The organism is Natrinema hispanicum, from assembly GCF_900111485.1.
GTDB lineage: Archaea > Halobacteriota > Halobacteria > Halobacteriales > Natrialbaceae > Natrinema > Natrinema hispanicum_A.
This window is the reverse complement of the sequence record NZ_FOIC01000002.1, coordinates 108,540-163,182: the sequence shown is the minus strand read 5'-3', so window position 1 is coordinate 163,182 and position 54,643 is coordinate 108,540. Positions and strand designations below refer to the sequence as shown.

At 62.9% G+C, this 54,643-nt stretch carries 60 protein-coding genes, 3 tRNA genes and 1 pseudogene (1 of these 64 running past the window's edge); 37 read left to right on the top strand and 27 right to left on the bottom strand.

The window, feature by feature from the left end; all coding sequences use genetic code 11:
- Positions 1-182: 182 nt before the first annotated feature.
- The 3 genes from thrS to glmS all read left to right on the top strand — a co-directional run bounded on the left by thrS (position 183) and on the right by glmS (position 3,634).
- Positions 183-2,129: a threonine--tRNA ligase gene (gene thrS / locus BSG09_RS02645; protein ID WP_092929802.1), complete on the top strand. Its 1,947-nt coding sequence runs from the start codon at positions 183-185 to the stop codon at positions 2,127-2,129.
- 158 nt (positions 2,130-2,287) lie between these two features.
- A complete protein-coding gene (locus BSG09_RS02640; RefSeq protein WP_092929800.1) occupies positions 2,288-2,998 on the top strand; it encodes a phosphoribosyltransferase family protein in 711 nt (236 codons plus the stop codon).
- Between the two features lie 189 nt (positions 2,999-3,187).
- On the top strand, positions 3,188-3,634 hold the full coding sequence (gene glmS / locus BSG09_RS02635) for a methylaspartate mutase subunit S (protein WP_092929798.1): 447 nt from the start codon (positions 3,188-3,190) through the stop codon (positions 3,632-3,634).
- Between the two features lie 169 nt (positions 3,635-3,803).
- Here the strand turns inward: glmS and BSG09_RS02630 are convergent, their stop codons facing one another.
- The 4 genes from BSG09_RS02630 to BSG09_RS02615 all read right to left on the bottom strand — a co-directional run bounded on the left by BSG09_RS02630 (position 3,804) and on the right by BSG09_RS02615 (position 7,055).
- On the bottom strand, positions 3,804-4,238 hold the full coding sequence (locus tag BSG09_RS02630; protein ID WP_092929796.1) for a universal stress protein: 435 nt from the start codon (positions 4,236-4,238) through the stop codon (positions 3,804-3,806).
- Positions 4,239-4,390: 152 nt separating this feature from the next.
- Entirely contained in the window at positions 4,391-4,981 is a 591-nt protein-coding gene (locus tag BSG09_RS02625) for a 50S ribosomal protein L15e (RefSeq protein ID WP_092929794.1), read from the bottom strand.
- A gap of 174 nt (positions 4,982-5,155) precedes the next feature.
- Complete coding sequence (locus BSG09_RS02620; protein WP_092929792.1) at positions 5,156-5,686, bottom strand: hypothetical protein; 531 nt, start codon at positions 5,684-5,686, stop codon at positions 5,156-5,158.
- Between the two features lie 460 nt (positions 5,687-6,146).
- On the bottom strand, positions 6,147-7,055 hold the full coding sequence (locus BSG09_RS02615; RefSeq protein WP_092929790.1) for a serine/threonine-protein kinase RIO2: 909 nt from the start codon (positions 7,053-7,055) through the stop codon (positions 6,147-6,149).
- A 196-nt stretch (positions 7,056-7,251) separates the two neighbouring features.
- Between BSG09_RS02615 and BSG09_RS02610 the strand changes: the two genes are divergently transcribed.
- From BSG09_RS02610 to BSG09_RS02590, 5 genes are all read left to right on the top strand, one after another.
- Positions 7,252-8,088, top strand: coding sequence for a lipoate--protein ligase family protein (locus BSG09_RS02610; protein ID WP_092929788.1), 837 nt, complete (start codon positions 7,252-7,254; stop codon positions 8,086-8,088).
- Positions 8,089-8,156: 68 nt separating this feature from the next.
- On the top strand, positions 8,157-9,029 hold the full coding sequence (locus BSG09_RS02605) for a deoxyribonuclease IV (protein WP_092930139.1): 873 nt from the start codon (positions 8,157-8,159) through the stop codon (positions 9,027-9,029).
- Between the two features lie 48 nt (positions 9,030-9,077).
- Positions 9,078-9,875, top strand: a complete 798-nt coding sequence (locus BSG09_RS02600) for a class I SAM-dependent methyltransferase (protein ID WP_092929786.1) — start codon at positions 9,078-9,080, stop codon at positions 9,873-9,875.
- A gap of 51 nt (positions 9,876-9,926) precedes the next feature.
- The gene (locus BSG09_RS02595) at positions 9,927-10,901 is read left to right on the top strand and encodes an ABC transporter ATP-binding protein (RefSeq protein WP_092929784.1); all 975 of its coding nucleotides are present in this window, start codon (positions 9,927-9,929) and stop codon (positions 10,899-10,901) included.
- Positions 10,894-11,682, top strand: a complete 789-nt coding sequence (locus tag BSG09_RS02590) for an ABC transporter permease subunit (RefSeq protein WP_092929782.1) — start codon at positions 10,894-10,896, stop codon at positions 11,680-11,682. Before BSG09_RS02595 ends, BSG09_RS02590 begins: the two co-directional genes overlap by 8 nt.
- Positions 11,683-11,709: 27 nt before the next feature.
- Here the strand turns inward: BSG09_RS02590 and BSG09_RS02585 are convergent, their stop codons facing one another.
- Entirely contained in the window at positions 11,710-12,372 is a 663-nt protein-coding gene (locus BSG09_RS02585; RefSeq protein WP_092929780.1) for a helix-turn-helix domain-containing protein, read from the bottom strand.
- 139 nt (positions 12,373-12,511) lie between these two features.
- On the opposite strand from BSG09_RS02585, the gene BSG09_RS02580 reads away from it, so the two are divergent.
- Positions 12,512-12,880 carry a DUF7344 domain-containing protein gene (locus BSG09_RS02580; protein ID WP_092929778.1) on the top strand — a complete coding sequence of 123 codons (369 nt, stop codon included), beginning with the start codon at positions 12,512-12,514 and terminating at the stop codon, positions 12,878-12,880.
- 92 nt (positions 12,881-12,972) lie between these two features.
- Here BSG09_RS02580 and BSG09_RS02575 read toward each other — a convergent pair whose 3' ends face one another.
- The gene (locus tag BSG09_RS02575; protein ID WP_092930136.1) at positions 12,973-13,656 is read right to left on the bottom strand and encodes a DUF7095 family protein; all 684 of its coding nucleotides are present in this window, start codon (positions 13,654-13,656) and stop codon (positions 12,973-12,975) included.
- A gap of 196 nt (positions 13,657-13,852) precedes the next feature.
- On the opposite strand from BSG09_RS02575, the gene BSG09_RS02570 reads away from it, so the two are divergent.
- Both BSG09_RS02570 and ncsA read left to right on the top strand, forming a co-directional pair.
- A complete protein-coding gene (locus BSG09_RS02570) occupies positions 13,853-14,572 on the top strand; it encodes an alpha/beta fold hydrolase (protein ID WP_092929776.1) in 720 nt (239 codons plus the stop codon).
- Between the two features lie 320 nt (positions 14,573-14,892).
- Entirely contained in the window at positions 14,893-15,852 is a 960-nt protein-coding gene (gene ncsA, locus BSG09_RS02565) for a tRNA 2-thiolation protein NcsA (RefSeq protein ID WP_092929774.1), read from the top strand.
- A 242-nt stretch (positions 15,853-16,094) separates the two neighbouring features.
- Here the strand turns inward: ncsA and ftsZ are convergent, their stop codons facing one another.
- The 3 genes from ftsZ to BSG09_RS02550 all read right to left on the bottom strand — a co-directional run bounded on the left by ftsZ (position 16,095) and on the right by BSG09_RS02550 (position 18,280).
- The gene (gene ftsZ, locus BSG09_RS02560) at positions 16,095-17,282 is read right to left on the bottom strand and encodes a cell division protein FtsZ (protein ID WP_092929772.1); all 1,188 of its coding nucleotides are present in this window, start codon (positions 17,280-17,282) and stop codon (positions 16,095-16,097) included.
- 2 nt (positions 17,283-17,284) lie between these two features.
- Positions 17,285-17,464, bottom strand: a complete 180-nt coding sequence (locus BSG09_RS02555) for a ribbon-helix-helix domain-containing protein (protein WP_008011422.1) — start codon at positions 17,462-17,464, stop codon at positions 17,285-17,287.
- Positions 17,465-17,659: 195 nt separating this feature from the next.
- Positions 17,660-18,280 (bottom strand): double zinc ribbon domain-containing protein, encoded by a 621-nt coding sequence (locus tag BSG09_RS02550; RefSeq protein WP_092929770.1) that lies wholly within the window; start codon positions 18,278-18,280, stop codon positions 17,660-17,662.
- A 132-nt stretch (positions 18,281-18,412) separates the two neighbouring features.
- Here BSG09_RS02550 and BSG09_RS02545 point away from each other — a divergent pair.
- The 7 genes from BSG09_RS02545 to BSG09_RS02515 all read left to right on the top strand — a co-directional run bounded on the left by BSG09_RS02545 (position 18,413) and on the right by BSG09_RS02515 (position 26,344).
- Positions 18,413-18,486, top strand: a tRNA-Tyr gene (locus BSG09_RS02545).
- A gap of 512 nt (positions 18,487-18,998) precedes the next feature.
- Positions 18,999-19,211 carry a heavy-metal-associated domain-containing protein gene (locus BSG09_RS02540; protein ID WP_092929768.1) on the top strand — a complete coding sequence of 71 codons (213 nt, stop codon included), beginning with the start codon at positions 18,999-19,001 and terminating at the stop codon, positions 19,209-19,211.
- Positions 19,212-19,712: 501 nt separating this feature from the next.
- On the top strand, positions 19,713-20,471 hold the full coding sequence (locus BSG09_RS02535) for an ABC transporter ATP-binding protein (protein ID WP_092929766.1): 759 nt from the start codon (positions 19,713-19,715) through the stop codon (positions 20,469-20,471).
- Positions 20,461-21,717 carry an FtsX-like permease family protein gene (locus BSG09_RS02530; protein ID WP_092929764.1) on the top strand — a complete coding sequence of 419 codons (1,257 nt, stop codon included), beginning with the start codon at positions 20,461-20,463 and terminating at the stop codon, positions 21,715-21,717. The genes BSG09_RS02535 and BSG09_RS02530 overlap by 11 nt, the downstream gene beginning before the upstream one ends.
- Positions 21,714-22,946, top strand: a complete 1,233-nt coding sequence (locus BSG09_RS02525; protein ID WP_092929762.1) for an ABC transporter permease — start codon at positions 21,714-21,716, stop codon at positions 22,944-22,946. Before BSG09_RS02530 ends, BSG09_RS02525 begins: the two co-directional genes overlap by 4 nt.
- A gap of 127 nt (positions 22,947-23,073) precedes the next feature.
- Positions 23,074-23,442 carry a hypothetical protein gene (locus BSG09_RS02520; RefSeq protein WP_092929760.1) on the top strand — a complete coding sequence of 123 codons (369 nt, stop codon included), beginning with the start codon at positions 23,074-23,076 and terminating at the stop codon, positions 23,440-23,442.
- A gap of 61 nt (positions 23,443-23,503) precedes the next feature.
- Positions 23,504-26,344 carry a DEAD/DEAH box helicase gene (locus tag BSG09_RS02515; RefSeq protein ID WP_092929758.1) on the top strand — a complete coding sequence of 947 codons (2,841 nt, stop codon included), beginning with the start codon at positions 23,504-23,506 and terminating at the stop codon, positions 26,342-26,344.
- 46 nt (positions 26,345-26,390) lie between these two features.
- Here BSG09_RS02515 and BSG09_RS02510 read toward each other — a convergent pair whose 3' ends face one another.
- Positions 26,391-27,578 (bottom strand): polysaccharide deacetylase family protein, encoded by a 1,188-nt coding sequence (locus BSG09_RS02510; RefSeq protein ID WP_092929756.1) that lies wholly within the window; start codon positions 27,576-27,578, stop codon positions 26,391-26,393.
- Between the two features lie 374 nt (positions 27,579-27,952).
- On the opposite strand from BSG09_RS02510, the gene BSG09_RS02505 reads away from it, so the two are divergent.
- Together BSG09_RS02505 and BSG09_RS02500 are read left to right on the top strand one after the other, a co-directional pair.
- Positions 27,953-28,666, top strand: a complete 714-nt coding sequence (locus BSG09_RS02505) for a protein sorting system archaetidylserine decarboxylase (RefSeq protein ID WP_092929754.1) — start codon at positions 27,953-27,955, stop codon at positions 28,664-28,666.
- A 177-nt stretch (positions 28,667-28,843) separates the two neighbouring features.
- On the top strand, positions 28,844-29,119 hold the full coding sequence (locus tag BSG09_RS02500; RefSeq protein WP_092929752.1) for a hypothetical protein: 276 nt from the start codon (positions 28,844-28,846) through the stop codon (positions 29,117-29,119).
- Between the two features lie 139 nt (positions 29,120-29,258).
- Here BSG09_RS02500 and BSG09_RS02495 read toward each other — a convergent pair whose 3' ends face one another.
- Complete coding sequence (locus BSG09_RS02495; protein WP_092929750.1) at positions 29,259-30,158, bottom strand: DMT family transporter; 900 nt, start codon at positions 30,156-30,158, stop codon at positions 29,259-29,261.
- Between the two features lie 158 nt (positions 30,159-30,316).
- Positions 30,317-30,682, bottom strand: coding sequence for a DUF7344 domain-containing protein (locus tag BSG09_RS02490; protein WP_092929748.1), 366 nt, complete (start codon positions 30,680-30,682; stop codon positions 30,317-30,319).
- A gap of 357 nt (positions 30,683-31,039) precedes the next feature.
- Between BSG09_RS02490 and BSG09_RS02485 the strand changes: the two genes are divergently transcribed.
- From BSG09_RS02485 to BSG09_RS02475, 3 genes are all read left to right on the top strand, one after another.
- The gene (locus tag BSG09_RS02485; RefSeq protein WP_092929746.1) at positions 31,040-31,684 is read left to right on the top strand and encodes a ribonuclease H family protein; all 645 of its coding nucleotides are present in this window, start codon (positions 31,040-31,042) and stop codon (positions 31,682-31,684) included.
- 84 nt (positions 31,685-31,768) lie between these two features.
- Positions 31,769-32,227 (top strand): DUF2240 family protein, encoded by a 459-nt coding sequence (locus BSG09_RS02480; RefSeq protein WP_092930133.1) that lies wholly within the window; start codon positions 31,769-31,771, stop codon positions 32,225-32,227.
- 23 nt (positions 32,228-32,250) lie between these two features.
- On the top strand, positions 32,251-32,628 hold the full coding sequence (locus BSG09_RS02475) for a hypothetical protein (RefSeq protein ID WP_092929744.1): 378 nt from the start codon (positions 32,251-32,253) through the stop codon (positions 32,626-32,628).
- A 111-nt stretch (positions 32,629-32,739) separates the two neighbouring features.
- Here the strand turns inward: BSG09_RS02475 and BSG09_RS02470 are convergent, their stop codons facing one another.
- From BSG09_RS02470 to BSG09_RS02445, 6 genes and pseudogenes are all read right to left on the bottom strand, one after another.
- Complete coding sequence (locus BSG09_RS02470; protein WP_175542126.1) at positions 32,740-33,240, bottom strand: hypothetical protein; 501 nt, start codon at positions 33,238-33,240, stop codon at positions 32,740-32,742.
- Between the two features lie 75 nt (positions 33,241-33,315).
- Entirely contained in the window at positions 33,316-34,677 is a 1,362-nt protein-coding gene (locus tag BSG09_RS02465) for an NAD(P)/FAD-dependent oxidoreductase (RefSeq protein WP_092929740.1), read from the bottom strand.
- A 161-nt stretch (positions 34,678-34,838) separates the two neighbouring features.
- On the bottom strand, positions 34,839-35,498 hold the full coding sequence (locus BSG09_RS02460; RefSeq protein WP_092929738.1) for an HAD family hydrolase: 660 nt from the start codon (positions 35,496-35,498) through the stop codon (positions 34,839-34,841).
- 141 nt (positions 35,499-35,639) lie between these two features.
- Complete coding sequence (locus BSG09_RS02455; protein ID WP_092929736.1) at positions 35,640-36,968, bottom strand: cation:proton antiporter; 1,329 nt, start codon at positions 36,966-36,968, stop codon at positions 35,640-35,642.
- A 34-nt stretch (positions 36,969-37,002) separates the two neighbouring features.
- Entirely contained in the window at positions 37,003-37,497 is a 495-nt protein-coding gene (locus BSG09_RS02450) for a cation:proton antiporter regulatory subunit (RefSeq protein WP_092929734.1), read from the bottom strand.
- An 85-nt stretch (positions 37,498-37,582) separates the two neighbouring features.
- Positions 37,583-37,900: pseudogene (locus tag BSG09_RS02445) on the bottom strand (methylglyoxal synthase).
- A gap of 55 nt (positions 37,901-37,955) precedes the next feature.
- Between BSG09_RS02445 and BSG09_RS02440 the strand changes: the two are divergent.
- From BSG09_RS02440 to pyrF, 3 genes are all read left to right on the top strand, one after another.
- The gene (locus BSG09_RS02440) at positions 37,956-39,047 is read left to right on the top strand and encodes an AI-2E family transporter (protein ID WP_092929732.1); all 1,092 of its coding nucleotides are present in this window, start codon (positions 37,956-37,958) and stop codon (positions 39,045-39,047) included.
- A gap of 109 nt (positions 39,048-39,156) precedes the next feature.
- Positions 39,157-39,576, top strand: a complete 420-nt coding sequence (locus BSG09_RS02435) for a VOC family protein (protein WP_092929730.1) — start codon at positions 39,157-39,159, stop codon at positions 39,574-39,576.
- A 94-nt stretch (positions 39,577-39,670) separates the two neighbouring features.
- Positions 39,671-40,471, top strand: coding sequence for an orotidine-5'-phosphate decarboxylase (gene pyrF / locus BSG09_RS02430; RefSeq protein ID WP_092929728.1), 801 nt, complete (start codon positions 39,671-39,673; stop codon positions 40,469-40,471).
- A 443-nt stretch (positions 40,472-40,914) separates the two neighbouring features.
- On the opposite strand, the gene BSG09_RS02425 is transcribed toward pyrF, so the two are convergent.
- The 3 genes from BSG09_RS02425 to BSG09_RS20090 all read right to left on the bottom strand — a co-directional run bounded on the left by BSG09_RS02425 (position 40,915) and on the right by BSG09_RS20090 (position 41,690).
- A complete protein-coding gene (locus tag BSG09_RS02425; protein ID WP_092929726.1) occupies positions 40,915-41,160 on the bottom strand; it encodes a type II toxin-antitoxin system HicA family toxin in 246 nt (81 codons plus the stop codon).
- Between the two features lie 59 nt (positions 41,161-41,219).
- Positions 41,220-41,441, bottom strand: a complete 222-nt coding sequence (locus tag BSG09_RS02420; protein WP_092929724.1) for a type II toxin-antitoxin system HicB family antitoxin — start codon at positions 41,439-41,441, stop codon at positions 41,220-41,222.
- Positions 41,442-41,513: 72 nt separating this feature from the next.
- A complete protein-coding gene (locus tag BSG09_RS20090) occupies positions 41,514-41,690 on the bottom strand; it encodes a zinc finger HIT domain-containing protein (RefSeq protein ID WP_139246180.1) in 177 nt (58 codons plus the stop codon).
- A gap of 142 nt (positions 41,691-41,832) precedes the next feature.
- Between BSG09_RS20090 and BSG09_RS02415 the strand changes: the two genes are divergently transcribed.
- The 5 genes from BSG09_RS02415 (at position 41,833) to BSG09_RS02395 (ending at position 47,414) form a co-directional block, all read left to right on the top strand.
- Positions 41,833-43,488, top strand: coding sequence for a GTPBP1 family GTP-binding protein (locus tag BSG09_RS02415; RefSeq protein WP_092929722.1), 1,656 nt, complete (start codon positions 41,833-41,835; stop codon positions 43,486-43,488).
- 232 nt (positions 43,489-43,720) lie between these two features.
- Positions 43,721-44,416, top strand: coding sequence for a TMEM165/GDT1 family protein (locus BSG09_RS02410; RefSeq protein WP_092929720.1), 696 nt, complete (start codon positions 43,721-43,723; stop codon positions 44,414-44,416).
- 65 nt (positions 44,417-44,481) lie between these two features.
- Positions 44,482-45,258, top strand: coding sequence for a pyrroline-5-carboxylate reductase (proC, locus tag BSG09_RS02405; RefSeq protein ID WP_092929718.1), 777 nt, complete (start codon positions 44,482-44,484; stop codon positions 45,256-45,258).
- Positions 45,251-46,084 (top strand): glutamate 5-kinase, encoded by an 834-nt coding sequence (gene proB / locus BSG09_RS02400; RefSeq protein ID WP_092929716.1) that lies wholly within the window; start codon positions 45,251-45,253, stop codon positions 46,082-46,084. The genes proC and proB overlap by 8 nt, the downstream gene beginning before the upstream one ends.
- The gene (locus tag BSG09_RS02395; protein ID WP_092929714.1) at positions 46,077-47,414 is read left to right on the top strand and encodes a glutamate-5-semialdehyde dehydrogenase; all 1,338 of its coding nucleotides are present in this window, start codon (positions 46,077-46,079) and stop codon (positions 47,412-47,414) included. The genes proB and BSG09_RS02395 overlap by 8 nt, the downstream gene beginning before the upstream one ends.
- Before the next feature lie 110 nt (positions 47,415-47,524).
- Here the strand turns inward: BSG09_RS02395 and mch are convergent, their stop codons facing one another.
- The 4 genes from mch to BSG09_RS02375 all read right to left on the bottom strand — a co-directional run bounded on the left by mch (position 47,525) and on the right by BSG09_RS02375 (position 49,679).
- Positions 47,525-48,457, bottom strand: a complete 933-nt coding sequence (gene mch / locus BSG09_RS02390) for a methenyltetrahydromethanopterin cyclohydrolase (RefSeq protein WP_092929712.1) — start codon at positions 48,455-48,457, stop codon at positions 47,525-47,527.
- 86 nt (positions 48,458-48,543) lie between these two features.
- Positions 48,544-48,753, bottom strand: coding sequence for a heavy-metal-associated domain-containing protein (locus tag BSG09_RS02385; protein WP_092929710.1), 210 nt, complete (start codon positions 48,751-48,753; stop codon positions 48,544-48,546).
- A 96-nt stretch (positions 48,754-48,849) separates the two neighbouring features.
- On the bottom strand, positions 48,850-49,164 hold the full coding sequence (locus BSG09_RS02380) for an MTH1187 family thiamine-binding protein (protein WP_092929708.1): 315 nt from the start codon (positions 49,162-49,164) through the stop codon (positions 48,850-48,852).
- A 161-nt stretch (positions 49,165-49,325) separates the two neighbouring features.
- Positions 49,326-49,679, bottom strand: coding sequence for a HalOD1 output domain-containing protein (locus tag BSG09_RS02375; protein WP_092929706.1), 354 nt, complete (start codon positions 49,677-49,679; stop codon positions 49,326-49,328).
- Positions 49,680-49,928: 249 nt separating this feature from the next.
- Here BSG09_RS02375 and BSG09_RS02370 point away from each other — a divergent pair, with 249 nt between their 5' ends.
- Positions 49,929-50,339 (top strand): DUF4112 domain-containing protein, encoded by a 411-nt coding sequence (locus tag BSG09_RS02370; RefSeq protein WP_092929704.1) that lies wholly within the window; start codon positions 49,929-49,931, stop codon positions 50,337-50,339.
- Between the two features lie 167 nt (positions 50,340-50,506).
- On the opposite strand, the gene BSG09_RS02365 is transcribed toward BSG09_RS02370, so the two are convergent.
- Positions 50,507-50,577: transfer RNA gene (locus tag BSG09_RS02365), tRNA-Gly, on the bottom strand.
- A gap of 425 nt (positions 50,578-51,002) precedes the next feature.
- A tRNA-Gly gene (locus BSG09_RS02360) sits at positions 51,003-51,073 on the bottom strand.
- A 302-nt stretch (positions 51,074-51,375) separates the two neighbouring features.
- On the opposite strand from BSG09_RS02360, the gene BSG09_RS02355 reads away from it, so the two are divergent.
- The 5 genes in view from BSG09_RS02355 to BSG09_RS02335 are tightly spaced (at most 4 nt apart) and all read left to right on the top strand, a layout consistent with a single transcriptional unit that may run on beyond the window.
- Positions 51,376-52,251 (top strand): putative RNA uridine N3 methyltransferase, encoded by an 876-nt coding sequence (locus BSG09_RS02355; RefSeq protein WP_092929702.1) that lies wholly within the window; start codon positions 51,376-51,378, stop codon positions 52,249-52,251.
- Between the two features lie 4 nt (positions 52,252-52,255).
- Positions 52,256-53,275, top strand: a complete 1,020-nt coding sequence (locus BSG09_RS02350) for a 50S ribosomal protein L3 (RefSeq protein WP_008011491.1) — start codon at positions 52,256-52,258, stop codon at positions 53,273-53,275.
- 3 nt (positions 53,276-53,278) lie between these two features.
- On the top strand, positions 53,279-54,031 hold the full coding sequence (gene rpl4p, locus BSG09_RS02345; protein ID WP_092929700.1) for a 50S ribosomal protein L4: 753 nt from the start codon (positions 53,279-53,281) through the stop codon (positions 54,029-54,031).
- On the top strand, positions 54,028-54,282 hold the full coding sequence (locus BSG09_RS02340; RefSeq protein ID WP_092929698.1) for a 50S ribosomal protein L23: 255 nt from the start codon (positions 54,028-54,030) through the stop codon (positions 54,280-54,282). The genes rpl4p and BSG09_RS02340 overlap by 4 nt, the downstream gene beginning before the upstream one ends.
- 2 nt (positions 54,283-54,284) lie before the next feature.
- Positions 54,285-54,643, top strand: partial view of a 50S ribosomal protein L2 gene (locus BSG09_RS02335; RefSeq protein WP_092929696.1) — the 5' end (the start) only. 364 nt of this gene lie beyond the right edge of the window; the window shows 359 of its 723 coding nt (coding positions 1-359); the start codon lies at positions 54,285-54,287; its stop codon lies beyond the right edge, outside the window.

Here is a 54,643-nt window from a genome sequence, read left to right as displayed (position 1 = left end):
GCCCCATCACAATGCTTTTATCCCGCTCGAGACTACGCGTAGCCACGATGGTAGGTGTCCGCTTTACAGGGGCGTTTGCCCGCTTTTAATTCCCACCTACCGTGTATTGTGTCGGCTCCGGTCGACCAGTGTGCGGGAGACGGCGCGGACACGCCACCGGGATTTTCACCACATCCACAGCCATGTCAGAATCAGATTCACAGCAGCAGATAGCGGTCGTACTGCCCGACGGATCGGAACTCGAGGTCGACGCCGATGCGACGGTCGAGGATTGTGCCTACGAGATCGGCCCCGGCCTCGGTAGCGACACGGTCGCCGGCAAACTTGACGGCGACCTCGTTGCCAAAGAGCAGCCGGCCTACGACGGCGCGGAACTCGAGATCATCACGGACCAGTCCGACGAATATCTGCGCGTGATGCGCCACTCCGCGGCCCACTGTCTCGCGCAGGCCGTCGAACGGCTGTACGACGAGGACGAAGTCAAACTCGCGATCGGCCCGCCGACGGACGAGGGCTTTTACTACGACTTCGACAACCTCGATGTCGACGAGGACGACCTCGCCAACCTCGAGGCTGAGATGGAAGAAATCATCGAGGCGGACTACGAGATAGAGCGCGAGGAGGTTTCGATCGAAGACGCCGAGGAGCGACTGGCCGACGAACCCTACAAGCTCGAACTCCTCGAGGAACTCGCCGAGGAAGACGAGACGGTCACGTTCTACAGACAGGGCGAGTGGGAGGACCTCTGTGCTGGCCCGCACGTCGATTCGACGGGTGAGATCGGCGCGATCGAACTGCTCGAGATCGCCGGCGCGTACTGGCGCGGCGACGAGGACAACACGATGCAGACCCGGATTTACGGGACGGCCTTCGAGGACGAAAGCGATCTCGAGGACTTCTTAGAGCGCAAGCAGGAAGCCGAGAAACGCGACCACCGTCGGATCGGCAACGAAATGGATCTGTTCTCGATTCAGGACGTCACCGGCCCCGGGCTGCCGCTGTATCACCCCGCCGGGAAGACGGTTCTGAAAGAACTCGAGGACTTCGTCGAGACGCTGAACAAGGAGGCAGGCTACGACTACGTCGAGACGCCCCACGTCTTCAAGACGGACCTCTGGCACCGGTCGGGCCACTACGAGAACTACCAGGATGACATGTTCATCTTCGACGTCGGCGACGACGAGTTCGGCCTAAAGCCGATGAACTGCCCCGGCCACGCCGCCATCTTCCAAGATCACTCCTGGAGCTACCGCGATCTGCCGATTCGGTACGCCGAGAACGGCAAAGTCTATCGTAAGGAGCAGCGCGGTGAACTCTCGGGACTCTCGCGGGTCTGGGCCTTTACGATCGACGACGGCCACCTGTTCATCCGCCCCGACCAGATCAAACACGAAGTCGAAGAGATCATGGACATGATCACGGACGTCCTCGAGACGTTCGACCTCGACTACGAGATGGCGCTGGCAACCCGCCCCGAGAAGTCGGTTGGCTCCGACGAGATCTGGGAGCGCGCCGAGGAGCAACTCGAGAGCGTGCTCGAGGCCCACGGTCACGAGTACGAGATCGAGGAGGGCGACGGAGCGTTCTACGGGCCGAAGATCGACTTTGCGTTCGAGGACGCCATCGGTCGCTCGTGGGACGGCCCCACGGTGCAACTGGACTTCAACATGCCCGAGCGGTTCGATCTGAACTACGTCGGCGAGGACAACGAGGAACACCGCCCGGTCATGATCCACCGCGCACTCTATGGCAGCTACGAGCGGTTCTTCATGATGCTCATCGAGCACTACGAGGGCCGGTTCCCGCTGTGGCTTGCACCCGAGCAGGTCCGCGTGCTGCCGATCTCCGACGCAAACCTCGGCTACGCCTATCAGGTCGCAAATGAGTTCGATGACTTCCGCGTCGAGGTCGACGACCGCGACTCCACGCTCGAGCGCAAGATCCGCGCGGCCCACGACGACCGCGTGCCCTACCAGATCATCGTCGGCGACAACGAGGAAGAAGACGGGAACATCTCGGTGCGTGACCGCTTCGAGGATCAGGAGTACGACGTCGAAATCGACGAGTTCCGCGCACACCTCGAGGCCGAACGCGACGAGCAGCGGACGGAGCCTGACTTCCTGCAATAGCGACCGGACGACACGTTTTTCGCGGTTGACGGCGCTCGAGTCGAGTGTTTCGACGACTAGATAACGACGGTCTCGGCTTGAAGGGACTACATAGATGTGCAGATTCAGCGATTAAATCGGACCGAAATACCCATAGTTGCGGAATCGTGCATATCTGTATGAACAGAGCCGAGAAGGCAGCCCTCCAGCTGCGGGCCGTCGACGTGTTGCGGATGTTGAAGGAAACGCGGACCTATGACGAGCTCGCCGAGACAACGGGGCTTCCAGCGGGCGATCTCAACCGGTACGTAAACGGGCACGTCCTGCCCGGAACTGATCGCGCGCGCGAGGTCGTCGAGGATCTCGGCCGGGAGGCGTTGGCCGAGGAACTCGATGCACGCATTCGCGTCGACGACGATGGGTACGTCGACAACTCCGCGACCGTCTTCGACCAGCCGTTTCTCGATCTGGCTGCGCCGGTCGTGGCCAATGGCTTCAACTTCGAGCGTCCCGACGTCGTGCTCACCGCCGCGACCGACGGGATCACGCTTGCGGCCGCGCTCGCGAGCTATTACGGCGTCCGCTGTGCCTACGCGAAAAAACGCAAGGAGACCGCCGTCGAGGAGTTCATCGAAGCCCGCCAGCGCCTGCAGTCGGGGATCGAACTCACCTACTATCTGCCCGCTTCCGCGATCGATCCCGGCGAGTCGGTGCTCGTCGTCGACGACCTCATCCGATCGGGCGAGACCCAGGAACTCCTGCTCGACATTGCTCACACCGCCGAGGCCGACGTTGCCGGCGTCTTCGCACTCATCGCAGCCGGCGAAGATGGGATTCGGCGTGCCCGCAACCACACCGACGCACCGGTCGGCGCGCTCACAACCGTCTGATTTCCGGTCGGCTGGTTCTCTCGGATAGTCTCTCCCACTCGAGGGGGAATCATAATCACCAGCATCTCCCGCCGAGCGCCTCGTCTACGGCTGCTTGCGTGTAACTCTCGTGTGGGGACCATGTGAACCAGTGCCACATTATTAATCATTAGGTTTATGGTGGTGCCCGCAGTTTGTGGTGGTACGCACATGACGAAGACAGTCATCCTCGGCGTGATCGGTTCGGACGCTCACGTTGTCGGGATTACCATCCTGGAACAGGCACTGGAGGCAGCCGGATTCGACGTCGTCAACCTCGGGGTGCAGACCTCCCAAGAAGACTTCGTCGAAGCCGCGTCCGCCAACGACGCCGAGGCTGTCCTCGTCTCGTCACTCTACGGCCACGCGAAACAGGACTGCGAGGGCTTCCACCAGCGGATCGCCGATGCTGACATCGACGTGACGACCTACATCGGCGGTAACCTCGCCGTCGGGCAGGACGACTTCGAGGAGACCCGCAAGTTCTTCCGCGAACTGGGCTTCGACCGGGTCTTCAACTCCGAGACCGACCCCGAAGACGCTATCGAGGCCCTGCGGGCCGATCTGGACATGCGCTCGAGCGAGTCCGAACAGGAAAGTCAGACTGTCTCGGCCTGATCGCCGCGACGTCGCTGCTTCTTGCCGTTCTTTTCGACCAGCAGTAGCGGTCGCTGACCGTGATCGATACCGAATACTAACTATCATACTGGCTATAAGCAGTCAGTGCCAGTGGGACCGCGACCGCCCTCCGGTCCGACCGGGAAATCGGGACAGCAGCCGGTCTCAGTCACCGAACGATCGTCACCGGCACCGGCGACCGGCGAGCCACCGTCTCGGCGACGCTGCCGAGGAGAATCCGGCTTGCCCCGGTCCGGCCGTGGCTCCCGACGACGACGTGGTCGACATCGTTGTCGTCGGCATAGTCGACGATCGATCGCGAGACGCTGCCGACGACGTGGTCCGTCTCGAGTTCGACGTCGTGCTCGGCGGCCTGCTCGCGAGCCGCTTCTAAGATCTCCTCGGCGCGTTCCTCGTGGTGGCGCTGTATCTCGTCGTAATTTGCCATCGCCGTTCCTTCGACGCCGCTCACTGCGTAGAAGTCACCCGGGTCGAGCACGTAGAGGGCGGTGATCGTCGCGTCTGAATACTCCTCGCAAGCGAACTCGAGTGCGTCGGTCGACTGCGCCGAGTCGTCAACTGCCACGAGAACGTGCCGTGCCATACGCGACGGTATGTCGGCCCATGGAATAAGTCCATCTCTCGCCTCGAGCCGGCGGGAACTACCCGTCGAGACGGCGGTCGGCAACGATTGTCTCGAGCAGTCGCTCTCGCCTCGAGTCGCGAAAAATCGGCGTGAAATCGGCTGGTCGCGTGTTACTTCGCGCGGCCCTGGCCGCCGGTGTTGGACGGGCGGACCTTCTCGGCACCTTTACCGCGGTTGTTGAGCCCACGGTTTGCCGTGCCGGCGTTGGTGAGCCCGCGGAACGCGCGGTTGGTGTGGTCGTCGCTGCAGATCCAGTTGAGATCGTCGTCGTTCTCGATCGCGGGATGGTTCGGATCGACGAGGATCACTTCGAACCACTTCTGCGAGCCGTCTTCACCGACCCAGTAGCTGTTGAGCACGCGCAGGTTGGGGTACTTTCGGGAGACGCGCTCTTCGCCGATGCGCTGGATGTTCTTGCGCCGCCCGATGCGGTTGACACCCTGGCGCTTCGAGCGCCGACCGGCCGTGAACCGTTCCTTCCGGGCGGTCCCTTTGCGGACCGACACACGGGTCATGACGATGCCCTGTTTGGCCTTGTAGCCGAGTTCGCGCGCCTTGTCGAGTCGCGTTGGGCGGTCGATCCGCTCGATCGCGCCCTGCTTGCGCCACTCCTGTTTGCGCTGCCACTGCAGCTCCCCGAGTTTACCGTCGTCGGGGTCTTTCCATGCGTCCTTGATGTGGGAATAGAAGCTTTTTGCCATCGTATTCACCCGCGGGCGTTTCCTGGTTCAATCCCGACCGGGGCACATGCCCCGCGGATCACATCCCGACCTGCGGCCCAGTACCGTGCAGGTGCCCGCTGATGCCCGCGAACCAGCGAGTCTACCGGATCTATCCAACTCTCGAGTATAAGCGCTTCGAACTCCGCGAGCGCGCTACCGCACCGGAACGTGCTCGCGGACGCCGCTCGGCGCGATGCCGTTGATCGTCGCGAAGACGGCCCCAAGCACCAGCCCGTATACGAGGTGGCCGAATCCAAACAGGAGTGCACCGAATAGCTCCGCTGTGAGCCCCGGAACCGGGAGAAACGGCATTGGCAACGTGGCCACGCCGACACGTTCCATCGCGAACGGGAACAGGACGCCCCCGGCAAAGAGGCCGATGACGGCACCGAAGACGAGCCCTGCGATGATGTAGTCGCTGAAATCGGTCACCAGTTGCTGGACTGCCGGCCTCGAGACGAGGGTGGCGAACACCAGCCCGAACGCGATGCTGATCATCAGGTGGATCGCCCAGCCAGCACCGACTGCGAGCTCAGGGTCAACTGCGAGGCCGCCGAGCAGTTCGATCTGGTCTCCGCCGAAGTGAAGCACCAGACCCATGGCGATCCCGGCGACTAGCCCGCCCGTAACGCCACCGCCCCACACGCCGACGCCGTCGAGTTCGTGTGTTGTGCTAGCACTCATATGTGATGCTACGGATGCGAGACTGATTAATTCAAGCATCCACCGGAGTCAGTGAGTGTGACGTACGTCAGTAGTTCCACTATGGTGACCGATCGTCGCTCGAGTTGACCGAATGCCGGACGAATGTCGGTTCTTGTCCGCCGAAGTGTACTCGGACGACACCCCCTCAAGAGTCTAATTTTATATAGCGATATACAATATAGCCGATACGCTATCGGATTCTTCTGCGTGGCGTTTACGAGACGTCTCGAGCCCGCTACCGCGGAATTCGCTCAGAAAAGCCTCTGTCGGGACTGATGCTCTCGACTCGAGCTCGGTCAACTGGGCCGTCGCTGTTGATGGCGAAACCAGTGGCTGCCACCCTGCTGGACAGCGATACCGTGAGTCACCACCTCGAGTGTGAGACTAGTGTCTACATCGGTCCTACCGCACCCAAACGACAGTGACGAACAGCTGGTCGTTACACGAACTCGGTAACCGTTTCGAACGAATCGGCGGTGATCGCGTCGGCCACCTCGTCGGTGGGGAGGTCGTCGGGTACGTGCTGGGGGTACTTGCGGCGGAAGTAGCCCACGACGTTCGTCAGGTCACGCCGGAGGAATTCGTCGGCGTTTTCGTGATCCGTCGGGACCGCCTGCGGCCAGTCGAAGACCGTCACGCCCGCCTCGTTGACGAAGACGTTGTACTCGCTCATGTCCGCATGGACGTACCCATGTGCGTACGCGCGATCGATTTCGGAGACGAGCAGATCGAGAACCCCGAGCACCTGCTCGTCCTCGAGTCGGGTTCGTGAGAGTTCGACGCCGTCCATCTTTTCCATGACGATGGCATGGCGATTCTGTCCGATCGGCTGTGGAACCGCGACGTCAGGATAGAGTTCCTCGAGAATGTCGTACTCGCGTTCGGCGGCCTTTCGAGCGGTGTACATCCAGGAGACGTGCTTGTTGTCCGAGGTGTAATCGCGTTCCTTGTGGACCTCCCGGAAGTTCGTATAGCCCTCGCGGTGATATTTCAGGGCCAGCGGCTTGTACGAGCGGACTTCGTAGACGTCGCTTTCCTTGCCGACGCCCAGTGGCGAGCCAAACTCCGTGATCGTGTCCTGTTCGACGAGCGCCCGCAGCGCCAAGGCATCGTAGCCCTCGAACTGCAGCGTATACCCCTCGTACTGAATCGTCTTCTTCTCGATCAATCCACGTTTGAGACAGCGCTCGAGACGGTAATCGACCTCTTCTTCGGTCAAGTTGGTGAACTTCGGGAGCTTTTCCCGCTGGACCCACTCCGAAAAGCGCATCCCCTGTTCTACTCCGGAGAGGAGATAGAAGTCTTCGTCCTCGAGTTCCGGAAGTAACCCGGCGACGTTTCGCACCATAGCGACCGATAGCCGGTCAGTACGTAAAAACGGCGTGACGCGGTCTCCGTGCGGCGAGCAAACCCACTCGCGTACGACAGGGCACTGCCGGGTCAAGGTGGACTCGCGCCGTTCTACCCTATATGTATCACATATTGCTATACGAAAACTTCTGGCGGGCGGAATCGCTTTCCACATCGTCCCCATCTAGTCGGCTATGACGACGCTTGCCGATCGAGAGTGGCGGCTGATCCGGGACGAGCCCCGTACAGGCGCGACGCAGATGGCTCTCGAGGAGATCGCCGCGCGAACGGCACTCGAAGACGACCTGCGGACTGTCCGCGTCTATTCGTGGGAGCCAAGCACGCTTTCGCTGGGGTATCGACAGGACGCCGACACCGTCGACTGGGACTTTTGTGAACGCGAGGGTATCGACGTCACGCGTCGTCAGACCGGCGGCGGTGGGATCTACCACGACCGCTATGCCGACATCTCGTATACGATCGTTGCCCCCGCCGACGAGGTGCCGGGCGATCTGATGGACTGTTACGAACTGTTCTGTGAGCCGGTTCTCGAGGCGTTCGACCGGATGGGCGTCGACGCGGCCTTCGCATCGGTCGAACAGGCATCGATCTATCAGCCATCGTGTTATTTGCGCGATATCAATCCGGCACACGACATCGTGGCGTCGGCGGCTGCAGGCGCAGACGCCCAGAAGATCAGCGGGAACGCCCAGTACCGCCAGCGCGACGTCGTCATCCAGCACGGGTCGATCAGTTACGACCTCGAGCCCCGGGCCCACGTTGGCGTCTTCGATACCGATCTCGCGGAATCGACCTTTATCGATCGCGTGACGAGCATTCGTGACGAGACGGGAATCGACCGCGACGCAGCGGTCGATGCGGTCGCGGGAGCGCTGGGTGACTGGGCTGATGCCACCGACTCGACGTGGCGCGATGACGAGCTCGCAGCCGCTCGCGAACTGGCCGCCCGGAAGTTCGGCAGCGACGCGTGGGTTCGCAATCGCGAAGTGCTCGATCCCGGCGAGGGATGACATAGACCCGCCGTTCGACCCGCTCCGAAGTACCTATCACGGCCCGGTACTGACGGGAATCCATGACGATGAAGGTCGGCGCACACGTTTCGATCTCTGGTTCGCGTGTCTCCTCTGACGAGGAGACGCCGCCGTACGACGACGTCCGCAACGCCGTTTGCCGGCAAGTCAACTTCGGTGGGAACTGCGGCCAGATCTTTACGACGTCGCCGCAGGTCTGGGCCCAGCCCGAGATTTCTGACGAGGCCGCCGACGGCTTTCGTGAGGAAAGCGACGCGAAACTCGAGGGACCGTGGGTGATCCACTCCTCGTATCTGGTCAACCTCTGTACGCCAAAAGAAGATCTCCGCCGGAAGTCGATGGAGAGTATGCAGGCCGAACTCGACGCCGCCGACAAACTCGGCGTGCCGTACGTCAACGTCCACCTCGGCGCACACACGGGCGCGGGTGTCGAAGGTGGACTGGACAACGCTGCCGACGTCATCGACGATCTCGAGGTGCCCGAAGACGTGCAGATCCTGATCGAATCCGACGCGGGCAGCGGTACCAAACTCGGCGGCGAGTTCGACCATCTCGCGGGAATCATCGACCGCACCGAGACCGATATCGGCATCTGTATCGACACGGCCCACACGCTCGTCGCGGGCAACGACCTCACCACGCCCGAGGCCGTCGACGAGACCGTCGGCCGGTTTGACGACGTGGTCGGCCTGGAGTACCTCGAGTACATCCACCTCAACGACTCGAAACACGACGTGGGCACTCACAAGGACGAACATGCTCTCATCGGCGAGGGCTATATCGGCGAGGACGGTATGAAGGCGATCGTGAACCATCCTGAGTTGCGCGATCTGCCCTTCGCGCTCGAAACCCCAACCGAAGACGGCCGGGGCTTCGCGTGGAACATCCAGAAAGTCAAAGACCTGCGCGACGACGAGTAGGAAGACCGGATCGACTCGCTTTTACTCGAGACGGCGCTACCGTGGGCCGTGCGCGAGTTCTCCGAAGACTACCTCAGCCGGACCCGTGAAGGGATGTGGGACGATTCTCGCGATGCACTCGAGCCACTGAATCTCGACTCTCGCGACCGGATTCTGGACGTGGGCTGTGGAACTGGCGAGTTGAGCCGCATCCTCGCAGCGGAGTCGCCCGGCGAGGTGATCGGCTGTGACGCTGATCCCGAACTGCTCGCAGCCGCCGCCGAGTACCTCCCCGTCGCCGCCGGCGACGCCTACCAGTTACCGTTTCCCGACGGCGCATTCGATCTCGTCGTCTGTCAGGCCTTGCTGATCAACCTGCCCGAACCTGCAGCCGCGCTGACCGAGTTCGCCCGCGTCTCGACGGACCTCGTCGCGGCCGTCGAACCCGACAACGCTGCAGTCGAGGTCGACTCGAGCGTCGACGTCGAAGACGCCCTCGAGCGCTGCGCCCGGCGGGCCTATCTCGAGGGCGCACCTACGGACGTGGCACTCGGGGCCGACGCCAGTGAGGCGTTCGAGGACGCCGGTCTCGAGGTGCTCGCAACTCGGCGGTACGACCACGTGCGGACGGTCGAACCGCCATACAGCGACGCCGCGTTACGGGCCGCCCGCCGGAAAGCGACCGGCGATGGACTGGCTGATGACCGGACGACGATGCTGTCTGGATCGCTGACCGAACGCGAGTACGATGAGCTCCGAAGAGCGTGGCGCGAGATGGGACGAGACGTGATCGAACAGATGCAGACCCGCGAGTATCGCCGCGAGGAATCGGTGCCGTTTCACGTCACGGTTGGCCGCGTTCCGTAACGCAGTGAGAAGCGCCACTATTGTCTTGTAGTTCTCTCATCAAGTGGTCGTATGGCCGCGATCGAACTCGAGGGGTTGACGAAAGAGTACGGCGAGGTCCTCGCCAACGACGACGTCACGTTCGATGTCGAGCGCGGCGAGATTTTTGGCTATCTCGGCCCGAACGGGGCGGGGAAGACGACGACGATCCGGACGCTACTGGGCTTGCTGTCACCGACTGCTGGAACGGCGCGGGTGCTGGGGCAGGCGATCACCGACGAGGGACAACTGCTCGAGGCCAAGCGCCGACTTGGCTATCTCCCTGACAATCCGGCGTTCGACGAGACGGCAACCGGCCGAGAAGCCCTCGAGTTGCACGCCTCTATCAAAGGCGACGCGCGAAGCGAGGAGTTACTCGAGCTGTTCGATCCGCCACTCGACCGGGAGGTCCGGGAGTATTCGCGGGGCAACGTCCAGAAACTCGGCCTCGTCGCGACGTTTATGCACGATCCCGACCTGGTGATCTTGGACGAACCGACCAGCGGCCTCGATCCACTGTTACAACAGCGATTTAACGAGTTCGTCCGGGCCGAACGGGACCGAGGGCTGACGGTGTTTTTCTCCTCGCACATCTTGAGCGAGGTCCGAAAGCTGTGCGACCGCGTCGGTATCATCCGCGATGGCCGACTCGTTACGGTCGAGCCGGTCGAGTCGTTACTCGACAGAAGCGGCAAGTTCGTCCGTATCCATGCCGCCGAGTCCATCCCGAAACAGGCGTTCGAGATCGATGGCATCCACGGCCTCGAGGCCGACGCCAGCGCGGGGCCGAACGGCGGGACCGAGTACGTATTTACGTTTACTGGCGACGTCAACGACCTGCTTGAGCGGCTTCGCCAGTACCGACTTCTCGATCTGTCGCTCGAGGAAGCGCCGCTCGAGGAGGTTTTCATGCGGTTTTACGATGGCGAGGAAATGGATAATGACGCTGACAGCGACAGGGAAACTCGTGTAGTTGCCGGGGGCACAGGGGGTGACGACGATGTTTGAGCTGACACGCTACGACGCCCGCCATCGGGTTCGTGGCAGTCTCTATCTCTCGGTTGGCCTGTCCCTGCTCGCTGCGATGGTTATCTGGGTGTATCCATCGTTCAAGACCGAGATCGATCTGGATCAGCTCATCGCTGCGTATCCGGAGCCGATCGTGCAGGTGATGGGGGTCCAGACGATGGCGAGTCTTGGCGGCTTTCTCTCGTTCGAACTGTATACGTTCGGGTGGATCATCCTGCTTGGTCTGTATCTGGCCTACAGCACCGCGGGGACGATCGCCGACGACGTCGACCGTGGCCGGATGGACATGCTGTTGTCGCTGCCGATTTCCCGCCGCCGACTGCTCGGCGAGCGCTTTGCCGCGATGGCCGTCCCGATCGTTGGGGCGAACGTCCTGCCACCGATCGTCGTCTCCGTCGGCGCACACCTGATCGACGAACCGCTCGCCGCTACGGACGTCCTCGCGGTTCACCTGCTCTCGATTCCCTATCTGTTTGCCTGTGCGGGCATCGGGCTGCTCGCGTCAGTCGGCTTCGATCGGGCGGGGATCGCCCAGCGTGTCGCTCTCGGCGTCACGTTCGCGCTGTTTCTCTCGGAGTCGCTGTTGACCGGCACCGACGCCGAAGCGGTCGGCGCGATCGCGCCCATGCGCTACTACGATCCAAACGCGATCTTACTCGAGGGAACGTACAACGTCGCCGACGCGGGAATCCTCGTTGCGATGACCGTCGCCCTCTTCGTCGCTGCCCAGCTGTGGTTTACTCGCGTCGACATCGCGTGACCGCGAGTTCGGGCGGCCGATCACCGGTTACGTCGGTTGGTCGTCCGGGGACAGCGTGTTCTCGATGAGCGTTTTGCTCCCGCGACGGAACCGCTCCGACGCTGCGTTCGACGAGATATCGAACTGCGTTCCGAGCTCAGCAAGCGAACACGAGCGCGGAATGTCGAGATACCCCTCGTCGACGGCCGCAACGAGGATTTCGTGTTGTCGATCCGTCAGCCCGAATTGTGACTGCGAGCTGTGATTTGGGTTCCAGTCCTCGTACAGCTGCTTGAGCTCGACGTCGAAGTCACGGCCCGTAAAGAACGCATGGTACTGATCGAGCGTCTCTTCGTCCGGGAGCGCAGCGCGAATGTCCCATCCCTTCTCGGTCGCTGTCGCATCCTGTAAAATCGCTCCCGTCTCGACCACCGTTGGATAGACGCTAGCGCGACGTCCTTCGGGTGTTAACTCGAGTTGGTAGAGCCGTCGCTCGTCGAATTCGACCACCCGCGTCGGCGGCTTGACGGTTGGATCCGCCTCGAGCCCGGCTTCGAACGTACCGAACGCGGGACCGTCCGCCCAGACGAGCAGTTGCTGTGTCCCGTCTCCAATGAGATCCGATCGTTCCCACGTGATCTCTATATCGGGTGCGTGTGCGAGCGCCGTTCGTAGAATAGGATAGTCAATCCGGAATGTCGTGAGCAGCATATCAACGATTGGTGCCGATACGAACCCCGCTCCCTTGCCCGTTTCGGTACGGCCCTAATCAATAATCATTATGAATTACATAAATGCCGTGAATACTTACGCCACATACCTATCGGACAAACTAGTCCATTATCAGACAATGTCTAACCGGAACGCGGAGGGGAATCAGGGATCTAGCTCGATCGACGCGTGGTTCGACGTTTTGAACCATCCGCGTCGACGAGATCTCTGTCGGTATCTGATGTACACGGATGCAGACATCGTAACACACGAGGACCTCGTCGAGTTCATCATCGAGCACGACTCGAGTGTCGCCGATGAGGTATCCGTCCGGCAGGGCGTTGCGATGGAGCTGTGCCACGTTCACCTGCCAAAACTGGACGACCTCAGCCCCGTCGATTACGATCGAAAAGGGAAACGCGTATATATCGATTCTGCAGCGTTTGCGGCGCGGCTCGAGGATGTGCGATCGATGATCGAAGACATACTAGAGGAGCGGACTGACTGATACTGACCGCGTCATACGGTCTGCTGTACCGAGTGTCAGGCACACCCATGTCAGGGTGTGGTCGCACCGGCACTGACTGCTCGCAGTCTGTCTTAGACGACGTCCCCACGGACCGTCACGCCGTCCTGCCGATCACGCCAGGCATGAAGTTCCCGTGCAGCGGACGCGGCTTCGTCGCCGTCTAACCCGAGCATCTCGAGTGCGCGCGACAGCGCCGGCAACGCCAACTCGCCGTCGCGGAGTTTTCGGAACGCGTCGTTGCTTCTGGTCCCATTGGCCCAGAGACAGACCCCGCGGGGATCGAGCAACTGCGTGTAGTCCTCGCGCAGTTGTGCCCCGCGTAGCCGCTGGGTGACGTTATCCTCGAACGACGCGTTACAGACCTCGAAGTGGATCGGTTCGTCGTCCTCGAGGAGGTGGGCGGCGAGACATTTCTCGGGAGCGGCGTGGCCGTTGGCGTTGGCCCGGAGATACTGGGGGTGCTCGCGAGCCCAGTCGGCCCGGACGGTCTTGCCGACGCCCGCGATGCCATGTGAGTCGCGAAACTGGCTGTCCGGGTCCGCGTTGTCAGGGCTGGCGGTCGCCCGCTCGCTGTCGTCGCGCATGAGGATGTCCTTCGTGATGTAGACGTCCAGTCGCTCGACGGGATCGAGCCCTAGCGCCACGTCGCCGACAGCCCACACCTCGCGAACGGGGACCGGCAGCCGCTCGTCTTCGACGGTGTCGACCAGTCGCTCGAGGCGGTTGACTGCCATGTCCCGGGCGAATCCACTCATCATGCGGTGGTGGGCGCTCGAGTCGCAAAACGGTTTCCCGTCTGTCGACATCGTGCCCGAGCGCGGGCTATCAGTGGCGACGGAGCATCGTGTCGTCGTGGCCGAGGACCGCCCAGCTTTCGTCCCAGCGTCGCCTCGCCGGCAGCCATCGTGTCACGCATGCAGATTTTTATCGCCGTCCGATGTACGGACCCGTATGCGACACCGGATCTTCAACGACGACGGCGACGAGGACCTTGTCTTCGTTATGGGCTGGGGCAACCGCTGGACCCACGAAAACGTCAGCTGGCTTCTTGGCCAGCTGACCGAGGCCGGCTATCGTGTCCACGCGTTCGAACTCCCGACGGACATCGACGACTTCAAAGCCGACTGGCTCGAGCCGGTCGCCGAGTACGTCCGCGACCTCGAGACGTACCAGTTGCTCGGCCACAGCGCGGGTGCGCTGATCGCACAGGCGCTCGATGGCGCGGACAACCACGTCTATCTGAGCCCGTGGTGGGGCTACGGTGACGCCTTCCCGGAACCGGTGCTCGAGGCGGTTTCGCTGGTCCCAACCGCGTTCCCGTGTCTGCCCGTCACCGAACTGGACCGGGAGGCGATGGGCGAACGGGCGACCGACCACCAGCTCGCGACGCTTCCCTCGTGGGTTTCGCCGGCGTTCGTCCGGGAAACCCGCCGCGCACAGCGGGAGTTGTTGACGATCGACCACGATGCCGTCGTCTTCTGCTCGCTTCGTGATCCCGTCATCGACCTGCGCCCGATCGGCGAGCGCGTCCCCGCCGATCACGTCGTCCTCTACGATGGCGGCCACGAGCTGTTCTCCGCTGGGGTCCGCGATCGATACGTCGACCTCGTACTCAGCGCGCTCAAGGAGGGGTCCAACGCCGTCGAGGAGCGATCGACGGTCCCGGCTTGAAAGCACACGACCGAGTTCGGCAAGCCCGATCAGAGCGCGTCGACTAGCGCACGTAGTTGTGTCCGCCTGTTCACCAGTGTCGCGCGGCGTCCAGCTTCATTGGGGTAAGCGAGCCAGCCAACGCCGCCATCGAACCTGTCGATCAGCCGGTAGGACGTCGGCTGCGACCTGTCATACATCGCCATGTGCTGTTGTCGTCCTCGCTGTCGAAACTCGTTTTTATTGTCATATCTGGCCCCGACGCGGTTGGCTCGAGGGGCTGCTGTGGGGATGCCCAGGAGACGAAACGGACATACGCGTCCGACGGCAACGCTTTCGCGATGGACTGCAATCGGTGTGAGGAGGAGGCGATCATGCACGCCGCCTACTCGGGGGCACACCTCTGTGCGGATCACTTCCGTGAGTCGGTCGAAAAACGGGTCCGTCGACGAGTCCGACGAGACGATCTCGTTCCACACGACGTGACGCCCGAGAACCCACAGACGTGGGTGATCGGCCTCTCCGGGGGCAAAGACAGCGTCGTTCTCACGAAGATTCTCCACGACACCTTCGCCGCGGATCCTCGCATCGAACTCGTCGGGTTGACGATCCACGAGGGAATCGAGGGCTACCGCGATAAGAGCCTCGAGGCCTGTGTGGACCTCACCGACGACCTTGGCATCCGCCACGAAGTCGTCAGCTACGAGGAGGAGTTCGGCGTCCGGATGGACGACGTCGTCGAGGACGACCCCGAAAACATGGCCGCCTGTGCCTACTGTGGCGTCTTTCGGCGCGATCTCCTCTCGAAATACGCCGACGAACTCGAGGCGGATCTTCTACTGACAGGCCACAATCTCGATGACGAGGCCCAGTCGGCGCTGATGAACTTCCTCGAGGGCGACGTCGAACAGATGGCGAAACACTTCGACGCCAGCCTCGGGCCGCTCTCCGAACGGGACGAACAAGACGAGTTCGTCCCGCGTGCGAAGCCGCTGCGCGACGTTCCCGAAAAAGAAGTCGCCCTCTACGCCCACGTCAACGACTTGCCGGCCCACATCACGGAGTGTCCTCACTCGAGTGAGGCCTATCGCGGCGAGATCCAGCAACTCCTCTACGGGCTCGAGGAGAACCACCCCGGCACGCGTCACTCGATTCTCTCGGGGTACGAAGAACTGGCAGGCATCCTCTCTGATGAATTCAGCGGCGACGACGGGGCCGACCTCCAGGAGTGTGTCGAGTGTGGCTCGACGACCACCCGCGAAGTCTGTCGGAAGTGCTCGTTGCTCGAGTCACTCGTCTGATTCGTCGGCTCGAGGCGGACGAACTGTCTGACACACTGCGTTCGTCCTCCCGTTTCTGTAGACCGCATGGATGACTCACGCCTGTATACGTTCGTAAACAGGCGTCTTGACCGGTCGCGAAGACGAGTTCACTATTGGTTTGACTGCCGGTCGGAATCGGTGATACCGAGACGGTGGTCTGAGTCCTGATCGCTGACCACGTAAAAAGCGGAACCGGTGGTGTGTCAGGTACCGCGTGGAGGTTACCGGATGACGTCGACGCCGTTCTGTCGCTCGAGCTCGTTTCGGCCACCGTCGCTGTGTGCGCCGCGTCGGGAGCCGCCGTCTTCGATGTGATTGCTCGCGTCGAAGTCCGTATCGCTCACGTCTTCGATGCTCGCACGGGACTTGTCGGCCTGTTTCTGGGTCGTCGGGCCGAGCACCTGTGCGCTCTGGACGCCGGTCATGATCGCCATGACGCGAACTTTGCCCTTGTAGTTGTCCTGGATGCGGGCTCCCCAGATGACGTTCGCGCTGGCCTCGAGGCGTTCGGTGATGTTGTCGGCGATGCCCTCGGCCTCTTTGAGCGTGAGGTCGGGGCCGCCGGTAATGTGGACGAGTCCGCCGGACGCGCCGCGGTAGTCGACGTCCAACAGCGGGTGGTTCATCGCGTCCTTGACGACTTCGTCGGTCTTGTTCTTGTCCTGGGTCTCGCCGACGAGCATCACCGCGACGCCGCCCTGATTCATGATCGTGGACATGTCGGCGTAGTCCAGGTTGATCAGCGAGGGCTGGGTGATGGTCTCCGAGATGCCTTTGACGGTCTCGGCGATGATCTGGTCCATCACCGAGAACGCCTTCCCGATCGGCAGATTCGGGACGTAATCGAGCAGCCGGTTGTTGTCGAGGACGATGATCGAGTCGGCCTGCTCACGCAGTTTCTCTAAGCCCTCCTCGGCTTTGACCGTACGGGCGCGCTCGACGTTAAACGGTGTCGAGACCATGCCGACGACGATCGCACCCTGCTCTTTGGCGATCTTCGAGACGACGGGGGCAGCACCCGTGCCGGTGCCACCACCCATCCCAGCGGTCACGAACACGAGGTCCGCGTCGCCGAGAACCTCTTTGACCGTGCTCTGGGCCATCTCAGTCGCGCGCTCGCCCATCGATGGGTCGCCGCCAGCGCCGAGCCCGTTCGTGAGCGACTTGCCGACGAGGATCTTCGTGTCGGCCTCGATCATCTTGAGGTGCTGTTTGTCCGTGTTGATCGCGACCGTGTCGGCACCGTCGACGCCGATGTTGTACAGTCGGTTGATGGTGTTATTACCGGCACCGCCACAACCAACGATCACGATTCGGGGGTCCCCGAACTCGTCACCGTCCATCGAGGCGTCCATCTCTCGGGCCTCTTCTTCTGCGTTCTCTAAGGCGTCTTGGACGATATCCTGCATCGTTACACCTTCGCCCAGTTGCGTTTGCCGGACTGCTCAGTTGGGCCGTCCGCCTGTTCGTTGATCATCTCACGGACGGCCGACCGGATCGCTTCGCTCCGGTTCGGGAACTCGCCCGAGTCGACCAATTGCTCTACTTCCTCGATCTGCTGCTTTGGGATTCGCAGTGTCACACGCTCCATGGTTGTATTCCCCGTTGGGTAAGACGGTGGCGCGCCCCTGTCAGACGCGGCGTGTCTTACGTCCAAACCGCCCGTAGTCGGGCGATTTTCCGTCTTGTCGACGGCTGTAAGACAATCCGTCTTACGCGAATAAGTCGATGTTTGTCTTGGACAATAAAGTTTTCGCTGGTCGTGATTTTCAGCGTCTTACACTGATCAGTATTGCGTACTGTCCGACTCGAGAACGTCCGCTGCGGGCGTCCGACGCCCGCAGCTGGGACAGAACGACCAGTCGGATCGAATCTCATCGCCACACTCACAGAACAATCGCCGCGACGCCTTTTCGCCGCAGTTGGGGCAGTAGACGTGGTCGCCCTCGAGAGGGTTGCCACACTGGCTGCACTGCACGTCGTCGTCCTGTGGCTGGGACGCTGTCGGTTCGTGTGACTGTGCCGGTCGCTGCTCGTCATCCGCTGTCTCACGCGCCCGGGTGACGTCAACCGCGTCCAGTTCGTCCGCCGCGTCTGTCGAACCGTCAAGCGAGATCGAGATGGTGACATCGTGTGGCGATGTCGATCCGCGCGCTCGTGTGCTCGCGCGACTGAGCCCCACCTCTCGCAATCGCGCATCGAGTCGCTCGTCGACGCGATCGCGCACGAGATCGTCGATCGCACCCGCGTGTGTCCGTTCCGTATCGGAGCGTGCATCGTTGCTCCGAGTCACCTCGTCCTCGAGATATGCGCGAAGCGCCTCCCGCATGGCTTCGCTTTTCGAGGCCTCGAGCGCCTCGAGTTGCGCGACGAGGTCGTCGTCGGCACGGAACGTGATCTTGCTCATCGGTGAATTGCTCTCGTCTTATCACGCCATCTATATCAATCATGGTGCTACTGACGGAATCTGATATGTTCTCACCGTCTCGAATAATAACCCTTATGTGCACTACGGCGGCTACGTTTGAGTGCGAAGTGCCCGCCCTTAGCTCAGACTGGTAGAGCAGTCGACTGTAGATCGACTTGTCCCCCGTTCAAATCGGGGAGGGCGGACTTCATTTCTTGTCGAAGTGCAGCAGACACCGAATAGCCCGCCGTCTTGCGATTTTACCCCGCTCGAGACGGCCAAGAAGTTGGAGTGGACCAAGAGTCTTGTTGGAGGGCTGTGCCTGCTGGCGATTTCCATAGCGGAGACCTGAAACGTGCATCGTCGCTGTCCGTACTGCCGTGACCGTATGACAGGAAGCTATCGACCGGCGGACGCCCCCGCCGCGTTTGTGAGAGACTCACACGATCTGGTGATGTTCTCAACCAAACGAGCACCGTGTGAACTCCCCCGGCCTACTTGCCGCCGTTGGCAGCTCCTTGAGGGCGGGGGCTTGGCACCCTCACCGCTATACCGATATAACCCACTGGTCGCAAGCTCGTTGCCGTCCACGAGGGAAGACGCTTTAACGAGAGTGGTGTGTGAATACGTCGGCTCGTCGGCGGCAGGTTGGCCGATCGTGTTGCATATTCGTCATATGATAGCTTTATATCAGTGCTTGGCGTGTATTCCTGCGATCATGGCAACAGCAAAAGTCCACCAGATACAGGTATCTGACATGATGTGCAACGGCTGTGAAGACACGATACAGCACGAACTGCGCCACGCCGACGGCGTCACGCGCGTCAGCGCAAACCACATCGAGGGAACGGTCGAAATTGAGGGTGACGATCGTCTCGACCTCCCGAAACTCGTCGACACAATCAACGACCTCGGGTTCACCGCTACGTAATCGCACACGGTCACTCTCGTTTTTTCGGTCGGTGCTGTGATACGGACTCCTATCAGTCAGTGCCGGTGGGACCGCAACCCGCACTGCGATCACATCGGGACATCGGTACAGCAGACCGTATGACAGGAGTTCGTCTCAGGCCGTCTGGCGTTGGCCGGTTCACTTGCGGTAACTAGGAGTCGCGGTTGATGTCCTCACCCCGTTCTGAACGCAGGGCTCGAGTACGGTTCGGGTGCGCGAATCGATCACAATTCCGTGACTTACTATCGTGCCAACCTGTACGTGCCCGTTTCAGTCACCGGTCAGCCGACAAGCCGTCCCTACCGCTCGGCTGTCGCTCGAGCCCCGCGACAGCCACACGACTGGCCTGACAGTCGTTGAACGCCGTCTATTGTGTCCAGTTGTCTGTCTGCAACCGCGAGTAACAGCCGTCTTGCGTGGGTAAACGGGGTCGAAACAATGAGTCGGTGTGCCGTTGGCCTGTCGTGAGACCCCGTGAGGATGTTCAACCGATCAGCGCAGGATTCGCGGTCGTCGGCAATCGAAGCGGACAGCCGCGAATCGACGACGGCCGTTCGCCTCGAGGGTGTCACCCACCAGTACGGATCGGGTGGCGGTCGGCTTCGCTCGAGTGACGAGCGAACGGTGACCGCACTCCGGGACGTGTCGTTCGACGTGCCGATGGGGTCCATCCTCGGGCTCGAGGGACCAAGCGGGAGTGGGAAATCGACGATACTACACGCGGTCGCCGGGCTGTTGGTCCCGACCGACGGCAACGTACTGCTGTGCGGGACCGATCTCACGGCGCTGTCCGACGCGGAGCGAACCCGGATGCGGCGGCGTCACATCGGGATCGTCTTCCAGCGGTTCCATCTCCTGCCGTCGCTGTCGGCCCGCGCAAACGTCGCGTTGCCGCTCGTACAGGCGGGTATCTCACGATCCGATCGGCGAGCGCGTGCGACGGCGCTGCTCGAGGCAGTCGGACTGGGCGATCGTAGCACGCACTTGCCCGGCGAACTCAGCGGCGGTGAGCGCCAGCGCGTCGCGATCGCACGGGCGCTGTCGACGGATCCGGACGTGATCGTCGCCGACGAGCCGACGGGCGAGCTCGACACGGCGACCGGGGCGGACGTCCTCGAACTGTTGACTGATATCGGCCGCGATCGGGCGGTGGTGGTCGCCTCGCACGACGCGACCACGCTGTCGGTCGCCGATCGCGTCATCACGCTTCGTGACGGTCAGGTGGACGATGTCCGATGAGACCGACGACCTGCCCGAAGGCCTCGAGACGCGGCGACACAGGCGGTGGACTGGACTGTTCTCTCTGACGGTCTCGCGGTGGTGGCAGCGAGCGACGGGAACGACGGCGGGTCGGATCGTTTCGACTGTCGCCGCCGTCGCGCTGACGATCGCGTTCCTGTTAGTCGTGACGGGGATCGCGCTGTCGCTGGCCGATGGCGGCGTGACGACGACGGACGACGCGACTGTCCACATTACGCCGGAAGCACAGCAGACGTTGTCGTCCGTCGACGGGGTCGAGGGACCACGGCTCGGAGCGACCAACGAGCGAGCCAGCACGATCCGCGCACATGACGGCGTCGCACACGCCTCGCCGGTGCTAATCGAGGCGGGCCGCCTCGAGGCAGGCGGCGACCCACAGACCGTTCAACTCGTCGGTGTCGTTCCGGACGGCGAGTCGCGGACCGTTGCGGGGCTGCCGACAGATGCCCTCGAGGACGGTGATCCCCACTATGCGAACGGCTCGTATGACGGCCCACGAACTGGCGGGATCGTGCTCTCTCGGACCGCTGCTGACCGGCTCGGTGCCTCCGCTAGTGACGACCTGACCGTTTCGACCTCGCCGAGACGCGCGACCAACTTTTCAGTGACTGCGGTCTCCGAGACCGACGCCGGTGCGCCGGTCGCGCTCGTCCACGCCAGCGAACTGCAGTCGTTGTCCGGGGCTGCCGACGGCGAACTCGCCGACCGGATGGTGATCTGGGGCGAACCCGACGCCGCGCGGTCGGCTGCTGCCGATGCGTACCCGGACGCGTCGGTCGCGGTCACCGACACGGCCGATCCCACCGCACTGTTCGATGACGGGCTGGCGTTTGCGACCAGCGTGATCGCGCTGGTGGTCGGCGTGACGATCTGTGCGTCGTTCGTCGCGACGACGATGGGGATGACGGTCGATGAGGACCGGCGTACCCTCGCCGTCCTCGAGTCGGTCGGCGTCCCCGCGCGGGGCCGGCTCGCCGTCATCGCGATTTCGACCGGGATCACGACGCTCGTCGGGTCGGTCGTAGGCGTCGGACTCGGCGCGGCGGGGATCGCCGGCGTCAACGCGGTCGCCAGCGCGACCGTCGCGCCCGGGGCGGTCGCACAGTTCCATCCGCTGTTCGTCCCCTACGGGATCGCCGTCGCCGTGCTGGCTGGCATCGTTGCCGTCCCCTACCCGCTTGCGGTGGCCGCACGAACGTCCGTGCTGGCGGAGGTGGGCCGATGAGCGTGAGGCGTGCAGTCGTTCGGCTGCGAGCCGTCGTCGGATTGGCACTCGCACAGCTCCGACGCTCGCCCGGACGGACCGCGCTGACCGTGCTCGCGGTCACGCTGGCGGTACTCTCGGTGACAGTGCTTGCGAGCCTCGGTGTGGGCGTCGTCGAGAAAGGCGAACAGGGGCTGGACAACGCCGATCGAGACATCTGGATCTCGCGATCACCCGTCGATCCAGCAGCCAGCGGGACGGAGAACCCAATCGTCGGCGCACACGGCGTCGCGGCCGACCTCACCGCACGAGATGACATCTCCTCTGCCTCTCCGATCGCGATGTACGACGTCTACGTGGGCTCGAGTCCGTCCGACCTCGAGCGCCGGCCTGCGGTTGGTGTCCCCGAGACTCACGACAGATTTGACTTCCAGGCCGGGCATGGATTCGATCTCACCGAAGGAGCTGCTACCAGTCCGCCGCCCGACGATCCCCAGCGTCGCGAACTCGTGCTCGATCCGCGGGTCGCCGACGCGCTCGGTGTCGGAGTCGGCGACACGGTCTACATCGGGACGAGCCGGCAGACTGCGACAGCAAACGAGTTCACTGTCATCGGTATCTCCGACTACTACTCGCAGTATATGGGCTCGCCGACGCTGACGGTCCCGCTTGGCGATCTGCAGGCCGTCGCCGGGACGTCGGGCACCGACCGGGCGACGTTCGTCACTGCCGATGTGGCCGACGACGCCGATCACGACGCTGTCGCGGCCGATATCGGTGAGGAGTATCCCGAGTACGACGTTCGGACCAGCGACAGCCAGGTACAGTCGATGCTCGGGGAACGCACGGCCGTCCTCGCAAGCGGCGCGACGCTGGTCGGCTTGGCCGTCCTCGGTGGCATCATCCTGACCGCGAATCTGTTCGCACTCGTGGCCCACCAGCAACGCGCGGAACTCGCGGCGTTGCGGGCAGTCGGCCTCTCGCGTGGCCTACTCGCTGGCACGATCGGCACACAGGGGCTCGTCATCGGCCTGCTCGGTGGCGTCCTTGCTGTCGCGGCGACGCCACTGGCCGTGATCGGCTTGAACCGGTTCTCAGCGTCGGTGTTCGGGTTCGAGCGTCTCCTGCGGACGCCACCCGAAATCTACGCCGGTGGGTTCGCGCTCGCGCTCGTCGCCGGCACCATCGTCGCGCTCGTCGCCGGCTGGCGGGCCGGCCGCTACGCCCGGATCGACCATCTCGAGGCCTGATATCACTGGTCAGAACCCGTGTCCGACTGACGACACGAGCGTGAGCGAGACGTCCCGATCGTACCGGCCGCCGGTGCTGGCTTTTGCACCCCGAACCGACTTGCCAGCCGAAGTCGTACGGAGCATGATGCGACTTCGACCACCTGCTCGTAAGCGACCGGATCCTGCCGAGACGGGGCCGCCGGCCGATACATCGTCAATACGCCCGCTCGTCAGGCACCTTCTCGCTGCTGCCGGCATACTCGTGTTCACCTACGTCGTGTCGCGCGCACTCGGCTGGCGGGAGGACGTACTCAATGAGCCGGAGACGCGTGTCGGCTACACCGATGACCGCTTGGATGCGGAAATCGCCGAGCGTGCCGAACCCGACATTCAGGACGAACCAGCCGAGCCAGGCGAGATGGCGGTTGACGAGGACATCGCGGCGGATCTCGTCGACGATATCGATACCGCGACGGAATCGGACGGCGAAGCTGACGCCGACTCCGAGGAGTGAGCCCCCTTCGAGTTCACCGGAAACGTGGTACTTATCCGCCGGTCGTCCCTACCGTGGCTCCATGACTGACGGGGACGTCGCGGCGTTTACCCACCTCGGCGCGACGGTTCGCGGGGCGCTCTCCGAACGCGGCTTCTCCCAGCCGACAGCACCGCAGCGGCTAGCGATCCCGCCGCTTGCGGCCGGCGAGAACACGCTCGTGATCGCACCCACCGGGAGCGGCAAAACCGAGACGGCGATGTTACCCGTTTTCGATCATCTGGTCGCCGGTGAAGGGGCCCCCGAGGGCTTCGGCGCGCTCTATATCACGCCGCTGCGGGCGCTCAACCGCGATATGCGTGAACGTCTCGAGTGGTGGGGCGACTATCTCGACCTCGCTGTCGACGTTCGCCACGGCGATACGACCCAGTACCAGCGGGGCAAACAGGCAGAGAACCCGCCGGACGTACTGATCACGACTCCCGAGACCGTTCAGGCGATGCTTACCGGCGAGCGTCTGCGCGAGGCTCTAGCGGACCTCTCCCACGTCGTGATCGACGAGGTTCACGAACTCGCCGCCTCGAAACGAGGGGCACAGCTTTCGATCGCCCTCGAGCGGCTTCGGGACCTCGCGGGGCCGTTCCAGCGGATCGGGCTTTCGGCGACCGTCGGCGACCCCACGGAAGTCGGCCAGTTTTTGACTGGCGGCCGCCCTTGCGAGATTCGCGAGATCGACGTGGGGAGTAATGTCGACGTAACGGTTCGTGAGCCCGAGATTACTGAGGCAGACGAGCGGTTAGCAGGGGAGCTCATGACCGAACCCGACACGGCCAGTCACGTCCGGCTGATCCGTGACCTCGTCGCCGACCACGAGTCAACACTGATCTTCGTCAACACGCGCCAGACCGCGGAGGCGCTCGGCTCGCGATTCAAAGAACTCGAGTTGCCGATCGGCGTCCACCACGGCTCGCTCTCGAAGGAGGCTCGGATCGATGTCGAGGACCGGTTCAAGGCTGGCGAGCTCGACGGCCTGTTGTGTACGTCCTCGATGGAATTGGGTATCGACGTGGGGCAGGTCGACCACGTAATCCAGTACAAAAGTCCCCGACAGGTCACGCGGCTGCTCCAGCGAATCGGCCGCGCGGGTCACCGGCAAGATGCAGTCTCGAGCGGGACGATCGTTACGACCCGCCCCGACGATACGTTCGAGGCGCTGTCGATTGCCCGCCGTGCCCGCGACGGCGAGGTCGAACCGGCGGCGATCCACGAGGGGAGTCTGGACGTCGTCGCGAATCAGTTGCCCGCGATCGTCCAGAGTCGCGGCGATACGCCGGTTGATGACGCTGTTCAGACTGTCACGCGGGCGTATCCGTTTCGGACGGTTTCCGAAGCGACGATCCGCGAGATCATCTCAGAACTGGACCGGAATCGAATCCTGTGGTTCGACGAGGGCGAGGACCGGATCGAGACCACCGGCGGCACCTGGCAGTACGTCTACGCCAATCTCTCGATGATCCCCGACGAGGAGACCTACGAAGTCCACGACATCGCTTCAGGGGGCCAGATCGGAACCTTAGACGAGCGGTTCGTCGTCAACTTCGCCCAACCCGGCGAGGTGTTCATCCAGCGCGGCGAGATGTGGCGGATCGCCGAGATCGACGACGAGGAGGCTCGGGTCAAAGTTAGCCCGATCGAAGATCCTGCCGGCGAGGTGCCGTCGTGGATCGGCCAAGAGATTCCCGTCCCCGCCGCGGTCGCCGGCGAGGTCGGCGAGATTCGAGCCGTCGCCGAGCCACAACTCGAGGACGGCGCTGACGCCGCGGCAGTCGGCCGTGAACTCGCCGGCCGGTATCCGGCCGACGAGTACACGCTCACCGAGGCCTGCATGCAACTCGAGCGGCAGGTCGAGAGCGAGTCGCCGATGCCGACGGCCGATCGGCTCGTTCTCGAGCGTCAGGGACGGACAGTCGTCCTCAACGTGCCCTTCGGCCACATGGCAAACGAGACGCTCGGCCGGCTGCTTTCGGCGCTGTTGGGCCAGCAGGCCGGCTCCTCGGTCGGCCTCGAGACCGACCCTTACCGGATCGAACTCGAGGTGCCGACGTCGATCGCGACCAGCGACGTACTCGCGGTGTTAGAGGAGACCGATCCCGACCACGTCGAGGCAATCGTCGAACTCGGGCTCAAACGATCTGATGCGCTTGCCTTCCGGCTCGCACAGGTCTCGGCGAAGTTCGGCGCACTCAAACGCTGGCAGAATACGGGATCGGGTCGCATCTCCAACGATCGGTTACTGGCAGCGCTCGAGGACACCCCGATGTACGAGGAGGCGATCCGGGAGGTGTTCCACGAGGATTTGGACGTCGACCGCGCGAGTGCAGTGCTCGAGACGATTCAATCGGGTGAGCTCGAGGTGGTGACTCACCGCGGCCGCACGCCGGTCGGACAGGGTGGCCGGTCGTCGGGTGGCAAGGAACTGCTCGCACCCGAGAACGCCGACGCGAGCGTCATCGAGACGGTCAAAGAGCGGATCCAGGACGATCGCGTCATCCTGCTGTGTACCCACTGTACGGAGTGGAAGGTGAAGACGAAGGTCAAGCGGGTCGCCGACCAGCCCGACTGTCCCGCGTGTGGCTCGACCCGGATCGCGTCGCTGAACCCGTGGGCCGACGAGGTCGTCCAGGCAGTTCGAGCCCAGGAGAAAGACGACGAGCAACAGAACATGACCGAGCGTGCGTTTCGGGCTGCGAGCCTCGTCCAGAGCCACGGTAAACAGGCCGTGATCGCGATGGCTGCCCGCGGCGTCGGCCCACATAACGCCGCCCAGATTATCAACAAGCTTCGCGAGGACGAGGCCGAGTTCTACCGCGATATCCTCTCGAAAGAACGGGAGTACGCTCGGACTCAGTCGTTCTGGGACTAATACTGCCGACTGGAACGGCTGCCCACGCTGCCGGCACGAGCATCGCTCATTGGACAACGAACGAGTCTTCCATCTCCGTGGGAGTGATCACCTCGAGATCGCCAGCGGATTCTAATTCGTTTACGTAGCTGACTGTTTCTCGGAGCACCGACTGGGAACTCCCGTCGAGTCGGGTGAAGGTCAGCGACGTGATGCCGCCTAGCTGGGCGGTGAGATCGAGCGCCGTCCGCGCCTCTTCGGCACTGAGACCGGTCACCCGCGAGCAAAGCTGTGGATTCATCGCGGCACCTTGCGATGGGTAGCGCCCGGCGAACGCGAGGCTGTGGTTTTCCGAGACGGCCTCGAGGACCGCCCCGTTGTACTGACCGACTGGGTAGGAGAAGTAGCGTGCACCCTCCTCGTAGCCGTTGTCCTCGAGCCACGCTTTCGCATCGCTAACCTCCGTTGCCGGGTCACGACCCGAGAGGGTGGTGAGATTCTGGCCGTGCATCGAATGGCTCCCGATCGTCCAGCCGGCGTCGGACAGCTCTGCGAGCTGGTCGGTGAGGAGATGTTCGCCCGTCGCGCTTTCGTCCTCGCGAACCCGACTTGGGACGATAAACGCCACCCCAGGATAATCGTACTCGTCGAGAATCGGGAATCCGTGCGTGTAGATGGACTCATGGCCGCCATCGAAGTGTATCATGACCTTGCCGACGTCCGGTGTCGGGGCGAATCGGAGGTCGTCGATCCAGACCGACCCCTTGTCGTCGTCGGCAGTCCAGCGGATGATCTGAACCTGGGTGATCGCGCTCAGATCGGGCTCGCCGTCGACAGTGTCGACGCCGAAATTATTGTGGACGAGCGGCGTATCGCTGTGCATTCGCTGCCTGAAGACCATCCGATTCTCGTCCTCGTCGAGCAACTGGATGACCATGTCGGCCTCGTGTTCCGTGGCCATCGCCATGGTCGGCCGCACGCCCGTGAAATCCCGTGGCTCGTCCAGTTCTCGGACGATCCGGAACTGGTTGTCGGACCCTGACTCGAGCCGTGCGGACTGCGAGCCGGCGTATGAACGCTCTTGATCGGCCGTGAGCGTCCCGAGTGGGACGTCCCACGCGTCCAAGTTTTCGAAGTCGTCGAACAGTTGGGCCGTCGGCTGGTCAGAGTCGGGGCTGTCGTCCGATTCTTCGGACGTCGAACAGCCGGCAAGAGCAGCTACGAGAGCGGCGCTGAGATACGTTCGTCGTTTCATTGCTGGCGACCGCTTGCGCCACGGTGCGGTATATTGTTATTCTCGGTTGTCAACGACATATTATACGTCATAGCGTCGGGAAAACCTGGGTGAGAGATCGGGAGACTCCCTGAATGCCGGGAACGAACCGAACCCGGTTCTCGGACGCCGTTGTCCGACATAGCCCTCGAATACGCAGTTTACAGGGCCGCCGTATCAGTCGCCAAGTTCGGACTGGCTGCGAGCAACGAAACCCCAATCTCGTAATCCACGCCGTACAATCGCTGTAGGTCTGGACTGTTGTGTCCCGTGAGCGTCGGTGTGACCGCTCGAGATCTGCCGAGACGGGGTATCGATCCGTAACGGCCATACGGGTCGCTCTCGTCGGCTCCGATATGAAATTCGCGCCGGGGGCCTGGAAGTATGCTATCGTGCCCCTGCTTGCTGCGCCGTTTGCGCTCCTCTATAGCGTCACTGTCGGACTCGTCGCGTTTGCGCTTGGCGCGGGGACGCTCGCGTTCTTTCGCGATCCGGAGCGCACGCCACCGCCGACCGGTGTCGTCTCGCCGGCTGACGGAACCGTTTCCGTCCTCCGTGAGGAAGGCGATCGGGTCCGACTGGGCGTTTTCATGAACGTCTGGCACGTCCACGTCGTTCGCGCGCCGTTCGCGGGCCACGTCACCGACGTCGAGCACGTTCCCGGCGCGAACCGACCCGCGTTCTCGAAAGAATCCGATCGTAACGAACGCGTCCACGTCCGTCTGGCGTCGGACTCCCCGAACCTCCCCTCGGAACCTGACGAGGCAGCGACGACCGGAGACGACACTGTAACGGCGACCGACGGACCGGGCCACGATGCTGAGGTCACACTGATCGCCGGCGCGTTCGCCCGTCGTATCCATCCCTACGCCGACCCCGGCGACGACGTCGCACGCGGGGACCGCATCGGCCACATCGCCTTTGGCAGCCGCGTCGACCTGCTCTTTCCGCCAACGGTCGACCGTGAGGACATCGCCGTCGACGTCGGGGACTCGATGACCGCCGGAGAAACCGTCGTGCTCGAGTCGTCACCCCACCCGCTGGCCGATCGGTCCGGCCATGGATCATGATATCGTCGTCCACGCTCCCGTCTTCATCCGAGATCCGCTATTCCGGCTGTCAGCCGACTGTTTCGGTCGATAAACGACTCGTTCAGTGTGGCTGATTCCGGTGAATCCGCCGTAACCGATCGAAACTGTCGAGTCGCTATTTGCTCCGAGCGGACAAACGAGATACCATCGAGACCGATGGCCAGTCCACCGTCTCTCTCTGACCAACCGTCCGCTGGCTCGAGTTCGACGACAGAGTCCTCTGACGACGCTCATGGCGTCCTCGGGCGAGTAACGCCGGGACTCGTCACCTCGATCCGCGCTGTCGGGTTCTGGACAGCCATCGCCATGCCGTTTCTCTATTTGCCCCTGCTCGCAACTGGATTGTCGTCTTCGTTCGACGGCATCCTGTTCGTCTGTCTGCTCGTCGGGAACCTCCTCGCGTTGTACGTCGGCCATCCCCATCACCAGTAGGCCCGCGTCAGACCGTCTTCGGCAGCAGTTGTAAACGTGCGACGCTGAGTTATACGGACTCCTGTCGGTCAGTGCCGGCCGGCCGCGACCCGCACTGCGGTCCCACCGGGAACTCGGTACGGCAGCCCGGATACAGCTCCTAGAGGAGTTCCCGACGAATCGCCCGTCGCTTGACGAGGACGAAGCCGAACGCGATGAGCCCGAAGCCGACAAGCGTCACGGTCTCGATGGCTTCGTCGAGATAGAGCCAGCCAACGATGGCGGTCACGATCGGAGCCACGTACGAGACCATATTAATCTCGACAGCGCCCAGTCGCTCGAGCAGGTCGAAGTAGATGAGAAAGCCGACCGCGCTCGCGCCGAGTGCGAGCGCTGCGAGCGCACCGATCGCCTCCGGATGGATCCATGTGGCCGGCTCGAGCGGTTCGCCGATCGCCAGGCTCACGAGATGGAGAACGACTGCGCCCCCGAGCATCGACCAGGCTTCCATCGTCTCGATCGGCAGTGCGGTCTCGAGACGGCGGGTGAGGACGCTGCCGAGTGCGAACGCCGCTGCCGCACAGAAGACGAGCCCTTTCGACACGGCGTCGGCTGCGAGCAGATTCGACGGGTCCGGCTGGACGATCACCGCGACGCCGACGAGTCCGACGAGGACGCCGACCACGCCGGCTGGCGAGAGCGCGTCGGTTGGAACGAGCAGCCGCGCGAAGCCAGTACTCAATACCGGTGAGAGACTCACCAGAATGGCTGCAGTGGCTGCCGGCGTGCGCTGCTGGCCGACGAACAGGAACGCATGATAGGCTGCGATCAACAGGACGGCACCGACGGCGACCTGTCCCCACTCGGCTCGGTCACGAGGCCGCCACGGCTCGACGGCCACCGCTGCATAGCCAAGCATCACGACACCAGCGATATCGTAGCGAAACGCCGCAAACAGAAGCGGCGGAAAATACGAAAGCCCTGCACTGATCGCGACGAACGCACCGCCCCACAGCGTCGCGAGCGTCGCGAATAGCCCGAGATTCCGATACCGGTTCACAGCGGCTCTCTCGGGTGAGCCACCCTTTGCATTTCGATTCGGACCACCCGGACCACGACTCGAGCGTGAAACTACTCTGTCAGCGTGCGGTAGAGTGCGCCACGGCAGTCACCACTGCAGCACTGCAGTTCCGTCGGTGGCAGACTGTGCCCTGCCGCTTAGAGTGGCGGCCGCCCGCGGAGCTCGGGTTCGTCCTCCGTCGTCCGGAACTGCTCGAGTAAGGGTTTGATGTCGTCGAACCCCTCCGCCAGGACGATGTCGCCGCTGCGGAGGTCATACTCGATGATATCGTAATCCGCGAGCCGCGGCAGGTGGTTGTGGACGAGGCTGACGTAGACGCGCTGTCGGGTCTCCTTGTCGAGTGCGTGGGCGCTGACATCCAGTTCCCAGGCGGCGATCTGGTCGACGAGGTCCTCTAAGTTAGCGGTCCGGTTGTCCGCTAACTCATAGAGGAGAAACCGCCGCTCGGATTCGGCAAGCAGGGCACAGGCCGCTTCCATCCGACTGGCGTTCGTCTGGCTCATACATCGACCATGCACCGAGTGGTATTACACCTACTGCCAACACAGATTGGGTCTCACCCGATCGACGATAGCAACCGAATTCGAGAGCTGTCGAATCCGGCCGGTTTACTGCCTACCACTGCCAACTTCACCGCTCTCGTTGGCGCAGACGACTGTTCACGTCGGGAGTGTGCACAACTTGCGTGGCACTGACGATCACTGCAGATCGAGTATACGATGGCGCTGTGACCGGTATTCGAGCCGGTTTGGGTGGGACGACTGCCCGTTCCGGAGTCGACTATGGGTCTCCCGAGACGTACTGTGTCATATGTTATCTCAGACGACATACCTAAGTGGTGGACCGACATACTCGGTTGTATGGCCGCTCACGGCCGGTCCGCACTGCGGGACCTGTTCGACGAGTCGCCCACACCCCACATTGCCCATCCCCCTCGGACCCACCATCGTGATTTCTACGTCGCTACCGACGGGTCCTTCCGGGAGTCGGGCGGTGGGCTGGGTGCTGTTATCGAAACGCGCGACGGCACCCGCGTCGCACGCGTCGCGACGACGGACACGCCGCCGGACAACAACGTCGCCGAGTATCGGGCGCTCCATCTCGGGCTGGACGTCCTCGCCGCGCGAGCACCACGAGACGCCGCCGTCGGCGTTCTCATCGACCACGACGCGCTCGCCAGCAACGTCAACAACGCCATCCTTGCGACCCAACACCCCGACGGAAAATCACCCCGCCCGATCTCCGTCCCGGCCGCGACCCGGTATCACTGGCGAGGCATTCAGGCCCGTCTCTGCGGGTTCGACGAGGTCCGGGCCGCTCGCATCGACAGCGATCAAAACCCCGCCCACCCGCTTGCGAACGCGCCCGAGCAGTACCGACACGTCAACCGGAAACCCGACCGGTGTGTCCTCCCCGAGACGCCGGAGCCGACTGCTTCCACCGAGTTCCCACCGCCGTCTCGTGCCGACCGCAACGGCGGTAGCGGCGGTCGTGCCTCGGACTAAGCCCGAGACGGAAATCGTGTGACCGGCGACGAAGGCCGGCCCGAACCGTCATCGTTTTCTCACCGCTCGAGCAATCCCTCGCCGATGAGTCTCCGCGTCGCGGTCGCCGCCCCGTTCATCCAGCACGGCACGCGTCGCCTCAAGGAAAACGAGTTCGTCGTCGCCCTCTCGCTCGACCGTGACTGGTTCTCTCCCGATCAATCGAAGCGACTGATCGACGTCGCTACGAAAGAGGGGCTACTCGAGCGAACCGACGACGGGCTCGCAGTGACCTTCGATCCAGCCGCGGTGACGGTGCCCGAGGAGTTCACGCCCGACGAGGACCTCCTCCGGGAGCGATCTGCGTTCGAACGCGTCCTCGACTCGCTGGTCGCCGAAGGGATGGAAAAACACGAGGCCGTCGGCGCGATCAACACGCTTCAGGGGGAACTCGGCCTGACGATCGAGGCCGCCGCGGTGGTCTACGCCCGCCGCGAAGGCTTCGCGGTCGACGACCTCGTCCCGATCGCCCGTGAAGCCGTCCGCGACACCGAAGACAGTTAGTCCCGACGGCCTGAGCCACGCGTATGGTTGAGGATCGGATCACCGACGGCCGACGGATCGCCGAACTGCTCTCGAGCGAACTCGACGGCCGCGAGGACGGCGACCTCGCAGCCGTTGCCGTGACGAACGCCGACCGCGATGTCGAGCCGACAGCCGAAGGTGCGCGTGCCTACGACGTCGCCTGCCACGACGAGCGAATCGCCTGCGTGTTCGTCCACGAGGACAGAGCACACCTCGAGTTCGAAACGGGCCAAGATGTTGCAGCCGATGCCGCGTCGGACGCCGACCTCCGGGCACGACCGAAGGCGACGACACCACCCCGAACGCTCGTCTTCGTCGAGAGCGGCGCGGAAGTCAAGCGAGCGACGGACGTCGTCCAGGCTGTGAGTCGGTCGCTCTGAGGGCGCTGACGGATAGAATCGGGTCGCCCAGCAGAACGCAGCGGCGTGCGTATCACCGTGGCATGAATTTCATCGAATCAGTCAGTACGGGTTTCCGCCGTTGTATCCCGTTCACGCACGCTCCCAGGCGCAGTGCGTTGTCCACTGTTCTTGGAACCCATCCACGATCGTCACATGAGCTCGCTGCCCTTCGCGTTCGCAGGTGATGACGTCACTGCCGATGATCGATTCATCGTCGTTCCCCTCGACGACGTATCCCCACGTGTTACCCGGCTCCCACGTTTCAACTGTGGTCGTCGTGTTACTGGTGGGACGAACTGTAAGGTGGCGACTGCGCACTTCGTCTCCGGCGAGTGTTACGTTGTAATACGTGGCACCGCTCTGTAAGTCAGCAAGTCCGATGTCTCTGCGGTCACCAGCCTCTGTTGTTGCTCGGAACGTCACGTCGGTCGGGGAGTCTGCGTTCGGGGCTGTAAAGACCGTGAGCTGATACCGTGTTTTGTCCTGATTTTCGACTGTCAGCCTCGGGGGTTCGTCGGGTGAGAGAACAGTCCATCCAACGAGGATGGTGGAGAGAACGACGAGGATGAGAAGGGATACGCGGGGACGCAACATTGGTTGAGTAGTTCATTTCAAATTATACTCCAAAAACATATTGTTCCGTCACTACTCTCGCTGACCCGCGTCTCACGCGAGCCGTCGACTCGGTTGAAGCACACGCCACACGACGCCGGGATGGAGTAACGTCGTTGGTGGTCGCTCGAGCATCATGACGCGTAGGAAGGCGTCTCGTAGTGCGCCATCCGTGTGGGCCTTGCGGTTCAACCGGGCGATGTAGCGACTCATGAGGCCGGTGCCGCGAGGTTTGGGACCGGTGGTTTGTGGGAACCGGTGGTCCGACCCGACCGCCATCGTCCAAGCGACGTCTATGATCTCCGAACTTCGCGCAAAGAAGCGTGGGGCAAGACCCTCGAGTCCGCCGGTCGCAAGCACCTGGTGGAGGACGAGTGCCTCGAGTGCGGCGACCGACATGCCCTGTCCGTACAACGGATTGAAGCTGGCAATCCCATCGCCGATAACGACCAGTCCATCCGGAAATCGGTCGAGGGTTTCGTAGCGGTGTCGCAGGTTAGATGGAAAGGGGTAGTGTGCGATGTCGTTGGAGACACGCGGGTACGCTTCGAGTAGCCGTTCGATGTCGGGGATGGGAAGGCTCGCAACGAACTCTCCAAATCCGTCCGGATCCGTTGGTGGGTGATCACCGTGTACGCCAGCGACCGTCACCAGCCACCGATCCCCCTCAACGGGAAGAACACCGGCAGCGCGGGGATGTGATGGGGAAAGTGTCATGACGAACGAGCGGTGGTCGGCTGCTGGGCGCTGAAGAACGAGCGTACTGTAGGCTAGATCGATGTGCACCTCGTCGAGAGGTGGCGGCGTGTACCCGTGGCTTTCTAACCAAGCTGGTGTCCGGCTCGTCCGGCCGGTGGCATCGATCACCAGCGTTGCGTCACATTCTTCGACCGCTGCCGCTTCGTTCGTGAATACGACCCCTTCAACGGTCGTCGCCGCCTCGTCGATGAGGTAGTCCCGAAACTGACACCGTGATCGCAACTCGACGCCGTCACAGTCAGCAACGCGGTGCCGCACCAGCTGTTCGTAAAGCGGCCGCGTCGCGGCGTAGTGTGGCAGGTGGTGTGGACCATCCGCAAGGAAGTCTCCCTCAGCATAGAAGTTGACGTCACATGCGCCATCGATTTCCAGACCGCCGGCCGAGAGCAAGTCTCTTCGGTAGCCCGGGAACAGGTCCTCCAGCGTGGCTTTCCCTGCCTCGAGCATGACGTGGACGTGACGTCCTTGGGGAACGCCGCGACGGTCGGCGGGTTCGTCGGGGAGAGAATCGCGCTCGATAATCGTGACTTCGTCGAACGCATCGGCAACGGCTCGAGCGGCGAGCAGTCCGGCCATGCCGGCCCCGAGTACCACTGCGTGCTCACCACGTATGGATGTCCGTTCGCTGTTGTACTGTGGGACGGTTGCTAACGTCATACCAGCCTCGCTCCCCTATGAACAGCTTCGTTTAAGACATCAATAGTTGTTACCACACTCCATACAGCTGATGAGACGGGAGAACGAGCTTTATGAAGCATGACCGGCCATCACAGCACGACATAAGCGCGTAGAACGAGGTCGATCCGACGACTTACATCTCACTCGAGCCCGACAAGGACCTCCGGAACCCCCGTCGCGACGTTCGCCTGTTCGACGTGTGCGACGGCTCGCGGATCGGGATCAGGGCCGTCCTTGAGCAACACCTGTACCACGGCCAGCCCGGCCTCGGTCGCGCCTCGAACGTCGGCGTCGACCTCGTCGCCGACGTAGACCGCCTCGGCGGGCGCAACGCGCAGTTCGTCAGTGATCGCCTCGAACGCACGGGGATCGGGTTTTCCGGCCTCGAGCTCGCCAGTGACGACGGCGGCGTCGAAGGCCTCCTCCCAGCCTAGCGTCTCGAGCTTGTCTCGCTGGGCGCGAACGGGGCCGTTCGTGAGCAGGCCGACCTGATACTCGCCGCGTAAGTCCGCGAGCATGGCTTCGACACCGGGCAGGGGCTCGAGGGCGTCGGCGATCGTCTCGCGATACGCTGTCGCGACGGCGGCCGGATCGGCGTCGCTGTCGGTATTCTCGAGGAGGTCGGCGAAAATGGGTTCGCGCGTCTCGGTGGTGAGGTTTCGCCGGTGGGCTGCGAGATACGCCTCACGCGACAGCGACGGCGCACCGGTGATGGTCGTCGCCTCCTCAAGGATGGTCGCCCGATCCCGCTGGGGAACGGCGAGCGTGTAATCGAGATCGAAGACGACCGCCTGTGGCATAGGCGTGATAGCGGGCTCGAGCCGGTTGAAACTTTCCGTTTTGGGAGTTCAGTGTCAGTCATACGGTCTGCTGTCCCGATGGCCCGGCGCACCCGCATGACGGGTCGCGGGTGCGCCGGCACTGACTTCCAGTAGTCCGTCTCAATCGTTCGCCCGATCAGTGTAGCCACGTCCCCGCTCGAGGAGCGAGACGGCGATGGGTTCGAGCCGGCTCGAGTGCTGCATAAGCGACGTCCCGAGGACGCTCATGACGAGGACGTAGCCGACGGTGACGGCATAGATCGTTTCCGCCGTCTCGGTTGGTAGCCCGCTGCCGGCACCGGTGAGCGCGAGACTCGCGATGATCAGCGAGAACTCGCCGCGCGTGGCCATGCCGAGCCCGACGCGCAGCGACCGGCGGTCGTCGAGGTCGTAGATCCGCCCGCCGAGGTAGCCGCTGACGAGCTTCGTCGGCGTCGTCACGATCACGGCGGCGACGATGATCGCGACGACCGAGAGCGTAAACAGCCCCGGATCAGTGACGAGTCCGATCCAGAAGAAAAAGATCGCCGCGAAGGCGTCCCGAAGCGGCTCGAGCAGTTGCTCTAAGTCGTGGACGTGATCAGTCCCGGAGAATGCCATGCCGACGAAGAAGGCAGCGACGGCCTCGCTGACGCCCAGCGCGAGCGCGATGCCGGCGACGAGAATCGTCACGCCAAGCGCTCGAACGACGACGAACTCGTTGGTGTCAGCATCGAGAAAGCGCTGGAAGAAGTCGGTCCCGTATGTGACCAGCGCAAGCAGTGCGAGGATAACGCCGATCGCGATCGCGATCTGGCCCGCAGCTGCCCCGAGATCGCCGCTGCCGAGGACGAGTGCGGAGACGATCGCTAGGTAGACGGCGATAAACAGGTCCTCATAGACCAGCGTCCCCAGCATTGGTTCCGACTCGGCGTTGGCGATCCAGCCTAGATCGATGAGCGACTTCGTGATGATCGCGCTCGAGGAGATGTAGACGACGCCGGCGGTCAGCACGGCCGCGAGGACGTCGCTGAAGACGAGGTAGCCAAACAGCAGTCCGATCCCGAAGTTGAGAGCGAGGTCTATCGTGCCCGCCTTGCCGATCCGATCCTTGCTCGCGAGTAGCCGATCCAGATTGAACTCCAGTCCCAAAAAGAACAACAGGAGGACGATCCCGATCTCTGCGCCGACGACGACGAAGTCGGTATCGCCGAGTGCGAGCCCGCCGAGTGCCGCCAGAAGGTCGACGCCACCGACTGTCACCTCGGGGATGACGAGCGAGACCCCGCCGACGGAAACCTCGCTGCCGGCGAGGTCGGGGAGTTTGCCGAGGACGTTCGAGCCCAGTATCATCCCGGTGACGATGTACAGCGGGATGACGGACTGATTGAGTCGATTCGCGACGACACCGGCGAGTGCAACCGCGGCAAAGAGCACACCCACGTCGACGAGTGCCGTCTCAGTTGCCACTAGGGGTCACCTCCGACGAGCACATCGGTTTCGATCACTCCTCGAGTTTGTCGCCGAGCAGCGCTTCGAACCGGTTACAGTCCTCGCGGTCGCCGATGACGACTACCGTATCGTCGATCTCGAGGACCGTCTCCGGCGTCGGCGGTGAGATCAGTTCATCGCCACGCTGGATGGCGACGATCGAGACACCCGTTCGATCACGGATGTTCGATTCGGCGAGGCTCTGGCCGGCGATTTCAGCTGACGCCGTGACGGTGTACCACTCGAGGTAGGTCTCGTCGGAGAGCATCGTCTCGACCGCATCGGCCTGGACTGGCTGGAAGTATGCCCCCTCTAGAATCGTGCCGATCTTCCGGGCGAGCCGATCCGAGACCTCGAACAGTTTGTCGCCGTCGGCGTCCGCGTCCGGTTTCAGGTAGACCTCCCGTTTCCCTGTGTTATGTGTCACGATGACGAGCCGTTCGCTGCCGTCGAGTTCGACCTCGAATTTCTTCCCGACGCCGGGGAGGTCGCTCTCGTAGATGGTCATACCACAAAGAGCGGAGCGTGTGGCCATAAATGGCATGACCCAGTCACCGGGTTACTCGTGGCCGGAAACAAGATGGCCACCGCCATTACTCAGCGAGCCCTTCGGTGAGGAACGTCGCGGAGGCGAGGTTCGTCGCCAGCGCCGAGATATCCGGCTCGTGGGGTTGCGCCCGCAGCGGGTCGCAGAGAAAGACGACCCCATCGAGGTTCCCTGCTACGACCTCGGTACTGATCATCAGTCCCCGCCGTGCGGGCCGGACTCCATGCGCTCGATTTCGAGGGGTTTCCTCGAGCAGCCGTTTCCCCGTCGTTCCTGCCGCGGTCAACTGGTACGTTCGGAGCTGTGACTCGTGGGTCTGTGCGAACTCGATGAGGTCCGGCTTCTTTCGATCGTGGACGCGCACACCGCATTGATACTCAAGACGGGCATTTTTGCCACCAAATCCCGTGAAACTGCGCATGGGTGTTTTGCGCGGCCGTGACGGTACGCGGCTCGTCTGGATCGGACTTGGGCTAGTCATCGCGGCGCTGATCGGGCTCGCCCTCTTTCGCTATGTCGGGACGCTGCTCTTTGCGATTTTCGTCTATTACGCGACGCGACCTCTCTACCGCTGGCTCGATCGCTATCTCGAGCATCCGAACGTGACCGCGACGGTCACGATACTGTTCGTCGTCATCCCGATGGTTGCCGTCATCGGCTATGCAGGCGTCGTCGCGCTCGGGGAACTCGATCGACTGCTTGCCACGAGCACCCTCGAGACGTATCGGTCGGTCTTCCAGCCGTACCTGCGATTGGCCCGGGAGGGAAATATCGGCCGCCTGCGAGCGGTGCTCGGGGCCGGAATGGGTGGGTCGGTCGCGGGGACGCTGGCGCAGGGCTTGCCGAACGCCCTCACTCGCCTCTCGTCGATCGCCGGCTTCGTCTTCTCGGTCCTCGCGCGCTTCTTCCTCATGCTCACGTTTCTCTTTTATCTCCTGCGTGACGATCAGAAACTCCGGCGCTGGTTCTACGACAGTGTCGACCACGACGAACGGATCGTCGAGTACACGACCGCTGTCGATGGCGACCTCGAGACGGTGTTCGTCAGCAATCTTGCGGTGATCGCGGTCGCGGCCGGCGTCGCCACCGCCACGTACGTCGGTCTCAACGTCCTCGCCTCGAGCGGGTCCGTCGTCGCAACGCCGGTATTGCTCTCGTTGCTCATCGGGATCGGGACGCTGATCCCGGCGGTCGGAATGAAGATCGTCTACGTTCCGTACGGACTGCTCTTGTTGGGGCTTACCGTGACGACGGCGACGCCACTGTGGCATCCGATTGTCTTCTTCGCCGTCACGTTCGTCGTCGTCGATACCATTCCCGACTTCTTCGCCCGGTCATTTCTGTCCGCACGAAGTGGCGTCCACATGGGGCTAGTTCTTCTGGGCTACTTTCTCGGGACGCTCGCGTTCGGCTGGTACGGCCTGTTTCTCGGCCCGATCGTCGTCGTCCTCGCGGTCCACTTCGCCGACGAAATCTTCCCCGACCTCGTGGACGACCTACTCGTGGGCTAATCGCGCCCCGTCCACGATCGGCCGTTCGTCGTCGCTCGAGCCACGGTGAGCACACCCCGACATCGCGCAGACGAACGTTTTTCGTCGGTGCAGCGTCGATCCACGACGGATGACCGAACTCAGCGCACACCACGTCGGTATCACCGTCACCGATCTCGAGGAGACGCTCGCGTTCTACCGGGACGTACTCGACCTCCCGGTTGCAAATCGGTTCAGCGTCGGTGGCGAAGCGTTTTCCGACGCTGTCGGAGTCGAGGGTGCAAGCGCCGACTTCGCCCATCTCGAGGCCGACGGCGTTCGGATCGAACTCGTCGAATACGACCCCGAGGGGGCGGACGTGTCGGCGTCGGATCTCAACCAACCGGGGGCGACACACATTGGCCTCTCGGTCGACGACCTCGAGTCGTTCGCCGCGTCACTTCCCGACGACGTGCCGACGATCAGCGGGCCACAGACCACCGAAAGCGGCACCACGCTCATGTTTTTGCGCGATCCAGAGGGGAACCTGATCGAAATCCTCGAGGCGTAAACCGGCGACTACACTGCCCGTTTCGAGTCGACCGGCAGTCTCCGGGTGACCCGCAGATAGCAACCTTTTCGACCGTCCCGACGCCAGTTCCGGCATGAACTTCTTCGACCGCTTGCACGACCGCATCCGAACGGTCGACAGCGTCGTCTCCGTCGGTCTCGATCCCGACCCGTCGCGCATTCCTGACCACCTCCAGGAACACGACCTCCCTCGCTGGGCGTTCAACCGACGTATCATCGACGCGACCCACGAACACGCCGCCGTCTACAAGCCGAACGCGGCCTTCTACGAGGATCCCGACGGCTGGCGCGCACTCGAGGAGACCATCGCCTACGCCCACGGCAAGGACGTGCCCGTCCTGCTGGACGCCAAGCGAGCCGACATCGGGAACACGACCCGACAGTACGCCCAGATGCTCGAGACAGTCGATGCGATCACCGTCAATCCCTACATGGGCCGGGACTCGCTGCAGCCGTTTCTCGCCGATGAGGAGTCGGGCGTTTTCATCCTCTGTCGGACGTCGAACCCCGGCGGAGCCGACCTGCAAGATCTGACGCTCGAGTCGGGCGAACCGCTCTACGAGCGCGTCGCCGCGCTCGCCGACCTCTGGAACGAAAACGACAACGTCGGACTCGTCGTGGGTGCGACGAAACCGGACGAACTCGCGGAACTCCGCAAGCAGGTTCCCGACCTCCCCTTCCTCGTACCCGGCATCGGGGCACAGGGCGGCGACGCCGAGGCGGCCGTCGAGTACGGGCTGGCAGACGGCGTCGGCCTCGTCAACTCTTCGCGCGGGATTATCTTCGCGGGCGAAGACGAAGGTGAGGACTTCGCCAGTGCCAGCGGTCAGGCCGCAAAGCGACTCAAAAAGCGGCTCAACCAGTATCGAGCGTAAAACCTCGCTCGTTTCACTCGATTCCTAGAATTGCAACTCTTCGGTGTGGGCATTTAGAATTCCGCTATCTAACTAGAACATTAGGGAGTCATAGAACGGCACTCACACCGACTATACGGGCCTCCTAATTCGATACGTACAAGGGGTGGTGTTACCGCTGGGACCGCGAGCGAACGGAGCGAGCGAGCGGGCCGACGATCGACCCGTAGGGGAAGGAGGAGTGCTTTTCATCAACACTAAGCGGGAACTTCGCTCCCGCGAGGTCCGAGAGAGCTTTTCTCTCTCTCGAGATTTTGCCGAGCGACCTCGCGTTAGCGAGGGAGCGCAGAGCAAAAGGTTGGGGTTCCTACTTGTTGGCCAATTCACCATCGAAGTGCGTGTAATCAACACCATAGGAAGAGTTCTATGACACCCTCAGAACACGTCTAAACTAGACGAGTCGATCAAATCATCTCATCCATCTCGTCGAGAAAAGCCTGAAAGTCCTCTGCTCCGGCCTGTGTTGCGATGCTCCGGAGTGTTCCAGTCGCGAGTTCATCATGCAGCGGAACGACAACGGAGCGCGTCTCACCGGTATCTGGATTGACGTATTGCAGTTTGACGTGACTCCCAGTCTGATCAACGCGGCGGAATCCCCAGTTTCCGAGGGCCTGTATGATCTCTCGACCGGAATACGTTCCGCGTGTCACTATGCCAGCATACTCATGGTTGCGGTAAAAAGGCACCCTTTACGCGCGGGAAGAGATCATTAAAACCAGGGTGCCGTTGACGGGTCAGCCGTGTTTTCGTCGCGTTCGGGAACCGGCCGCTCGTGAAGTGAAAGTGCCTCGGCGAGGTTTTCCAGTGCTGCTACTTTCGTCTCACCTTGGCTGGCAATCCCACTTGATTCGTCAGTCGCGACGTACCACTGTCCCTCCTTGGTAACAGTAATGGTCTCGTCGGTCAAATCTCCGCGGGATTGCACGCCCATATATACCCACAGGACGACCAGCGTGAAATGTTTTCCGACAGCATAACGGACGCGGTTCGCCGCTGTTTATACTTAAAGCCGGTTGATGTCCACGTCGTCGTGCTGTCCCGGCCGGGCCTGTGCAGCGCAGTCGGCACACAGCCCCAGCTCGTCGTCGTAGTGGATCTCGCAGACGAGCGTCCCGCAGTTGGGACACCGGTGCTGAGCGGGGCGCGATTCGCAGATTTGACAGAGGCCGCTGACGCTCATACTCCGAGAAACGCACTCGAGGTGCTTGAAACCGGGCCCGGCACGGGCGACCGACAGTCGGTCTCCAGTTTGGTAGCTCCACTGTGTCATATAGTGCCAATCTACGGGAAGCCTTTTGCCATGTGGCCAACTACCAGGGGGTATGAGCCGTGACCGGGCTCTCCTCGAGCGAGCCCTGGACCGTGGCGAACAGGACGGTGGCAACGTCGAATTCAAGGAACGACTGTCACGAGACGTCCACCTCGAGGGTGGACGACGGGAGAGTCTGGCTGCGCAACTGCGACACCGTTTGCTCTCGGGCGACGGTGAGGCGACCTACGTGGTCGGCGTCACCGACGACGGCGGCCTCGCTGGCATCGATCCTGACACCTTCTCCGAGACGATGGACGTCCTCTCATTGCTGGCCGAAGAGGCCGACGCACACATCGAAGACGTCCAGACGTGGGGGATCAATGGCGTTTCGGACTCGCTCGAGTCCGACACAGATCGGCCATCGAAGACGGCCGAGCGTGGCCTGGTCGGTGTCGCGCAGGTACGAGAGGGCGGCGTTCTCGAGACGGACGATGAACACGTCGTCGTCGGGACGGCAGGTCACGTCGACCACGGGAAGAGTACGCTCGTGGGCTCGCTCGTGACGGGCAAAGCCGACGACGGCGACGGGGCGACGCGGGCGTTCCTCGACGTTCAGCCCCACGAGGTCGAACGTGGCCTCTCGGCTGATCTGTCCTATGCGGTCTACGGCTTCGACGACGAGGGGCCGGTCCGGGTGCGGAACCCGAATCGCAAGGCAGATCGCGCCGAAGTCGTTCAGGAGGCCGATCGACTCGTCTCCTTTGTCGACACCGTCGGCCACGAGCCGTGGCTCCGAACGACGATTCGCGGGCTTGTCGGCCAGAAACTCGACTACGGCCTGCTGGTCGTCGCCGCCGACGATGGCCCGACGCGGACGACGCGTGAACACCTTGGCGTGTTGCTCGCAACCGAGCTTCCGACGATCGTCGCGATCACGAAAATAGACGCCGTCGACGACGACCGCGTCGCGGAGGTCGAACGCGAGGTCGAGCGACTCCTCCGTGACGTCGATAAGTCGCCGCTGCGGGTCAGCCGCCATGGCGTCGACGCCGCCGTCGAGGAAATCAACGACCGCGTCGTCCCCATCGTCGAGACCAGCGCGATCACGATGGACGGCCTCGAGACGCTCGACGAACTGTTCGACCGGCTCCCCAAGACATCCCAGGACACCGGCGAGTTCCGGATGTACGTCGACCGCAGCTACTCGGTGACCGGCGTCGGTGCGGTCGCCTCGGGCACCATAATGGCCGGTGAGGTCGAAGCCGGCGACGAACTCCTGATCGGTCCCATGCCTGACGGCCGCTTCCAAGAGGTTGAGGTCCGCTCGATCGAGATGCACTACCACCGGGTCGATCAGGCACAGGCGGGTCGGATCGTCGGCATCGCGCTAAAAGGGATCAAAGAAAGCGCCATCGAGCGCGGCATGGTCCTGTTGCCTCGAGATGCCGACCCCGATCCGGTCCGAGAGTTCGAAGCCGAAGTGATGGTGCTCAACCATCCCACCCGCATCGGCGAGGGCTACGAACCGGTGGTCCACCTCGAGACGATCGGCGAGGCTGCCGTCTTCCACCCGGAGAACGGCCGCCTCCTGCCTGGTGATACGGGCACGACCACTGTCAAGTTCAAGTTCCGCCCCTATCTCGTCGAGGAGGGTCAGAAGTTCGTCTTCCGCGAGGGTCGCAGCAAGGGCGTCGGGACGGTCACCGATGTCTCTCCGATGGAGTGACTGCCAAGAGCGGCGGTCACCGGCGGCCCGCATGACCGCGTCGATCACCCGTCCGGATTTGCTCCGTAAACCGTATACATTAGACGGGGCTAAACAACGACATGGCTGGCGGCATCACCACTACTGTCGGCTGGCTGTCACCGACGCTGTTCGATGAGCTGTCCACTCGAACAGTTGTTGGGCTAGTTGTCCGACAGTATGAACGACCGCGCGCTCTCACCGCGCTCGAGCCATGACCGGCTGGCTCGAGATCCTCGTCGTCGCGTTCGTCCTCCAGTTGTCGGTGCTGCCTGGCGAGAAGGTGCAGTTCATTATCGCTGGCCTCTCGACACAGTACGACCCACGGATCGTCGTCGCTGCTGCAGGGAGCGCCTTTGCCGGGTGGACGGCCCTCGAGATCCTCTTCGGTGCGGCGATCAGGGGCGTACTGCCGCCGATCTACCTCGATGCGATCACGGCAGGGCTGTTCCTGCTCTTTGCGGTGTTGCTCATCAGGTCGGCACCCGAGACGAGCGCTCAGTCAGTCGCGACCAACGGCGGGACGGTGATGGGCGACGTACTGGACATCTCGCTTTTCGGGTACGATATCCCGCCGTATCTCCGCGGGTTCGTCCCGATCTTCGCGCTGATGGCCGTCGGGGAGTTCGGTGACAAGACCCAACTCGTCACGATCGGACTCGCAGTCAAGTATGGAGCCAATCCCGCGATCTGGGCCGGTGAAATGCTCGCGATCATCCCCGTGAGTGCAGTCAACGCGTATTTCTTCCACCGGTTCTCGCATCGTTTCGATGCTCGACTGGCCCACTTCGCCGGCGCGGCGCTGTTTCTCTTCTTCGGGCTCGATACGGTGTTGCAGATCCTGACTGGGTTCTCGATCTGGGAGACGATCGTCGACGGGATCGCGACCGTGATTCTCGGTCTCGTCTAACCCGCGCCGCCGGCAGAACGAAACCAAAGTTGGTATGTCCGCCTCGGTTCCTGGGCTAGGATAAGATGGTACAGACGAGCGTTATCGGTTGTGGTAACATGGGGAGCGCCCTGATCACGGGCCTCCATCGGTCGGGAAATCACACGGTGACCGCGTGTGACCTCGATCCCGACGCACTCGAGGCGGTCGCCGACTACGTCGACCACACGACGACGGATGTCGCCGAGGCGGCCGAAGCCGACGTGGTCGTCGTCGCAGTGAAACCGGACATCGTCGGCGCGGTTCTGGACGATCTCGAGCTCTCGCCCGAGCAGACGCTAGTCTCTATTGCTGCGGGTGTCTCCACCGACTACGTCAGCGCGCGAACCGACGCGAACGTCGTCCGGATCATGCCGAACCTCGCGGCCGAAACCGGAAATATGGCTGCGGCCGTCACCGGCGACGACGTTCCCGACGAGGTCCGAACGCTGCTCGACGATGTCGGCGAGTTCGCCGAGGTCGACGAGAGTCTGATGGACATCGCGACCGCCGTCAACGGAAGCGGCCCCGCCTTCGTCTTCTATCTCGTTCAGGCGATGAAAGAGGCGGGCATCGAGGGTGGTCTCGAGCCTGACGACGCCGAGACGCTGGCCGCCCAGACGTTCAAGGGCGCTGCCGAGACGATCCTCCGGTCGGACGAGGATCTCGATGACCTGATCGACGCCGTCTGCTCGCCCAACGGGACGACCATCGAAGGGATGGAGGTCCTCTGGGATAGCACCGCCAACGAAGCCGTTGCCGAGGCGGTGAACGCAGCCGAAGAACGCTCTGCGGAACTCGCAGCGGAGTTTAGCGATGAGTAGCGAACTCGAGGAAGCGGCTATTGACGAGACACGACAGCTCGCAGCCGACGCCGACCGTGTGATCGTCAAGGCCGGGACGAACTCCCTGACCGACGACGAATCGAATCTCGACGACGAGAAACTCGACAAACTCGTTGACGACCTCGAAGACCTCCTCTCGCGTGACAAGGAGGTTATCCTCGTCTCGTCGGGCTCGATCGGGGCCGGAACGGGTCGGATCGAACAGTCAAGCGGGACCGTCGAGGAGTCCCAGGCGCTGTCGACCGTCGGCCAGAGCCTTCTCATGCACCGCTACACCGAGAGCTTCGCGCGGTACGACCGGAAGGTCGCGCAGTTGCTCCTGACCCAGCACGACCTCGAGAACCCGGAGCGGTTTACAAACCTCCGGAACACGATCGAGACGCTGCTCGATTGGGGCGTTGTCCCGATCATCAACGAGAACGACGCGGTCGCGACCGAGGAGATCCGTATCGGCGACAACGACATGCTCTCGTCGGCCGCGGCGATCGGCGTCGACGCCGATCTGCTCGTGACGCTGACTGACGTCGGCGGCGTCTACACCGGGAATCCGAAAGAAGACGACGACGCCGAGCGCATCGAGGCCGTCGGAACCAACTACGACCAGGTGCAGGATATCATCTCCGAGACCACCTCTGAGGGGTTCGGCGGCATTCAGACCAAAGTCGAGGGCGCACGCGACGTCAGCGAACACGGCAACCCGGCGGTCATCGCGAAGTCCACCGAACCCGACGTCCTCGAGAAGATCGCTACTGCCAAACCCGTGGGAACCATATTCATCCCCATCAACGGTGTGAGCGATGACTGAGACCGATATCGAACGCGACGTCGAGGAGGCACAGACCGCGGCTCTAGAGCTTGCGAAACGCTCCGACGAGGACCGCAGCGCGGCACTCCACGCGATCGCCGACGCGCTCGAGGCCCGAACCGAGGAGATCCTTGCGGAAAACGAGAAAGACGTCGAAGAAGGCGAGCGGTTGCTCGAGGACGGCGAGTACACACAAGCGCTCGTCGACCGGCTCAAACTCTCCGAATCGAAGATCGAGGACATCGCCGAGATGGTCCGCAGCGTCGCCGGCCAGGACGACCCGCTTGGCAAGACGCTGTCGGCCCGCGAACTCGCCGACGATCTCGAACTCTACAAGATCGCCGTGCCGATCGGCGTCGTGGGGACCGTCTTCGAGTCCCGGCCCGACGCGCTCGTCCAGATCGCCGCGCTCGGCCTGAAATCCGGCAACGCCGTGATCCTGAAAGGCGGCAGCGAGGCGCTACACTCCAACCGAATCCTCTTCGAGATCATCGAAGAGGCCGCCGCTGAAGCGGGCATCCCCGACGGCTGGGCCCAGCACATCGAGGCCCGCGAGGACGTCACCGCCTTGCTCGAGATGGACGACGCGATCGACCTGCTGATGCCCCGGGGCAGCTCCAAGTTCGTCAGCTACATCCAAGACAACACGAGCATCCCTGTGCTCGGCCACACAGAAGGGATCTGCCACGTCTACGTTGACGACGAGGCCGACCTGTCGATGGCCGAGAACATCGCCTACGACGCCAAAGTCCAGTATCCGGCGGTCTGTAACGCCGTCGAGACGCTGCTGGTTCACGAAGACGTCGCCGACGAGTTCCTCCCCGCGATCGCCGACCGCTACGAGACCGCTGGCGTCGAGATTCGCGGCGACGAGGCTACCCGCGAGCTCATCGACGCGGAGGCGGCGACTGACGACGACTGGGACACCGAGTACGGCGACCTGATCATCTCGATCAAAGTCGTCGACTCGCTTACGGCCGCGATCGATCACATCACGGTCCACAGCTCGAAACACACCGAGTCGATCGTGACCGACGACGCCGACCGCGCGAGCACATTCATGCGCGGCCTCGACTCCGCAAGCGTCTTCCACAACGCCTCGACCCGCTTTGCCGATGGCTACCGCTACGGGCTCGGTGCCGAAGTCGGCATCAGCACGGGCAAGATCCACGCCCGCGGCCCCGTCGGCCTCGAGGGACTGACGACCTACAAGTACCACCTCGAGGGCGACGGCCAGCTCGTGGCCACCTACGCCGGCGAGGACGCGAAACCGTTCACCCACAAGGAGTTCGACGGCGAGTGGACGCCCGGCCAGCTCTCTGACGAGTAGAATTCCCATTTTCGTCTCGCTTCTTCTCCGTCTCTCTTCTCCGTCTCGGGATTTCGCGCCCACGCGGGCGCGAAATCACCATATATATTCTATACGCGACCTCGAGCCGCTCAGAGATCGAAAGAGTCGACGAGCAGGTCTTCGTCCGTCTCGCCGTAGACGTACGTCGGCCCGCCGAGCACGTCGATCGTCACCGTCGCGGGTGCGAAGAGACCCGACGGGACCTCCGCGAACTCCCAGTCGAGGTCGTCGAAGACGTCGCCGAACGGGCGGCCGTGGTCCTCGGCGGCGGTCGACGGTACCGAATCGAAGATATCAGCGTCCTCTCGGACGGTGAGGTGGGCACGCCCACCGTAGGCGATCGCATCGTTCGTTCGCGCGATGGCCGTCCGTTCGTCGCTCGCGACGGGTGCAACCGGGGCGCGACCAGTTGCCGAGACGATGTCGAGTGGATCGTATCCCAGCTCGGCGAGCCGGAAGGTGGCGAGTTCGGCAGTGCGGGCGGCGTTCGTGATGCTGCCGACGAGGCTGGCGGTTCGGTACGCGAGCAAGAAGACGCTACTCGTTTCGACCTCGGCGAGGTCGGCGACCTGCTCGGCCGCGGCCTCGGTCGGCTCGAGTTCGGTTTCGACCGCCAGCGCCGTCAGATCGAACGCATCGGTGTAGCCGACGCGGCGGAACTCCTCTTCTTCGGCCACAAGCGCCCGCGCGGGACCACTGCCAAGCCCTTCGAAGTCCTCCGTGGTCAGCTCCCAGCCGGCCTTCTGGGAACACAACAGCGAGAGTGCGGGCTGGTCGGTCGACAGTTCCACGTAAGGGATCGAAGCGTCGCCGAGTTCGCCCAATTCGTAGCTCGGCGTCGCCATCCCCGCCGTCTGAATCTCGGTCAGTAACAGCCCGGCTTCGATCCCGCCGTCGAACTCGAGGCCGAAGTCGAGTACCGTCGCGTCGTTTGCGAGGTCGTAGCCGCCGATATTCAGCTCCTCGGCGTAGTCGAGGGCCTCGTCGACCAGCTCGATCGCCATCCGATTGAGACTTTCCATGCGACGGGCTTCAGCCTCCGTGGTAAAACCGTTTGTCAGTCCGGACTGCTGGCGGCATACCCGATGCGGTGTCGTGTCGCAGCTCGCTACTCGTCGACACTGTATCCCGCATTCTCGACCGTCTTCGCCAGCGCCATCGCCTCGACCGTCGACGCGTCGTGCTCGACTCGTATTTCGTCGAGTTCGGGGTCCGTGCGGGCGGACACGACTCCTTCGAGAGACTCGAGCGCGGGCGTCACGGTTCGTTCGTTGTCGGCACTGGACAGATCCCTGACTGTGAGCGTCGTCTGTTCCATATCTGACCCAGTCGCTCTGCTGGGTTGCGTGTTGAGCCGTCTGTTCCAAGCACCCGCCGGTGTGCGTTGGCCGGTGTGCGGTGTTCAGTCAGAAGGTCACTCTTTACGGCTCCGGGCTGGCCGACCGAGCTGGTCTTCGACGACCGTGACCTTCTCCGCAGCGTCGATATCACGTGTCCGCTTATCGTCGATCTTTAGGACTGTGCTCACGCGGTCGGCGTCGACCGCGTCATGGGCCGCCTGTGCGGCCGCAAAGAGCTCGTCCGTCGTCTCGGCTTCGATCACCGTCCCCATCGGGTTCGTCTCGTAGCTGACGTCGTAGTCCTCGAGTGCGTCGACCGCCTTCGCGACTTCACCAGCCATACTGTCTTCGATTACCGGTGCAACGCTCAGGAGCGCAACTACCGTCATACGACCGAGCAACGATCGATAGCTCCCTAAATCCGTGCAATCCGGCGGTTTTCTCTGAGGGTGGGCTGGCCGGGAGCGCGCACCGAGCGGCCGCGGTGCTAACAAGATGGACGGTTTCGAAAAACGATCAGCGCGGTTGCGTATGGATACCCGACCCGCGGTCAGGCTCTCGTCGGCGTTCGAGGCGTCCCCGTCGGTGGATAGATGATCACGTCACCGTTCGCGTAGACGTACACCTCGTGTTCGAGCGCGGTGAACGCGACGTGGCCACCCGTCCGTTCGGTGCCGTCCGATTTCGTGGCGAAGATGCGCTCGAGTGCGTCCGGGTCGACGCTATCGTACAGGGAGAACTCTCCCTGCGAGACGTCGGTGTCCGCGATCGACGCCAGCGCGTGGACGATCGTCGTGGTGATCGTCGCCGTCCCGTCGGTGTCGTGGTGGAAGACGTAGCGGTCATTGGGCTGATCGTACTGGAGGTCGGTCGTGCCGTCCGCAGGTGAGAAGTCCGTCTGCATTGCTAGATCTGATCGTTCAATCGTGCACTGTTGAGTACCCTCTCATAGTATAAAAGTCACTCGCAGCCGTTAACAGTACGCAAACGTGATATACACTCCTGTCTGAATGCTGTGCGTGAGGGCTACGTGGTGTCTCTCGAGCGCGCCCGCACGCTGACGCAACGCTACTCGCCATCGACGACCGCGACGGCTATCGCCGCTTGCCACGGCCACCCCTGACTTTATCGACAGACAGACCCAATCGAGGGTATGGCATCCGACACAGCAGCCGCCCTCAGCACGGACCTCGAGACACTCGAGGACGATCTCCCCGCCACAGTCGACGATGGAGCGATCGATCGCATGCGCTTCGTCGCGCACACACTCGACGAGGGGATTCGGATCCCTGGAACGGACGCTCGAGTCGGCCTCGATCCGATCGTCGGTATCCTCCCGGGAGCTGGCGACACCGCGGCCGCGGTCGTCTCGCTGTATCTCGTCGTCGAAGCCGCTCGTATGGGGGTCTCTCGATCGACGCTGCTTCGCATGCTTGCGAACGTCGGCGTCGACGCCGTTGCCGGCTCCGTCCCCGTTCTCGGTGTGCTCTTTGACTCGTTCTGGAAGGCTAACGCGTGGAACCTCGAATTGGCGCTCGAGGACCTCGCTGCGGAACACAACTAGCCGGAACGCCGCTTGGACGCCAGCCACGCTCTCGAGTATTCGTCGATGAGACACACGGCTCAGCGGGGGTTTGAACCACGTCCAGACGTGCTCGGTTCACTGTGCGCGTCTGGCCTCATTCAAATCAAGATCGATTCTGTCGCTCACGAATTTGTTCGCGATAGAAGTGCGCTGGCTGGGATTTGAACCCAGGTTGTGACCATGGCAAGGTCACGTGATACCACTACACTACCAGCGCCCTCGACTGGCCTCGGTCAGCCAGGTTATCTCGAGTGCAAGTAGACAAATGTGCCATACCTATTTATAACTGACGAACATCGAAACAGAACGTTCGCCAACAAATCAATCAAGTACATGGGGGATTCGGTTGCCGGTGGTTCGAGGTTACTGAGTGACAATTATTTTGTCACGCGCCCGCGACCCGACCGACATGATCGTTTGAAGAAGTTCGTTCAGAGACGTACGCTGGCTAGGATTTGAACTACGCCTGAGAACCTGTTCGTGGTTCGAGAGAGCTTCGCTCTCTCGTCATCACGAAACGGCGGAGCCGTTTCGAACGACTTTGCTCGCAGAACCACAGTCTAATTCAAATCCAGACCGACTTCTTCGAATACGGATACTCGCGTTGATACACAACGCTCGTGGATGTGATGTTCGGAAAAATGCGCTGGCTGGGATTTGAACCCAGGTTGTGACCATGGCAAGGTCACGTGATACCACTACACTACCAGCGCCCTGCTGCACTCATACCTACTGCCGGATGGATGTATAAGGGTTGCGAATCGCACGCCCTTCGCCATGGTTCGGCATGCCGATTTTCGACCGCGAGGCAGCGACATTCTATCAGAAGTCAGCAATGTAATCCGCATTCGACAGTAGTTGTCTGTGACCAGTTACCGAACGTGAGTGTGTTCCCGTTCGGCACGAATTCGCGGGTGTGAGCGGTTGTCAGCCGGAATCGAATCCGCTATCCTTTTAAGACCCTCTCCGCAATACATCGCTACAGTCTAGTGACGCGGCGCCGAAGCGTCTCGGCATGACCATCAGCGTACTCGTGCCGTCGTCGCTCACCCGGGAAGCCGAGGACAAACGCGAGGCAACTCGCAAACTCGGATACGTCGCCCGCGCGGCGACGATCTTCCGGGCCGATCGTCTCATCGTCTATCCCGATCGGGATGGCGAAACGGGTCGATTCGACGGCGGGTTCGTCGCTACCGTCTTACGGTACGCCGCAACGCCCCCATACCTCCGCAACGAGGTCTGGGGGATGCGGGACGAACTGGAGTACGCGGGGGTCTTGCCGCCGCTCCGCGCGGTGTCACAGACCGGCTCCGAATCGAACGGTTCGGGGTCGTCAAGACAAGGGATCGTGACCGAGGTCGGACCTGAAGGGCGCGTCCGGGTCAATTGCGGACTGCAACACCCGATCTCCCTCAACACGCCTCCTGACATGGAGGCCGAGGAGGGAGAGCGCGTAACCGTCAGGATCTCTTCGCGACGACCGGTCCGGGCGAAGCTCGTCGACGAGCCCCTTCCGGGGCTTTCGATCGAGCGGACGGACCTTTCGGCAGCACTCGGCCGTGAGGACGCTGGCGTCTGTATCGCCGCCTCCCGATTCGGTGAAGAACTCACCGTCGGGCGGCTCGAGACGCTGGCCGGCCGTGTCGAGGACGACGGGATGACCGTCGCCTTTGGCGCGCCCGAACGAGGGTTGCCGGATATCCTCGGAATCGAGGCATCCGCTGTCGGGGCTGTCCAGGAGACAGCCACGGACGTGGATGACGGAGTCGAACCCACTGCCGATCCGGGGTTCGACCTCTGGCTAAACACGGTTCCGAACCAGGGAAGCGAGGTCGTGCGAACGGAGGAGGCTCTGTTCGCCACCCTCGCTCCCCTCTCACTCAGAGAGTGATTGCATGCCACAAGCAAATAGACCACGCAAAGGCTCACTCGGGTTCGGCCCACGAAAGCGTGCGACCAGCGAGGTCCCACGGTTCAATTCGTGGCCGGACGACGACGGACAGCCGACGCTTCAGGGGTTCGCGGGCTACAAGGCCGGCATGACCCACGTCGTCATGGTCGACGATAAATCGAATTCGCCGACCGAAGGGATGGAACAGACCGTCCCTGTGACGATCGTGGAGACGCCGCCGATGCGCGCCGTGTCCCTGCGAGCGTACGAAGACACGCCGTACGGTATGAAGCCACTGACCGAGGTCTGGACCGACGAGTTCGTTCCCGAACTCGATCGCGTGCTGGACCTTCCCGGTGACGATTACGACGCCGACGCTGCCACGGACGAGCTCCGTGGCCTCCACGAGGAGGGCCGCGTCGACGACGTTCGCGTCATCACCCACACGGTACCGTCGGAGGTTCCCTCGGTACCGAAGAAGAAACCGGACGTGATGGAAACGCGCGTCGGCGGCGGCTCCGTCGACGAACGCGTCGACTTCGCCCTCGAGCTGCTCGAGGACGGCGGCGAACACGTCATGAACGATGTGTTCCGCGCCGGCGAGTACGTCGACGCAAGCGGCGTCACGAAAGGGAAAGGGACCCAGGGTCCCGTCAAGCGATGGGGCGTCCAGAAACGCAAGGGCAAACACGCCCGGCAGGGCTGGCGTCGCCGCATCGGCAACCTCGGCCCCTGGAACCCATCTCGCGTTCGCTCGACGGTCCCCCAGCAGGGCCAGACCGGTTACCACCAGCGGACGGAACTGAACAAGCGCCTCGTCGACATCGGCGACGGTGCCGACGCGACGGTCGACGGCGGCTTCGTCAACTACGGCGAAGTCGACGGACCGCACGCGCTGATCAAGGGCTCGCTGCCCGGGCCACAGAAGCGCCTCGTGCGCTTCCGCCCGGCGATCCGACCCGGAGACCAGCCGCGCCTCGATCCCGAGGTGCGCTATGTCTCCACCGCATCCAACCAGGGATAACACATGGACGCAACAGTACGAGACCTGGACGGCTCCGAGGCGGGCACGGTCGAGCTCCCGGCGGTCTTCGAGACCACGTACCGCCCGGACTTGATCGGCCGCGCCGTGCGTGCCGCACAGGCCAACCGAAAACAGGACTACGGTGCCGACGAGTTCGCCGGCCTCCGAACGCCGGCCGAATCGTTCGGTAGCGGCCGGGGCATGGCCCACGTCCCACGACAGGAGGGTCGCGGTCGACGCGTTCCCCAGACCATCAAGGGACGGAAGGCCCACCCGCCGAAAGCCGAGAAGGACTGGACTGAATCGATCAACAAGAAAGAGAAGAAACTGGCCGTTCGCAGCGCCATCGCTGCGACGACCGACGCCGAACTCGTCGCCGAACGTGGCCACGAGTTCGACGACGACGCCGAGATCCCGGTTGTCGTCTCTGACGAGTTCGAGGACCTCCACAAGACGCAAGAGGTCGTCGAGTTCCTCGAGGCCGCCGGCCTCGCAGACGACATCGAACGCGCCGACGAGGGTCGCAGCGTCCGCTCCGGTCAGGGGAAAGCCCGTGGCCGCAAGTACAAGACGCCGACGTCGATCCTCTTTGTCACCTCGAGCGAGACCGGCCCGTCCCGTGCAGCCCGCAACCTCGCGGGTGCCGACGTGACGACCGCCGCCGAGGTCAACGCGGAGGATCTCGCGCCCGGCGCACAGCCCGGACGGCTCACCGTCTGGACCGAGAGCGCACTCGAGGAGGTGGCTGACCGATGAGTTCGATCATCGAACACCCGCTCGTGACCGAGAAGGCGATGGACGATATGGACTTCGAGAACAAGCTCCAGTTCATCGTCAACCCGGACGCGACCAAGCCTGAGATTCAGGACGAGGTCGAAGAGCGCTTCGAGATTTCGGTCGAGAACGTGAACACGCAGCTTACGATGAACGGCAAGAAGAAAGCGGTCGTCCGCCTCTCCGAGGACGACGACGCACAGGAAGTCGCTTCGCGAATCGGGGTGTTCTGAGCATGGGACGACGCATTCAAGGACAACGACGCGGTCGCGGGACCTCCACGTTCCGTGCCCCGTCGCACCGGTACAAGGCGAAGCTCGACCACAAGAAAGAGGAAGACGACGACGTTGTGCGCGGGACGGTCGTGGACATCGAACACGACCCGGCCCGATCCGCACCGGTTGCTGCCGTCGAATTCGACGACGGCGATCAGCGACTGATCCTCGCACCAGAGGGTATCACCGTCGGCGAGGAGTTGCAGGTCGGCGTTTCCGCAGAGATCAAGCCCGGCAACACGCTCCCGCTCGCGGAGATCCCCGAAGGGGTGCCGGTCTGTAACGTCGAAGCGAACCCCGGTGACGGCGGTCGATTCGC

Bases quoted from the DNA above. Each gene is read 5' to 3' on its own strand.
- BSG09_RS02515 (WP_092929758.1), top strand. From the start codon at position 23,504: ATGACTGACGGGGACGTCGCGGCGTTTACCCACCTCGGCGCGACGGTT.
- BSG09_RS02465 (WP_092929740.1), bottom strand. From the start codon at position 34,677: ATGACGTTAGCAACCGTCCCACAGTACAACAGCGAACGGACATCCATA.
- BSG09_RS02375 (WP_092929706.1), bottom strand. From the start codon at position 49,679: ATGCAGACGGACTTCTCACCTGCGGACGGCACGACCGACCTCCAGTAC.
- BSG09_RS02555 (WP_008011422.1), bottom strand. From the start codon at position 17,464: ATGGAGCGTGTGACACTGCGAATCCCAAAGCAGCAGATCGAGGAAGTA.
- BSG09_RS02550 (WP_092929770.1), bottom strand. From the start codon at position 18,280: ATGAGCAAGATCACGTTCCGTGCCGACGACGACCTCGTCGCGCAACTC.
- BSG09_RS02625 (WP_092929794.1), bottom strand. From the start codon at position 4,981: ATGGCAAAAAGCTTCTATTCCCACATCAAGGACGCATGGAAAGACCCC.
- BSG09_RS02410 (WP_092929720.1), top strand. From the start codon at position 43,721: ATGACCGGCTGGCTCGAGATCCTCGTCGTCGCGTTCGTCCTCCAGTTG.
- rpl4p (WP_092929700.1), top strand. From the start codon at position 53,279: ATGGACGCAACAGTACGAGACCTGGACGGCTCCGAGGCGGGCACGGTC.
- BSG09_RS02435 (WP_092929730.1), top strand. From the start codon at position 39,157: ATGACCGAACTCAGCGCACACCACGTCGGTATCACCGTCACCGATCTC.
- proB (WP_092929716.1), top strand. From the start codon at position 45,251: ATGAGTAGCGAACTCGAGGAAGCGGCTATTGACGAGACACGACAGCTC.
- BSG09_RS02395 (WP_092929714.1), top strand. From the start codon at position 46,077: ATGACTGAGACCGATATCGAACGCGACGTCGAGGAGGCACAGACCGCG.
- BSG09_RS02510 (WP_092929756.1), bottom strand. From the start codon at position 27,578: ATGAAACGACGAACGTATCTCAGCGCCGCTCTCGTAGCTGCTCTTGCC.
- mch (WP_092929712.1), bottom strand. From the start codon at position 48,457: ATGGAAAGTCTCAATCGGATGGCGATCGAGCTGGTCGACGAGGCCCTC.
- BSG09_RS02570 (WP_092929776.1), top strand. From the start codon at position 13,853: ATGCGACACCGGATCTTCAACGACGACGGCGACGAGGACCTTGTCTTC.
- BSG09_RS02610 (WP_092929788.1), top strand. From the start codon at position 7,252: ATGACGACGCTTGCCGATCGAGAGTGGCGGCTGATCCGGGACGAGCCC.
- BSG09_RS02585 (WP_092929780.1), bottom strand. From the start codon at position 12,372: ATGCTGCTCACGACATTCCGGATTGACTATCCTATTCTACGAACGGCG.
- BSG09_RS02370 (WP_092929704.1), top strand. From the start codon at position 49,929: ATGGCATCCGACACAGCAGCCGCCCTCAGCACGGACCTCGAGACACTC.
- BSG09_RS02355 (WP_092929702.1), top strand. From the start codon at position 51,376: ATGACCATCAGCGTACTCGTGCCGTCGTCGCTCACCCGGGAAGCCGAG.
- BSG09_RS02595 (WP_092929784.1), top strand. From the start codon at position 9,927: ATGGCCGCGATCGAACTCGAGGGGTTGACGAAAGAGTACGGCGAGGTC.
- BSG09_RS02575 (WP_092930136.1), bottom strand. From the start codon at position 13,656: ATGAGTGGATTCGCCCGGGACATGGCAGTCAACCGCCTCGAGCGACTG.
- proC (WP_092929718.1), top strand. From the start codon at position 44,482: ATGGTACAGACGAGCGTTATCGGTTGTGGTAACATGGGGAGCGCCCTG.
- glmS (WP_092929798.1), top strand. From the start codon at position 3,188: ATGACGAAGACAGTCATCCTCGGCGTGATCGGTTCGGACGCTCACGTT.
- BSG09_RS02385 (WP_092929710.1), bottom strand. From the start codon at position 48,753: ATGGAACAGACGACGCTCACAGTCAGGGATCTGTCCAGTGCCGACAAC.
- BSG09_RS02460 (WP_092929738.1), bottom strand. From the start codon at position 35,498: ATGCCACAGGCGGTCGTCTTCGATCTCGATTACACGCTCGCCGTTCCC.
- BSG09_RS02420 (WP_092929724.1), bottom strand. From the start codon at position 41,441: ATGGGCGTGCAATCCCGCGGAGATTTGACCGACGAGACCATTACTGTT.
- ncsA (WP_092929774.1), top strand. From the start codon at position 14,893: ATGGACTGCAATCGGTGTGAGGAGGAGGCGATCATGCACGCCGCCTAC.
- BSG09_RS02505 (WP_092929754.1), top strand. From the start codon at position 27,953: ATGAAATTCGCGCCGGGGGCCTGGAAGTATGCTATCGTGCCCCTGCTT.
- BSG09_RS02480 (WP_092930133.1), top strand. From the start codon at position 31,769: ATGAGTCTCCGCGTCGCGGTCGCCGCCCCGTTCATCCAGCACGGCACG.
- pyrF (WP_092929728.1), top strand. From the start codon at position 39,671: ATGAACTTCTTCGACCGCTTGCACGACCGCATCCGAACGGTCGACAGC.
- BSG09_RS02640 (WP_092929800.1), top strand. From the start codon at position 2,288: ATGAACAGAGCCGAGAAGGCAGCCCTCCAGCTGCGGGCCGTCGACGTG.
- BSG09_RS02615 (WP_092929790.1), bottom strand. From the start codon at position 7,055: ATGGTGCGAAACGTCGCCGGGTTACTTCCGGAACTCGAGGACGAAGAC.
- BSG09_RS02605 (WP_092930139.1), top strand. From the start codon at position 8,157: ATGAAGGTCGGCGCACACGTTTCGATCTCTGGTTCGCGTGTCTCCTCT.
- BSG09_RS02380 (WP_092929708.1), bottom strand. From the start codon at position 49,164: ATGACGGTAGTTGCGCTCCTGAGCGTTGCACCGGTAATCGAAGACAGT.
- BSG09_RS02620 (WP_092929792.1), bottom strand. From the start codon at position 5,686: ATGAGTGCTAGCACAACACACGAACTCGACGGCGTCGGCGTGTGGGGC.
- BSG09_RS02590 (WP_092929782.1), top strand. From the start codon at position 10,894: ATGTTTGAGCTGACACGCTACGACGCCCGCCATCGGGTTCGTGGCAGT.
- BSG09_RS02525 (WP_092929762.1), top strand. From the start codon at position 21,714: ATGAGCGTGAGGCGTGCAGTCGTTCGGCTGCGAGCCGTCGTCGGATTG.
- BSG09_RS02500 (WP_092929752.1), top strand. From the start codon at position 28,844: ATGGCCAGTCCACCGTCTCTCTCTGACCAACCGTCCGCTGGCTCGAGT.
- BSG09_RS02540 (WP_092929768.1), top strand. From the start codon at position 18,999: ATGGCAACAGCAAAAGTCCACCAGATACAGGTATCTGACATGATGTGC.
- BSG09_RS02630 (WP_092929796.1), bottom strand. From the start codon at position 4,238: ATGGCACGGCACGTTCTCGTGGCAGTTGACGACTCGGCGCAGTCGACC.
- BSG09_RS02450 (WP_092929734.1), bottom strand. From the start codon at position 37,497: ATGACCATCTACGAGAGCGACCTCCCCGGCGTCGGGAAGAAATTCGAG.
- BSG09_RS02485 (WP_092929746.1), top strand. From the start codon at position 31,040: ATGGCCGCTCACGGCCGGTCCGCACTGCGGGACCTGTTCGACGAGTCG.
- BSG09_RS02530 (WP_092929764.1), top strand. From the start codon at position 20,461: ATGTCCGATGAGACCGACGACCTGCCCGAAGGCCTCGAGACGCGGCGA.
- BSG09_RS02350 (WP_008011491.1), top strand. From the start codon at position 52,256: ATGCCACAAGCAAATAGACCACGCAAAGGCTCACTCGGGTTCGGCCCA.
- BSG09_RS02490 (WP_092929748.1), bottom strand. From the start codon at position 30,682: ATGAGCCAGACGAACGCCAGTCGGATGGAAGCGGCCTGTGCCCTGCTT.
- BSG09_RS02520 (WP_092929760.1), top strand. From the start codon at position 23,074: ATGCGACTTCGACCACCTGCTCGTAAGCGACCGGATCCTGCCGAGACG.
- BSG09_RS02415 (WP_092929722.1), top strand. From the start codon at position 41,833: ATGAGCCGTGACCGGGCTCTCCTCGAGCGAGCCCTGGACCGTGGCGAA.
- ftsZ (WP_092929772.1), bottom strand. From the start codon at position 17,282: ATGCAGGATATCGTCCAAGACGCCTTAGAGAACGCAGAAGAAGAGGCC.
- thrS (WP_092929802.1), top strand. From the start codon at position 183: ATGTCAGAATCAGATTCACAGCAGCAGATAGCGGTCGTACTGCCCGAC.
- BSG09_RS02535 (WP_092929766.1), top strand. From the start codon at position 19,713: ATGTTCAACCGATCAGCGCAGGATTCGCGGTCGTCGGCAATCGAAGCG.
- BSG09_RS02440 (WP_092929732.1), top strand. From the start codon at position 37,956: ATGGGTGTTTTGCGCGGCCGTGACGGTACGCGGCTCGTCTGGATCGGA.
- BSG09_RS02580 (WP_092929778.1), top strand. From the start codon at position 12,512: ATGTCTAACCGGAACGCGGAGGGGAATCAGGGATCTAGCTCGATCGAC.
- BSG09_RS20090 (WP_139246180.1), bottom strand. From the start codon at position 41,690: ATGAGCGTCAGCGGCCTCTGTCAAATCTGCGAATCGCGCCCCGCTCAG.
- BSG09_RS02340 (WP_092929698.1), top strand. From the start codon at position 54,028: ATGAGTTCGATCATCGAACACCCGCTCGTGACCGAGAAGGCGATGGAC.
- BSG09_RS02475 (WP_092929744.1), top strand. From the start codon at position 32,251: ATGGTTGAGGATCGGATCACCGACGGCCGACGGATCGCCGAACTGCTC.